The 57,671-nt window shown below is 39.5% G+C and carries 50 protein-coding genes and 1 pseudogene; 20 read left to right on the top strand and 31 right to left on the bottom strand.

Annotation, left to right across the window (positions count from 1 at the left end; genetic code table 11):
* Positions 1-148: 148 nt before the first annotated feature.
* From CXF89_RS00370 to CXF89_RS00330, 9 genes are all read right to left on the bottom strand, one after another.
* A complete protein-coding gene (locus CXF89_RS00370) occupies positions 149-2,545 on the bottom strand; it encodes a PKD domain-containing protein (RefSeq protein ID WP_121953473.1) in 2,397 nt (798 codons plus the stop codon).
* A 222-nt stretch (positions 2,546-2,767) separates the two neighbouring features.
* Positions 2,768-3,661 carry a DUF4097 family beta strand repeat-containing protein gene (locus CXF89_RS00365; protein ID WP_121953472.1) on the bottom strand — a complete coding sequence of 298 codons (894 nt, stop codon included), beginning with the start codon at positions 3,659-3,661 and terminating at the stop codon, positions 2,768-2,770.
* Positions 3,662-3,867: 206 nt separating this feature from the next.
* Positions 3,868-6,399 carry a TonB-dependent receptor plug domain-containing protein gene (locus CXF89_RS00360; RefSeq protein ID WP_121953471.1) on the bottom strand — a complete coding sequence of 844 codons (2,532 nt, stop codon included), beginning with the start codon at positions 6,397-6,399 and terminating at the stop codon, positions 3,868-3,870.
* Positions 6,400-6,667: 268 nt separating this feature from the next.
* Positions 6,668-7,513 (bottom strand): DUF4198 domain-containing protein, encoded by an 846-nt coding sequence (locus CXF89_RS00355; protein ID WP_121953470.1) that lies wholly within the window; start codon positions 7,511-7,513, stop codon positions 6,668-6,670.
* Positions 7,514-7,547: 34 nt separating this feature from the next.
* Positions 7,548-8,057, bottom strand: coding sequence for a DUF2271 domain-containing protein (locus tag CXF89_RS00350; protein ID WP_121953469.1), 510 nt, complete (start codon positions 8,055-8,057; stop codon positions 7,548-7,550).
* Entirely contained in the window at positions 8,057-8,689 is a 633-nt protein-coding gene (locus CXF89_RS00345) for a PepSY-associated TM helix domain-containing protein (RefSeq protein ID WP_007580451.1), read from the bottom strand. The genes CXF89_RS00350 and CXF89_RS00345 overlap by 1 nt, the downstream gene beginning before the upstream one ends.
* Before the next feature lie 124 nt (positions 8,690-8,813).
* Positions 8,814-9,209, bottom strand: coding sequence for a YbaN family protein (locus tag CXF89_RS00340; protein ID WP_007580453.1), 396 nt, complete (start codon positions 9,207-9,209; stop codon positions 8,814-8,816).
* A 128-nt stretch (positions 9,210-9,337) separates the two neighbouring features.
* Positions 9,338-10,663, bottom strand: a complete 1,326-nt coding sequence (locus CXF89_RS00335; RefSeq protein WP_007580455.1) for a porin family protein — start codon at positions 10,661-10,663, stop codon at positions 9,338-9,340.
* A 99-nt stretch (positions 10,664-10,762) separates the two neighbouring features.
* On the bottom strand, positions 10,763-11,245 hold the full coding sequence (locus CXF89_RS00330; RefSeq protein ID WP_007580457.1) for a MarR family winged helix-turn-helix transcriptional regulator: 483 nt from the start codon (positions 11,243-11,245) through the stop codon (positions 10,763-10,765).
* 427 nt (positions 11,246-11,672) lie between these two features.
* Here CXF89_RS00330 and CXF89_RS00325 point away from each other — a divergent pair, with 427 nt between their 5' ends.
* From CXF89_RS00325 to CXF89_RS00310, 4 genes are all read left to right on the top strand, one after another.
* Positions 11,673-12,521, top strand: coding sequence for a D-hexose-6-phosphate mutarotase (locus tag CXF89_RS00325; RefSeq protein WP_007580460.1), 849 nt, complete (start codon positions 11,673-11,675; stop codon positions 12,519-12,521).
* A gap of 36 nt (positions 12,522-12,557) precedes the next feature.
* Complete coding sequence (locus CXF89_RS00320; protein WP_121953468.1) at positions 12,558-13,091, top strand: PH domain-containing protein; 534 nt, start codon at positions 12,558-12,560, stop codon at positions 13,089-13,091.
* Positions 13,084-14,631 carry a PH domain-containing protein gene (locus tag CXF89_RS00315; protein WP_121953467.1) on the top strand — a complete coding sequence of 516 codons (1,548 nt, stop codon included), beginning with the start codon at positions 13,084-13,086 and terminating at the stop codon, positions 14,629-14,631. Before CXF89_RS00320 ends, CXF89_RS00315 begins: the two co-directional genes overlap by 8 nt.
* A gap of 122 nt (positions 14,632-14,753) precedes the next feature.
* A complete protein-coding gene (locus CXF89_RS00310; RefSeq protein ID WP_121953466.1) occupies positions 14,754-17,570 on the top strand; it encodes a TolB family protein in 2,817 nt (938 codons plus the stop codon).
* Between the two features lie 16 nt (positions 17,571-17,586).
* Here CXF89_RS00310 and CXF89_RS00305 read toward each other — a convergent pair whose 3' ends face one another.
* A complete protein-coding gene (locus CXF89_RS00305; protein WP_121953465.1) occupies positions 17,587-18,747 on the bottom strand; it encodes a tetratricopeptide repeat protein in 1,161 nt (386 codons plus the stop codon).
* A 49-nt stretch (positions 18,748-18,796) separates the two neighbouring features.
* The gene (locus tag CXF89_RS00300) at positions 18,797-19,930 is read right to left on the bottom strand and encodes a PepSY-associated TM helix domain-containing protein (protein ID WP_121953464.1); all 1,134 of its coding nucleotides are present in this window, start codon (positions 19,928-19,930) and stop codon (positions 18,797-18,799) included.
* Between the two features lie 290 nt (positions 19,931-20,220).
* On the opposite strand from CXF89_RS00300, the gene CXF89_RS00295 reads away from it, so the two are divergent.
* From CXF89_RS00295 to CXF89_RS00270, 6 genes are all read left to right on the top strand, one after another.
* Positions 20,221-20,835 carry a PQ-loop repeat-containing protein gene (locus CXF89_RS00295; protein WP_033012533.1) on the top strand — a complete coding sequence of 205 codons (615 nt, stop codon included), beginning with the start codon at positions 20,221-20,223 and terminating at the stop codon, positions 20,833-20,835.
* 70 nt (positions 20,836-20,905) lie between these two features.
* On the top strand, positions 20,906-21,730 hold the full coding sequence (locus CXF89_RS00290; RefSeq protein ID WP_024607268.1) for a hypothetical protein: 825 nt from the start codon (positions 20,906-20,908) through the stop codon (positions 21,728-21,730).
* Positions 21,727-22,200: a pilin gene (locus CXF89_RS00285; RefSeq protein WP_121953463.1), complete on the top strand. Its 474-nt coding sequence runs from the start codon at positions 21,727-21,729 to the stop codon at positions 22,198-22,200. Before CXF89_RS00290 ends, CXF89_RS00285 begins: the two co-directional genes overlap by 4 nt.
* A gap of 19 nt (positions 22,201-22,219) precedes the next feature.
* Positions 22,220-23,008 carry a PhzF family phenazine biosynthesis protein gene (locus tag CXF89_RS00280; RefSeq protein WP_121953462.1) on the top strand — a complete coding sequence of 263 codons (789 nt, stop codon included), beginning with the start codon at positions 22,220-22,222 and terminating at the stop codon, positions 23,006-23,008.
* Between the two features lie 219 nt (positions 23,009-23,227).
* A complete protein-coding gene (locus CXF89_RS00275) occupies positions 23,228-24,406 on the top strand; it encodes an efflux RND transporter periplasmic adaptor subunit (protein ID WP_007580481.1) in 1,179 nt (392 codons plus the stop codon).
* A gap of 12 nt (positions 24,407-24,418) precedes the next feature.
* The gene (locus CXF89_RS00270; protein WP_010554540.1) at positions 24,419-27,541 is read left to right on the top strand and encodes an efflux RND transporter permease subunit; all 3,123 of its coding nucleotides are present in this window, start codon (positions 24,419-24,421) and stop codon (positions 27,539-27,541) included.
* A 90-nt stretch (positions 27,542-27,631) separates the two neighbouring features.
* On the opposite strand, the gene CXF89_RS00265 is transcribed toward CXF89_RS00270, so the two are convergent.
* Both CXF89_RS00265 and CXF89_RS00260 read right to left on the bottom strand, forming a co-directional pair.
* Positions 27,632-28,084 carry a c-type cytochrome gene (locus CXF89_RS00265; protein ID WP_007580483.1) on the bottom strand — a complete coding sequence of 151 codons (453 nt, stop codon included), beginning with the start codon at positions 28,082-28,084 and terminating at the stop codon, positions 27,632-27,634.
* 89 nt (positions 28,085-28,173) lie between these two features.
* On the bottom strand, positions 28,174-28,644 hold the full coding sequence (locus CXF89_RS00260; protein ID WP_121953461.1) for a DUF2721 domain-containing protein: 471 nt from the start codon (positions 28,642-28,644) through the stop codon (positions 28,174-28,176).
* 190 nt (positions 28,645-28,834) lie between these two features.
* Here CXF89_RS00260 and CXF89_RS00255 point away from each other — a divergent pair, with 190 nt between their 5' ends.
* On the top strand, positions 28,835-31,009 hold the full coding sequence (locus CXF89_RS00255) for a S9 family peptidase (protein ID WP_121953460.1): 2,175 nt from the start codon (positions 28,835-28,837) through the stop codon (positions 31,007-31,009).
* 43 nt (positions 31,010-31,052) lie between these two features.
* On the opposite strand, the gene CXF89_RS00250 is transcribed toward CXF89_RS00255, so the two are convergent.
* From CXF89_RS00250 to CXF89_RS00235, 4 genes are all read right to left on the bottom strand, one after another.
* Positions 31,053-32,540, bottom strand: a complete 1,488-nt coding sequence (locus tag CXF89_RS00250) for a sensor histidine kinase (protein ID WP_010554544.1) — start codon at positions 32,538-32,540, stop codon at positions 31,053-31,055.
* Positions 32,541-32,550: 10 nt separating this feature from the next.
* Complete coding sequence (locus tag CXF89_RS00245) at positions 32,551-33,276, bottom strand: response regulator transcription factor (protein WP_007580488.1); 726 nt, start codon at positions 33,274-33,276, stop codon at positions 32,551-32,553.
* Between the two features lie 62 nt (positions 33,277-33,338).
* Complete coding sequence (locus tag CXF89_RS00240) at positions 33,339-34,073, bottom strand: spondin domain-containing protein (protein ID WP_121953459.1); 735 nt, start codon at positions 34,071-34,073, stop codon at positions 33,339-33,341.
* Positions 34,074-34,083: 10 nt separating this feature from the next.
* On the bottom strand, positions 34,084-34,785 hold the full coding sequence (locus CXF89_RS00235; protein ID WP_101163826.1) for a spondin domain-containing protein: 702 nt from the start codon (positions 34,783-34,785) through the stop codon (positions 34,084-34,086).
* 184 nt (positions 34,786-34,969) lie between these two features.
* On the opposite strand from CXF89_RS00235, the gene CXF89_RS00230 reads away from it, so the two are divergent.
* Both CXF89_RS00230 and CXF89_RS00225 read left to right on the top strand, forming a co-directional pair.
* On the top strand, positions 34,970-35,335 hold the full coding sequence (locus CXF89_RS00230; RefSeq protein ID WP_007580507.1) for a DUF4870 domain-containing protein: 366 nt from the start codon (positions 34,970-34,972) through the stop codon (positions 35,333-35,335).
* 227 nt (positions 35,336-35,562) lie between these two features.
* Positions 35,563-35,997, top strand: a complete 435-nt coding sequence (locus tag CXF89_RS00225) for a YqaA family protein (RefSeq protein ID WP_010554546.1) — start codon at positions 35,563-35,565, stop codon at positions 35,995-35,997.
* A 17-nt stretch (positions 35,998-36,014) separates the two neighbouring features.
* On the opposite strand, the gene folX is transcribed toward CXF89_RS00225, so the two are convergent.
* The 7 genes from folX to ycaO all read right to left on the bottom strand — a co-directional run bounded on the left by folX (position 36,015) and on the right by ycaO (position 44,708).
* On the bottom strand, positions 36,015-36,371 hold the full coding sequence (gene folX, locus CXF89_RS00220) for a dihydroneopterin triphosphate 2'-epimerase (protein ID WP_007377309.1): 357 nt from the start codon (positions 36,369-36,371) through the stop codon (positions 36,015-36,017).
* A gap of 4 nt (positions 36,372-36,375) precedes the next feature.
* Positions 36,376-36,930 carry a GTP cyclohydrolase I FolE gene (folE, locus tag CXF89_RS00215; RefSeq protein WP_002962341.1) on the bottom strand — a complete coding sequence of 185 codons (555 nt, stop codon included), beginning with the start codon at positions 36,928-36,930 and terminating at the stop codon, positions 36,376-36,378.
* A gap of 22 nt (positions 36,931-36,952) precedes the next feature.
* On the bottom strand, positions 36,953-37,672 hold the full coding sequence (gene folM, locus CXF89_RS00210) for a dihydromonapterin reductase (RefSeq protein ID WP_007580509.1): 720 nt from the start codon (positions 37,670-37,672) through the stop codon (positions 36,953-36,955).
* Between the two features lie 225 nt (positions 37,673-37,897).
* A complete protein-coding gene (gene nadE, locus CXF89_RS00205; protein WP_121953458.1) occupies positions 37,898-38,728 on the bottom strand; it encodes an ammonia-dependent NAD(+) synthetase in 831 nt (276 codons plus the stop codon).
* A gap of 68 nt (positions 38,729-38,796) precedes the next feature.
* Positions 38,797-39,426, bottom strand: a complete 630-nt coding sequence (locus tag CXF89_RS00200; protein WP_007580511.1) for a YceH family protein — start codon at positions 39,424-39,426, stop codon at positions 38,797-38,799.
* A 43-nt stretch (positions 39,427-39,469) separates the two neighbouring features.
* Positions 39,470-42,832: an ATP-binding protein gene (locus tag CXF89_RS00195; protein ID WP_121953457.1), complete on the bottom strand. Its 3,363-nt coding sequence runs from the start codon at positions 42,830-42,832 to the stop codon at positions 39,470-39,472.
* Between the two features lie 115 nt (positions 42,833-42,947).
* Entirely contained in the window at positions 42,948-44,708 is a 1,761-nt protein-coding gene (gene ycaO / locus CXF89_RS00190) for a 30S ribosomal protein S12 methylthiotransferase accessory factor YcaO (protein WP_121953456.1), read from the bottom strand.
* 156 nt (positions 44,709-44,864) lie between these two features.
* Between ycaO and CXF89_RS00185 the strand changes: the two genes are divergently transcribed.
* The 4 genes from CXF89_RS00185 to CXF89_RS00170 all read left to right on the top strand — a co-directional run bounded on the left by CXF89_RS00185 (position 44,865) and on the right by CXF89_RS00170 (position 50,027).
* Positions 44,865-47,150, top strand: a complete 2,286-nt coding sequence (locus CXF89_RS00185; RefSeq protein ID WP_121953455.1) for a penicillin acylase family protein — start codon at positions 44,865-44,867, stop codon at positions 47,148-47,150.
* Between the two features lie 79 nt (positions 47,151-47,229).
* The gene (locus CXF89_RS00180) at positions 47,230-48,078 is read left to right on the top strand and encodes an MBL fold metallo-hydrolase (protein WP_121953454.1); all 849 of its coding nucleotides are present in this window, start codon (positions 47,230-47,232) and stop codon (positions 48,076-48,078) included.
* Between the two features lie 99 nt (positions 48,079-48,177).
* Positions 48,178-49,710 (top strand): bifunctional GNAT family N-acetyltransferase/carbon-nitrogen hydrolase family protein, encoded by a 1,533-nt coding sequence (locus CXF89_RS00175; protein ID WP_010554553.1) that lies wholly within the window; start codon positions 48,178-48,180, stop codon positions 49,708-49,710.
* Entirely contained in the window at positions 49,710-50,027 is a 318-nt protein-coding gene (locus CXF89_RS00170) for a DMT family transporter (protein WP_007580521.1), read from the top strand. Before CXF89_RS00175 ends, CXF89_RS00170 begins: the two co-directional genes overlap by 1 nt.
* Positions 50,028-50,094: 67 nt before the next feature.
* Here CXF89_RS00170 and CXF89_RS00165 read toward each other — a convergent pair whose 3' ends face one another.
* Positions 50,095-50,973: a DMT family transporter gene (locus CXF89_RS00165; RefSeq protein WP_180961363.1), complete on the bottom strand. Its 879-nt coding sequence runs from the start codon at positions 50,971-50,973 to the stop codon at positions 50,095-50,097.
* Between the two features lie 239 nt (positions 50,974-51,212).
* Here CXF89_RS00165 and CXF89_RS00160 point away from each other — a divergent pair, with 239 nt between their 5' ends.
* The gene (locus CXF89_RS00160; RefSeq protein WP_010554555.1) at positions 51,213-51,596 is read left to right on the top strand and encodes an MAPEG family protein; all 384 of its coding nucleotides are present in this window, start codon (positions 51,213-51,215) and stop codon (positions 51,594-51,596) included.
* Between the two features lie 73 nt (positions 51,597-51,669).
* Here the strand turns inward: CXF89_RS00160 and CXF89_RS00155 are convergent.
* The 3 genes and pseudogenes from CXF89_RS00155 to CXF89_RS00145 all read right to left on the bottom strand — a co-directional run bounded on the left by CXF89_RS00155 (position 51,670) and on the right by CXF89_RS00145 (position 54,063).
* Positions 51,670-52,885, bottom strand: a pseudogene (locus tag CXF89_RS00155) (TonB family protein).
* Between the two features lie 9 nt (positions 52,886-52,894).
* Positions 52,895-53,269 (bottom strand): BlaI/MecI/CopY family transcriptional regulator, encoded by a 375-nt coding sequence (locus CXF89_RS00150; protein WP_121953452.1) that lies wholly within the window; start codon positions 53,267-53,269, stop codon positions 52,895-52,897.
* 101 nt (positions 53,270-53,370) lie between these two features.
* Positions 53,371-54,063 (bottom strand): pseudouridine synthase, encoded by a 693-nt coding sequence (locus tag CXF89_RS00145; RefSeq protein WP_024589641.1) that lies wholly within the window; start codon positions 54,061-54,063, stop codon positions 53,371-53,373.
* A gap of 90 nt (positions 54,064-54,153) precedes the next feature.
* Here CXF89_RS00145 and CXF89_RS00140 point away from each other — a divergent pair, with 90 nt between their 5' ends.
* On the top strand, positions 54,154-54,459 hold the full coding sequence (locus tag CXF89_RS00140; RefSeq protein WP_024589642.1) for a DUF6482 family protein: 306 nt from the start codon (positions 54,154-54,156) through the stop codon (positions 54,457-54,459).
* Between the two features lie 40 nt (positions 54,460-54,499).
* A complete protein-coding gene (locus CXF89_RS00135) occupies positions 54,500-54,907 on the top strand; it encodes a GNAT family N-acetyltransferase (RefSeq protein WP_121953451.1) in 408 nt (135 codons plus the stop codon).
* A gap of 10 nt (positions 54,908-54,917) precedes the next feature.
* Here the strand turns inward: CXF89_RS00135 and CXF89_RS00130 are convergent, their stop codons facing one another.
* The 3 genes from CXF89_RS00130 to CXF89_RS00120 all read right to left on the bottom strand — a co-directional run.
* A complete protein-coding gene (locus CXF89_RS00130; protein ID WP_121953450.1) occupies positions 54,918-55,274 on the bottom strand; it encodes a HopJ type III effector protein in 357 nt (118 codons plus the stop codon).
* Positions 55,275-55,311: 37 nt separating this feature from the next.
* Positions 55,312-56,613, bottom strand: a complete 1,302-nt coding sequence (locus tag CXF89_RS00125) for a hypothetical protein (protein ID WP_121953449.1) — start codon at positions 56,611-56,613, stop codon at positions 55,312-55,314.
* A gap of 22 nt (positions 56,614-56,635) precedes the next feature.
* The coding region (locus CXF89_RS00120) for a retroviral-like aspartic protease family protein (RefSeq protein WP_121953448.1) at positions 56,636-57,671 on the bottom strand (1,036 nt) is incomplete at its 5' end.

The following is a 57,671-nucleotide window of genomic DNA, read 5'->3' as shown; positions in this document are numbered from 1 at the left end:
CATCAAGGCTTTTAGAATGGCTTAGCTGCTTATAAAATACAATGGATTATATGGCTCAAAGTTGCTTATTTATCAGTAGTTATAACACTAATGGTTATAACTACTGGGCTAAGAATAGCACTTTATGTTGAAGGGCTTATTTGGGGGGCTAAATATTACAAATACTTATAATTGCTGAGCTTGGTTGGCCTGAATCAGAATGGTAAATAGTAATGTTTGAGCTGATTGTATTTTCAACGCTTGTTTCAATTACTGTTACTTCAAACTCTGCTGATGCAGGTAGGTCGACGTCTAATTCGCTATCGAGGTAAGTACTTCCGCTTTTTTGCAAAGTAAGTGGTTTGGTTTGATCAAAGCTAAATTGAAAGCTATCTGACGCTAAAAGTGTATCTACCATGTTAAAGCGTAAGTTAACGGTGTCGGGGCCTGAAAACTCAGCACACACAAATACCGAAACCTCAACAGCTTGTAAAACGGGCATGCTATTTTGGCCTATATCCACAGTAAAGTTGCTTTGCGTAATTGCTACAGAGTTATATACCCCTGTTGCGAGTCTTTCGTCTGCGGTGGTAATGGTGATTTTTTCACCTTGTGCTAAATTAACCTCTTCATCAAAAAAGCCGTTTGTGTTGGTAGTGTACTGCAGTCCATTAATTGTTAGCTGTGCATTACTTATAGCCGCTTTTTGCACATTAGTGAGTTGCCCTTTAATGCGACCGGTAAGTTGTGCGGAGTTGGTTACTGTAATTGAAAATTGCACACTTTTTGAAAATCCATCAGCATCAGTTGCGACAACGGTTAACGTGTAACTACCTGTCATATCGGCGATAAATTCGGTAATACTTTGGTTTGTATTGCTTAAACTGGTGCTCGAGCCAGAAGGCGCTGATAGTGTCCAGGCGTAATCGAGAGTGGTTCCCTCAGGGTCGTAACTTTGGCTTACATCAAATTTAACTGCATTGCCCACTACATCGTAGCGTGATTGCTCCCCCGTGAAGCTAATTACTGGCAGTGCGTTTTGTATTACATCAATTGTTAGGGTTTTTGTGTCAGAGAACAGCACGCCATCGTTAGTACGTAACGAAATAACAACTTGCCCCTCTACTGATGCGCTAAACGTTGGTTTTGACATTGTATTACTGCTAAGCATTGCTTGGCCTTGCGACGAAATGATTTCCCATTGGTAACTTAGTGGCTGGCCTTCTGGATCGTAACTAGTTGAAGCATCAAGTGAAGCTTGTTCATCAACCGTTATAGAGGTTGCATAAGTTACCAAAGTAATAGGCTTTTTATTACTACTGGCATGCAGTACTGAGGTTGCTTGGTTTGAGCTTAATTGCCTATCAGACACTGTAAGCACTACAACGTAGTCGCCTTCTTTATCGGCAACAATAGAGGGCGTTGCTGATGTGTTGTTAGTCAGTTGCGATGCACTATTTACAGGCTTGGCTTGTAACTGCCAGTTATAGCTCAGCGTATCTCCGTCTGGGTCGCTGCATTGTTGGCACTGCAAAGTGGTTGATTCGTTTAACGTAATATCACGTTCGGATTCAAGTGTTGCTATTGGGGCTTTATTACTTGTGGTAACAGTTAAAGTAACTGATGCGGTATCGCTTTCGTTTTGTTGATCGGTAACAGTGAGTGAAAGCGTGTAATCTCCAGCTGTTGACGCTGAAAACCCAGCGGTATGATTTTGCATGTTTGAAAGAGCCGGCGTGCTGCCCTGGGGTTTTGCTGTAATTGCCCAGGCATAACTAAGCGTATCGTTTTTATCGGGATCAGTACTTTGGTTACCATAAAGCGTAACAACTTCATTTGGGGCAATTGTTTTATTTTCTACGTTAATAACCGCTTGTGGCGATGAGTTAGAATTAAGCGATTCACTTTTTATGAGTACGACAGTGCTTGCTGTATCACCTTGTGAATCAGTAACGGTAAGCTCAACTTTAAATTCGCCTATTTCGTCGGCAACAAACTGGCTTTTAACTTGAGTCGCATTTTCAAGCGTTGCATTACTTGCTACAGGCTTAGTAATAAATTGCCATTTGTATTGATTAATGACGCCGCTGGTTGTGCTACTTTGCGCGCCATTTAAAAGCACAACATCACCTTGTTTAACGGTTTGTGTGCTACCTGCGTTAGCAGTTAGCTGGGTATTTGCAGTAACGGTGAATTGTTTTTGTGCCGCTGTGCTTGAAAGCTTGCCGTCACTCACGGTTAATACTAATTGGTACTCTTGTGCTTCAGATACTGAAAACTCAACGGTACTTTCATTATTAACCGTAATCGGTATTTCTATTTGTTCGTTTTTGCTGGTTAATTGCCATTGATAGGTGAGTGCATCACCATCGGGGTCGCTACTTTGTGCTGCGCTAAACACCAGGGTGGTATTTACTTTAAACTCCGATTGCTCGGTGGTAATAACCGCAACAGGCTTTGTGTTAGTGCTGAGCGGTTTAGTTACTGTTTTGGAGTCTGATCCTCCAGAGCCACAAGCTACGAGGGTGAATAAAGCAGTAATTAAAATTAATAACTTCCATTTCATAATATTAATATCCTTTTAATAAAGTTGAATACTAATATGTACCGAAATTAGCTATAAAGCAAAAAAAATAAATTAAATAAGTACTTTTTTATTATTTTAGGAAATAGTTAACGCGAAACAGTGTTGCTTTTAAATAACTTATACTTTGATAGGAGTGCTTTATGCCCAGATTGAGAGGGCATAAAGTATATTAAATGGCAGTTGAATAACGCTTAAATAAAGTTAGTCTGCTACTTTTACTGAACCAGTAATATTATCGATACTTACATCGCCCGAGCCTGACTCAGTAATAGTCAGCCCCTTTGCATGGTTAACGCGAATATCACCCGAACCGTCTTCAATTGTTACGTTTGAGCCAATATGCTCAATAAACAGGTCGCCAGAGTTATCATCAACATTAACTGCACCGCTTATATGGCTTATTACTATATCACCCGATCCATCTTCAACGTTTAGCGAACCACTTACGTTGCTCACGTGCATTTCACCCGAACCATCGTCAATAGTTGCATTGCCGCTTACGTTGTTTATATAAATACTGCCAGAGCCGTCGGTTAATTCTAAATTACCCGCTATGTTTTCAAGGTTTACTTCACCTGAGCCATCGTCAACAGTTAGGTTTTTAGCACCGCTTATAGTTAAGTCCCCCGAGCCGTCTTTTACATCAATATTGCTTTGCATAGCATTTATTAAAATGTCGCCAGAGCCATCATCAATATCTAAATTTAGATTACTTGGCACAGTAACCACTAAATTAATACTTGGAGATTGACCACTGTAAAAGCTAATGCCATTACGGCTTTTATTTTGGGCAACAAGCTTTGCCTGTTTACCGTCTTGCTCGAGCGTTAGCTCGTATTCGTCTTCAATGTCGGCTGTGTAAATAGTGGCATCAACACTAATGCTGGTGGCCGTTTTTGAGCCTTTTATTTCAAGGCTACCTGCGCCGCTTAACACATTTAAATACTCAAGATTATTGCTTGGCAGTGATAGCTGTTTAGTTTGTTTTACCGACGCAACGCTTGGCGATATATGAAATACACAGCCACTTAATAATAAAATGCCGCCAATAAGTGAAAGTGGTTTTGCAATGCTTAATTGTGTTGATGAGCTCATGTTTAGTCCTTTGGTATTTATTGTTTGTATTTATATAAACAATATAGAGCAAAAATGAGGCCGAAATGTAAGCTGTTGTTTTATATAGGGTGGTGGTTTTTTATGAAAGTTGAAATACTAATAAGTGGTTAAAATAACTAATTATTAATATAAAAGGATGCGCGATGCATCCTTTTATAATTGCTCTGCTTTTATTAGGGAACTAATTAAAAGCTGTAAGTAATATTACCGTATAAAAAACGCCCGTCTAATCCGTAAGGCGCATACGGTGTGTACGGGAATATTTGGCCAAAGTCAGAGTAACCAATGTTATCCACGGTGGCTTGTGGGTACTGATCGAACAAGTTGTTTGCACCAACGGCAAATTTCCAATATTCGTCTGGACGGTATGCCACTTCTAAGTCGGTGATCCATTTAGGGTCTAGGTATTCATCGCGATCAGCTGTAGTTGATATATCAGCGACTTCACCATAACGTGTGGCACGAAGCGTTGTTTGCCATTCGTTAAAGTTCCACACTGCTGATAGGTTCCATTTGCTATCTGGCGTGCCTTCTTCAAAGCGACCTACTTCACGACGTGCAAACACTACGTAGTCGTCACCTAGTGAGTTAAGCTGTGCTGGGTTGTCGTTTACGTGCGTTACTTCGGTATCGTTAAAGTTAGCTGCTACGTTTAAACGTAAATCACCTAAGTTGTCTAAATCTAAGTTATAAGTGGCAACTATATCTACACCTTGCGTGCGTGAGTCGATAGCGTTGGTAAAGTAACGTACGCTTTCGGTATTTAGCTCACCGGCATTTTGTAGTATTTCAACAACTGCATCGCCTTCTAAGTTTTCAGACAATACAATACGGTCATCAATATCAATACGGTATGCATCAACAGTTAAGCTAAAGCTGCCTTGAGTGTAAATAAAGCCCGCAGTAACGTTTACTGACTCTTCAGCATCTAACGGCTGTGCACCTAGCGCTTGCGCTGCTGCAGAATCGGTTGGGAATAGACCAACTTCAAATGGTTGGTTGTTTTCAAGTACGGTTGATATTTGGCGGTACGAGCTTTGCGCTAAAGATGGCGCACGGAAACCTGTGCTAATTGCACCGCGCAGCGATAGGTTTTCAGTAATGCTGTAACGCGAAGCAAGCTTAGAAGTAAATGTGTCACCAAAGTCGCTGTAATCTTCATAACGACCCGCTAAAACTACGTTCCATTTTTCTGTTAAGTAGGTATCAAACTCAACAAATAAAGCGATGTTATGACGGCTTTCGTCAGTCGCACTTTCTGGTCCAAAACCAGCAAGTACTTGCGCGCCACCGGCTGCAATTGGGTTACCATCGCTATCAAGTGCGGTGATGTAAGACGCTTCTTCGCCTTCTTCTATTTTGTAGCTTTCGTGGCGATATTCAGTACCTACGGTAAAAAATACGTCATCAGGTAAGCCTAAATCAAGCGTGGTATTGGCTGTTGCGTTTACTAAAAACTGATCGTAAACCAATGCACCGTTGTCAAATTCGGTTGGGCTGTCGGCACCTAGTGATGTATTAATGCTATTTACAACACCAAAACCAAAGTCGTTGCGGCCGTAGTTGGTACTTACATCCCATGTCCAGTCGTTAGTTTCGCCTTGTAAGCCCAATGCAAATGAGTAGTCTTGTACGTCTGTTTCAATTTGCGGTAAAAAGCCATCTGGGTACACTTCTAAAACGTTACGGCTGTCTTTTGCTCGGCGGTAAAAACCACCTGAATTACCTTCACGCTTTGAGTAGCTACCAAATGAATAAAGGTTTAAGCCGTTATCTAAATCGTAACCCATGTTGTAAAACAACGCGTAATCTTCAAGGTCTGCTTTACCAAAGCGGTGGTTGTAACGATCGATAGTAAATTCGCGTGGGTCTAGGCTGCCATCATCAAGGCGGCTGTATTGTTCGCGAGGGTCAAAACCTGAGCGCTGAGTTGAGTCGTTATCACGGTACTCAATGGATACGTTTACAAAACCGTTATCAGATAACGCAAAACCAGAGTTTGCGCTAACAGTGCGTGTTGCACCGTCGTTTACTTCTCTGTCGCCACCGGTATTAAAGGCTAAGTCGCCGTTTGCATCTGCATAGGTGCTTTCTAGTTGAGATACACCAGCCATTTGAGTGTCGTATTTACCGTACGTTACGCTTACGCTACCGCCTTCTGAGGCATCTTTAAGTACAATGTTAATTACCCCAGCAATTGCATCAGAACCGTACTGTGCGGCTGCGCCGTCACGTAGTACTTCAACACGCTTAATTGCAGAGGTTGGGATCATGTTCAAATCAACAGCTGTAGAGCCTCGGCCAACAACGCCCGCTAAGTTTAATAGCGCACCAGCGTGGCGGCGTTTACCGTTTATAAGTACTAATGTGTGATCGGGTGCTAATCCACGTAAAACAGCTGGTTTTGCATGGTCAGTACCATCACCCATAGTGGCACTTGGGTAGTTAAAGCTAGGTACTTGGTTTGCTAGTATTTGGCTTATTTCTAGCTGACCCGTACTTTGCATATCACCGCTGGTAATAATGTCTACGGGTACCGTACTTTCGGCAATACTGCGTAAGCTTCTGCGAGTACCGGTAACCGAAATTACTTCGATATTCTTTTCTGCTTGATTATCTTGCTCTGCGGCAACGGCCGTAGAGTAAGGTGTGCTAAGTGCAGTGGTAACGGCCAAGCTAAGTGCTAGTTTATTTGCAGATAAACGCTTAAAAGTCATTAATTGTTTCCCAAGAGCTGCTAGTCGAAAAGGAGCGCATCATATAGAAGCGACTACCCTAGTGCAAAGATAAAAACTATCTAAGATATTCTAAGTTGTTAACATATAAGGTCACTGTTTACGCGCGATATAGGCGTTTGGATCGTTGTAGTTGCAATCTTGTGTCGAATGGTTGCGAATTCAAGGGAATTTTAGATAAAAGTTAGTAAGACGTAAAAAGGCCAAGCAAATGCTTGGCCTTTCAATTTTTTAAATTTAGTAATTAAAATTATTCAGGGGCAACTTCAAGCGTTGTAAATAATGCATAACGTCCTGCATCTACGCCTTCTTCATTTACGGTAACCTTGTTAGAGGTTTCGATTAGGTATAGGCCTGGCTCTTTCCACGTAATTGTAAACATCCCGTCTTTATCGGTCGTTACTTTTACTTCGCCACGGTCGTTACGGTAGCGTGTGTCGCCTTTTAAAATACTTACTTCAATGCCTTCACCAGCAGATTTACCATCTTGCAGTAACTGAAAACGTGCTTGTTCACCTACAAATAAGTCGTTTGGATGCGTTGGACCGCTAAGCTCTAAGCCTAAACCTAACAGGGCAGGCTTTGAGGTGCCATTTCGGCTTACAAATGTATCTACTGTTGAAACAACCTTCGTTGTAGTTACATCTTTTGCATTGCTAGGTAACTCGGCGTCTGTTTTCTTACCAAATACACGCTTGCGCTTACCTTCTTCGTTTTTATAGAAGGTCATGTACATTGGCTTTTGGGTCATTGCAATGTGATAAGTGCCTTGCTCTGTTAAGCTTACAGCAGCTGAGCTTTTACGTTTTAAGTAATAAGCACGGATGGTTTCAGATACTGGCTCACCATTAGGCGCAAGTGCCATTAATAATGTGTCGTCGTACTCGGCGCCTTTTTCTTTAGGTTTAAAGGCTTTGTCTGGTGCAAAAATTTCGTTAGAGATACTAGCGTCAATCATTACGTAATGCGCTTTATCGCCAGATAAAGATGTATGCGAAGGTAGTAACCAACGTCCGTGTGCACTTGCTGAAGTTGACACTAAAGCAGATAAGCTCAATGCGCCGATTAATGCCGTTTTTAATAAATTAATTTTCATTGTATTTCCTTAAATTCAAATGATTAAGTAGCAGCTACTTAGTGCTTACAGTGACGAAGCTTTTAGAAAACTCGTTTTTACCATCAATTGTCAGCTTGCCTGATTTAGTTAAATCAAGCTCAACGCGGGTGTAGTCTCTGCCGCCTTCTTCGCGTACAACTTCAATATTTAATAAGTATTTACCTGGTTTTACTGGGTTACCGTCTAAATCATTACCTTGCCAATTTATGGTGTAAGTACCCGCGCGCTTTGTTGCGCCGCTAATGCCGTCAAAGTTGGCATCGCTTTTACCAGCTTTACGCCACCATTGGCGTAAGTCTTTAAACCATTCTGCTTTTTGTACCCAAAGTGCAAGCGTAGTTACGTGTTTGCGCTCTGGTGTTTCAAGCCAAACTGCAACGTACGGACGGTGGTACGGTTGTATTTCTAAGTCGGGAAGCGTTAATTCAACCTCTAGCTGTGGTGTTTGCGCATACGCTGATGTTTGAAAAAACGCAGCTACGAGCAGTAATGCGGCGCTTATAAATAATTTAAATTTAACCATTAAGACACTCCTTTTATTTGTGGAACCCAACATAAATAAATAACCAGTGGAGTTGCGACTCCTAGTAAGGTTATCCATATTCCTGCTAAGCGTTTTTTTCTATTTTGAAACAAAATAATCATGCCGGTGATGGCAAATAAAATCATTAGTACGGCAGATATATCAATCACCCAACTCCATACTTCACCGCTGTGGCGGCCTTTATGTAAGTCGCCAATGAGGCTTAAAAAGCCACCTGTTTGGTAATCAAGGTTTAACTCGCCAGTTGTAAAATCAAGCTCTGCGTAAGCAAACCCCGCAGGCAGTGGGTAGTCGAGCATGACAAGCGCGTCTTCTTTTTCCCACTCAATGCTTTTTACTTTTGTAAGTGCATATTGCTCGGCTAAGTAAGCTTCTATTTCTGGGTAAAGCGTTGGCAAGGTATTTAGCTGCTCATTTGCTTTGGTAACTAGCTCAGCTGGAATTACCGCCGTTACTTGGCCGTTATTTTTGTCGTTTTTAAGCCAATCAATATGGTTGAGCACAATGCCGCTAACGCAAAATAAAATAAGCAAAAAAAACAAAGCTGTAGAAATATAAATATGTAGAGCACGGCTTGTACTATACAAAGCCCGCTTATTAATAAACGACATAAAAACAGTAAATAAATTAAATTTACAACATGATAATGATTTGCATTAGCTATTACAAATTTACTTACTTATCTTTACATAAAAACTTTAAAACAAAGGTGGTATGCAGGTAAAAAATGAATATTTAATGCTTAGGGGGGCTGGAGGGTCTTAAAATAAGGTAAATCATTACCGATACTTCTATTACTGCAACGAGATAAATAACCCAAATAGGGGCGGCTGAATACAGTAAAAATATAAATCCAATTAACATGCCAATGGCGGCGTAGCATTTGGCTTTAACAGGCACTACTTTATGAGCTTGCCACTGCTGCAGAGTTACACCGTAACGAGGGTGGTTTAACAGCCATTGTTCAAGCGCGGGTGATGAGCGAGTAAAGCAGGTGAGCGCTAAAATAAAAAATATAGTGGTAGGCATGACCGGTAACACAATGCCAATAATACCCAAGGCTACAAGTATTAAGCCAAGCGCTTTAAACCATAAGTTTTTATAACAAATAAACACTGCTTTTATATTCACTTAGGCTCTTTTTAGGCGTGTTATGGTATCTCTAATTGTAGGCTAAATAGCTATTAATTCGAAGCTTAAAATCAATAAAAAAGGGCAAACTAAGTTTGCCCTTTTAAAAAATAAATGCGGTTAACAGTTTAGAAGTAGTAACCAATATTTATGTTGAAGCGACGTTCTGTATCACCATCACCAATAATTGTTCCGCCAATAAATGGCTGGTTACGTGCTTGAATAAAGTCGAAGTAACTAAAGAAACCACCTGCAGCAACACTCATACCCGTTACGTTCATCCATGTATCTGCACTATCGTCAGACTTGTCATAAATAATGCCGTAATCGTTGTAAAATTGAATGTCGGTAACTGGACCCCAATCAAGCGAGTAATTATAAGCAACGTTAAAGTTAGTCATAGTTGCTTCGCTAGATACAGTGTCGTAATAAGCATACGCACCAACAACAAAGCGGTCGCTGCTGTCGTCTAGGTCGTAGTCGTATTCACCGTGTTGAAATTGGATATTCCAGTTGTTAATTGTGCTATCAACATGAAATGCCCATGCACCGTAGTTACCTGCACGATCGTTACCGTCATGTAAACCACCACTTAATAATGATACACCCACATCGGTAGTTATATTTTTGCTGTGCTCAATTTGGTATGTTGCACGCCCGGCAAACGTATTGTATTCGCCTATGCGAGAGCCTGGTGCATCGTATGTACCTTCCTCTGCTGAGCGACTACCAATAATGTCGTAAGAGTAACGATGGTTAATATCTGAAGAGCCACCGTCTATACCACCTAGCTCATCATTTTTGAAAAAGCCTAGGTCTAGTTTCCAGTTATCTTTAAGTTTACGTTTTACTACTACACCTAAATCAAAATCGTCTTCTAGACCTACGTAATAATTAGTACTGAAAAAGTAGCTGTGTGAGTTGTATGGGCCATTACCAAAAGGCACGGGTGCAATACCTGCTTGTCCTTCCCAGCCATCTGCAAACTCGTAACCTAAGTAAGCATACTTAACAACGGTCATGTAATCGTAAAAACGTATTTCGCCGTTAAGTGAAATATCGTTAATCTCACCAGATACATTTATACGGAAAATATCAAAATCAAAATCGCCACCGCGATCTTGGGTATCTTCATCGTATGTGTTGGTGCTGTAATTAAAGCGTATTGCTCCACCAACTTTAATGCCTTCATCTTTTTTCTCAGGTTCAGCTGCGGCAACTTCAACTACTTTTTGATCAGATTTTTTACTGATGTTTGCAACTTGTTGTTCGTGCTGCTTATTAATTTGCTGTTGTTTTGTTTTTTCATCAGCTAACTTATTTTCAAGCAATTGCATTTGTTGCTTTAGCTGTTTAAGTTGGCTTTGTAGTGTGTCTAGATCATCAGACGCATAAGAAGTGCTTGTAACACCACCTAGGACTAGTGCTAGTGTTAATTTTGAGAGTTTAGTCATAATAGCCGCTCTGCTTGTGATTAAAAAATAAAAAATTCAAGACGTCAAAAAACGCCTTACGTTTAGAGTAAGTACAAAACTATGTATTTTTTTTATTGTTTATTCTTTAGGAGCTTGAGTAAGTGCACCAACTTCTAGAAGGGGCGATGCATCTAATTTATCTGCATCCATCATCGCGGCTACACGCTGCATTGATGAGAGTAAAAGGCTCTGTTCCCACTCAGCAAGCGCAGAAAACTTTTCAATAAAGTGTTCTTGCAGTGGCTGAGGTGCTTTATCAAGTAACTCTTTTCCTTTATCGGTGAGGTATAAGCTCACTCTGCGTTTATCCATTTGACTGCGTACGCGTGTTACTAAGTTTCTGCTTTCTATTCTGTCGAGAATATTGGTGACCGTTGCTGGGCTTAAATTTACGTTTTGAGCAATACGGCTCGCCGTTATCCCATCGGTTTTTTTAACTTCTTGCATTATAAGCAATTGTGGGCCAGTTAAACCCGAAGTTTTATTTAGCTGCTTAGAATGTAAGTCAATCGCGCGGATCACTTTACGTAAAGAAACCAATAACTCGTCATATTTTTGCATTTGCTTATCTCATCGATGGGGCGGTAGTTTGCCGTAATCGCGAAATGTTACACATCAAATAAATTGAATTCAAACAATATATTGCACATTAGGCCGCTTTTGTTGGTTTTTAATAGTTAGAGCAGTAACTAATGTAAAATTATATTGTTTAAATTATAGTAAATTTTCTTAGCATCTTGTGTGCATTAAGTTGCGCACAGTACGTATGTTGTGAATAATTGGCAAGTCTTATTGTATAGACTTTAGTATTATTCATTTACAGCTGTTAGTACAAAGTAATTGTTTGTGAGTTTACTGTATATGTATTAATCGGCAATGAACAAATTCAGCAATCAATATTTAATATCAATAGCGTATACTTTAAGCATGCATTATTGTTTCTGTACAAATATTAAAAATCTTTAGTATCAGTATTATAGGGGAAGGTATGAAATTATCGCCATCAGTTAGCATTGAGCAAAGCGAAACCGGTCTTGAGTTTATTAAAATAGCTAGCTCAAAGTGCGATGCAAAAATATTTTTGCAAGGTGGGCAAATTACCGAGTTTATCCCTAAAAATAACAAGCCACTTATATGGGTATCACAAGACGAAACTTATCAAGAAGGGGCAAGTATTCGAGGTGGTATTCCTATTTGTTGGCCGTGGTTTGGTACACACGCTAATGATGGCTGGCCTGCCCATGGTTTTGCGCGCACAAGCGTGTGGCAAGCTGATGAAGTACACGAATCTGATGAGCAAATTACAGTTAGTTTAAAGCTACCCATGAAGCTTGTTAATACGACGTATTGGCCACATCAGTCAGCATTAAAAGTTGAGTTTGTGTTAAGCGACAAATTACAGGTTCGCTTAACGACCGCTAACTTAGGGAGTGCGCCATTTAGCTTTACTCAAGCGCTACATACCTATTTTCCTACATCAGACATTACAAATACCCATGTAGATGGTTTGCAAGGCGCGCAATATATTGAGTTTAGTGAAGGGCCATTTGTACAAAATGATGTTGTAAGCTTTAATCGCGAAACCGATATGGTTTATACACAAGCAAGTACAGTGCAAACCATTAATACGCCAGAAGGTGTTATTAATGTGAGCCGCGAAAACTCAAGTTCGTGTGTACTGTGGAACCCATGGATAGAAAAATCAAAACGCTTATCTAACTTTGCTGATGATGAATATAAAACAATGCTCTGCTTAGAGGCTGCTAATGTACTGACAGATAAAGTAACGCTTGAGCCAAAACAAAGCCACACCTTAATAACCACCATTAGTTGGTAAGCTAGTCATAATTAAAAGCAGGAATAGGGACAAATAGTGTTTAACAATCAACAAATAATGGATTTACCAAAGCATAGTGATATTAGCTTTAAGCCATTGGCTGATAAAGCCTTATTACATACACAGCTTAGCTCGCTTCTGTTTTATATACCGCTAATTGGAGCGCTTATTGCTGTTTGTTATTTTAATGAAGCCTTTGCTAATAATGCACAAACGTATTTGCTAATTGGTATGCCAATTTTGGTGGCCGTATCTATGGCGTACAACATAATAAGTGTGAGGTTGCGAGGTTTTGCAGTGCGAAATCATGACATTGCTTTTAAAAAAGGCGTTATTTGGCAACAAGTGACGGTATTACCTTTAGCGCGTGTACAGCATATGGAAATACATCAAGGGCCAATAGAGCGAAAGCTTAGCCTTGCGAGTATTAAATTATTTAGCGCTGGCGGTGTAAGTGCCGATTTACAAATTAGTGGGCTAACCCATGATGATTGTAAAAATATGCGCCAATTTGTACAAAACTATCGCCAAGACGACGCAACTACTCAGGCAACTTTAGTCGATGAGTAATGCAACTATCGAAGATAAAGCGAGCCCTATTTACTGGCAAAAAGTATCGCCCTGGGCGCTTTTATACTTTGTTGTGCACTTTAGTGTGCGCTTTGTAAAAGATGGCCTTTTAAACTTACTGCCTATGCTTGTCGTGTTTGTTACTCAAGTAGAAAATAAGTTGTTTTGGGCACAGGTTGCAGGTGGGATTGCGCTAATTTCGTTGCTTATTTACTCATTTTTATATTATTTAAATTTTAAGTTTTGTATTAGTAGCGACAACGAAATATTGCTTAACAAAGGTGTATTTAAAAAAGAGCGACTTACGCTTAAATTTGGCCGTGTGCAAAACGTTAATATTGCCGAGCCATTTTACTTTACCCCCGTAAACTTAGTTAATTGTATTTTTGATGCTGCTGGCAGTGTGTCGCAAGAAGTTGTTTTACCTGGCGTCACTAAAGATTACGCACAGCAAATGCGTAAACAAATATTTGATTTTAAAGCGCAGCAACAACAAGAAGCACCAAATACTGAACAAAGCGAAACAGACACTATCGAAAACAGCCTAAGCATTAGCAATAAAGAAATAGCCAAATTTGGTTTGATGTCGAATATGGCTATTTTAGCAATCGCTGCTTTGGCCCCTTTTATAAACCTGATTGTTGATTTTTTAGAGAAGCAAATTATTACCAAAGTAGAAGGCTTTTACCAACAAGAGCTTGGTATGCTGGCAAGTGCTGCTACCTTTGCGATGATCACCTTAATTGTTTTGTTAGTTTTGGTGGCTGTAATGCTATCGGTGACTATGTCGCTTATTCGTTTTTATAACTTTGAGCTTTATTTTAAAGGTCAAAAATTTAAACGTATTGCTGGCTTGTTAGAGCGCCATCAGCTTTCTATGAGCATGGATAAAGTGCAATCTATTGTTATTAAGCAAAACTTAATGGGGCGATTACTAAAGCGATTTACCGTTGAGTGCTTGCAAGCAAGTAGCGGCGGGATAGCAGCCGGTGTTGCGGCTAAAAAAAATAAACAAACGTTAGTATTGCCTGTATTAAATAGCGAACAAGTTGATAGTGTATGCCAATGGATTTACCCGTGGTTTAATAGTAAAAAACTCGCTTTTATGCGCGCAGAGCGAGCGCTTTTGTATAAAAATTTAGGCTTTTATTCACTGTTACCCAGTGTATTAGTGTTTGGCTTTTGTTTTATTGCTGATATTAATACTTTGATTAGCCTTGGTGTTTTGGTGGTGTTTTCTGGCTTGGTAACTTTGTCGTATCAGCGTTATGGTTATTACATGCATGAGGATAATGGTCGATTTTACATGGTTGTACGCAAAGGTATGATTGGCGTTCATTACCGTGTTTTTGAGCTTTATAAAGCGCAAAGTGCACGCAGTATAAGTACGTACTTAATGAGAAAATCAGGCTTAAAAAGCCTGTATATACAACTTGCTTCAGGGTTTGCATTTATGCCCTACATAAAGCAGCAAGATGCTGACTTTATTATTGATTTTACAATTAAGCAGATTGAGTCAGATACTCGCAGCTGGATGTAAACTCCCCTAGTAAAACATGTGTAAATACACATTTGCACATGCTTTATTACACTTTCTTACTGCCCATGAAAGACATTTAATAATACCCTAGATGGTATTAAGGAATTCTTTTAGGGACGCTCATGAAAAAAACACTTATCGCATCAGCTTTATTACTAGCAGCACCAAGCTTTGCAGCCGATTGGCAAACTATTCATACCGAACATTTTAATATTCACTACAGTATTGAGCATGCTGATTTTGCTAAATCAACTGCAACAGAGCTTGAAATAGTTCGCACCAAAGTGCTTGAGCAGCAAAACAGAGCACTTGATAAAACAGTTGATGTAGTGGTGTTTGATCCCCTAAATGCAGCAAACGGCTTTGCGTTACCTACCTCAAGTAACCCTGTAATGGCACTTTTTACAACCCCACCACAATCCGACACAGTTATATCAAACAGCTCTGGCTGGCAGCAGTTGCTTGTGTTGCATGAATATATTCACTTAGTGCACTTAGCACAGCCTACACGCAATCACTGGCAGCAGAAAGTACGTGGTATATGGGATTTATACGACTTAACCTACAGTGATACGCCGCGCTGGGTAGCCGAAGGTTATGCCACATTGATTGAGTCTAAAATGACGGGTCGTGGACGTTTGTTTGATAACTACTCAGAGTCAATACTGAGAGAATTTGCTCAACAGGGCGCACTGCCAACCTATGGGCAGTTAAATGGCGAGCAGGGCTTTATGGGCGGCTCAATGGCGTATTTAATGGGTAGTCGCTTTTTAAATTGGTTAGAGAAAAACTATTCAGAACAAACACTCGATAGTGTTTGGACGCGAATGCAAGGCGTAAAAACGCGTGATTTTGATGAGGCATTTAGCGGTGTGTTTGGGCAAAGTGCAGCCAAGCTATATCGCCGGTTTATAGCTGAATATACCTACAAAGCAATGCAAGTAGAGCAGGGGGAGCCGTTACTTAATAGTGAACTTTGGCTTGAGCTTAACTTATATGCAAGCAATCCCGCCCTTTCAAATGATGGTAGTAAAATTGCGATTGTTGAGCGAGATAAAGAGAGTAATACCAAGCTTATAATTTATAGCACTGATGACAACATTGAAGCGCAAGAAGAGTTTACTAAAGCGCAAAAAGAGCTACTCGAAAACGATGCACAAGACATTCCCGATACAGCGCCCAGTGTATTTAAGCGTGAACAAAAACAAGTACTTAATCAAATTAACCAAGCCGGTATTGCAAACCCTCAATGGGTAAATAGCACAACGTTGTATTTCAATGCGTACAGCAATGAAGAGTCGGGTGTTTATAACAAAGTGTCTGACATATTTAGCTATAACACTGACACTGGAAATATTAAACAGCTTACCGAGCTTGCTGGTATACGTCGTTTTAACGTAACCAGTAACGGTGAAACCTTGTATGGCGAGCAAATAAGAGATGGCTACTCTGAATTAGTAAAGGTTGATCTCAATACGCAAACCATCACACCATTATTTACAAAAAGCCTTGAGACAACTTACGATTACCCAATACTCAGTCCTGATGAAACTAAATTAGCTTATTTATCAACATCATTAAATGAAAATTGGCAATTGTATATACAAGATGTAGGCGGCAATCAGCAGCAATTAGTACCTATGCCAAACGGGTATCAATATTTAAGTCAGCCGAGCTTTAGTCATAATGGCGAGTCACTTTACTTTGTTGCAGGTTTAAATAGCGCCACCGATATTTATAACTACAACATAGAGAGTAAAACACTCACCAAGTTAACCCAAGGGCAAGATGCCGTTGCCCACCCAATTGAAATGGCCGATGGCTCGTTACTCTATTTTTCGATAACTGCAGATGGGCCAAATGTAAAAACACTGCCAAAAGCTATAAAAAGCACTGTAGTTACTGAGTTTGCAGCTAACAAAAAAGCACCGCTGCTAATAGTAAACGAACATACACTTCCAAAAGCTAAAATATATAAGCACGAAACTACAGAGCAAACAAATTACAACGTGCTCGACCAGCACGCTACTTTCGCGATTGGCTCTCAATATTATTCGGCTTCTACCAGTTTGTTAGATTTAAGCATTAAAAGTAGCGACTTATTAAAGCAGCTCGACTTACAAGCGGGTTATAGCACTGATTTACACGATGGGGCATTGCACGGTGGTTATGTGCAGGCAAAATATAATGCGCTTGATGTAAAACTGAAACTTGCACTGTTTGACTACAATTTAGATACATCGCGCCAGTATCAGCAAAGTCTAAGTGCAGACATGGATGCCCGTGGTGGTTTTGCCGCAATAAGTTACCCCGTTAAATTTGGACAGTTAAGTTTAACACCAGAGCTTGCCTACAATTACACTGATTATAAGCAAAGCCATAAAAGTTGGACGCGTTTAGGTATTGCTCAAAATTGGCAATATGATCGTCAAGACTTTGCTATAGGCCAAAGTATTTATGCGAGTTGGTACGATGGCGGTAGCAAAAGTAATAATTGGCAAGGTTATGATTTAGCAGCAAAAATTTTTGGTAAAGCGTTTGGTATTCCTCTTTATGCAAACTTTTCTCAAAAGCAACGTGACGACAGGAGCCTTGCATTAGGTGGCTTTAGCTCAAATCTTATTAATCAGCAGCAAAATAGTGAATATGTACTTTCATCTGAGCTGCCTTTTCACAGTGCAACTGCAAAGCGCTATCAAGGCTACGGTGGCGGCTTTAGCTTTAAAGAAGGCATGCCGTGGCTTTATTATAAGCAACATCAACTCGACGACACCGTATACGCACAAAGCTACGGCTTAAAATACCAAGGTGACTTTAGTTTTGGAATGGGGCCAGCAGGTGTAAACGATTTAACGTTTAATATGGGACTGTCGCGAGTAGAAGGCGACAGTTTTGAAGATGAAATGCGAGCGTGGCTGAGCTTTTATTATTCGTTATAAATATTAATTGGCTAAGTTACTTATCCATCTGCAAGGATAGTAACTTAGCTTGATATACATCGAGTTTTTGATTATCACGTTCTAGTTCAATTGCTTTCTCAAGTAAGGTTTGTGTTTGTTTAATATTACCTTGTTGATAGCGAACTTTTGCGAGTTCCAAGTATAGCTCAGCAATGTAAGGCGCTTTAGTAATCGCTTGTTCAAGGTGTGCTTTAGCCTGATGAGCGTGGCCAGCTTGTAAGTTGTTTTTAGCGATCACTAGTAATTCGTATGGGTCTTTTTCTTTATTAACTAATTGTGAGGTGAGCTCTTTAACAAGCTCTTTGTCGCCTAACTTTTTAGCTAAAAGCTGATAGTTGCTGATTAAATTAATGCTTATTTCGTTATTACTAAGTGCTGCTTGATAGATGTTTTTAGCGCTTTGTAAATCACCAGCTCGGCGATGTAAAATGCCAGCTATATTAAATAATTCAGGATCATTGGGGGTGTATTTGTTTGCTTGTAAAATAAGTGAGTAAGCAATATCCAGCTGTTTGTCTGCTAGCGCTGTTGCAGCTAAATTACTGTAAAACTTAGAAACTAAATCGTTATAGTCTGCGCTGCTTGAATAAAAACTGCGACGGGTAGGGAAGTAATCAATTAAGGTGCCCGCTCTGAAAAATTCAACAATATTATCATCTTTTTTCTCTACTTTTGGGGCGTATACTCTTGTTCTAAAGTGGCTTGCTACATAAACAACATTATTTTCTTTTGCGTATATGGGCTGACTTGTTACTTCTTGAAAGCTCGTTTCTAATCCGAGAGCTTGTGCATAGCTTTGTGTTAAAACAGCTAAGCTAATACAGTTCCCTTGCGAAAGTTTTAAGGCTTGGGCTGAAGTAAGTGTATCGCCGTGGTATTTAAAGTTAGCTAAGTTGCTTTCGAGGTAGTTGTAAATAATGCGGTCATGACGGATTTCAGACTGTTTTTGTTTTTCGGCATAGGCTAAAAATTTTTCTTTTTCAGCATTTGGTAACTCAAAAATACTGTGCTCAGAAGGTGTGTCGAGTTTATTAAACAAAGAATGGTTTAATAGTTGTTCAAGCTCTATTTGTTGTTCTACTTGCTGAACCTTGGTTGTGTTACATCCAACTAAATATAAAAAAGTAATACAGACTGCTATTTTATAAAACATCATAAACCCACTCCATTGTTAAATTTTACATTACAATGTGGTGGGTTTTTAATCAAGCACTTGCTGTACTGCGTTTACTTGAGCGATTTTTTTGTGATTGTTTTTTACGTTTTCGGCGAGTAAACCATAAGTAAAAACCAGTACCTGCTAGCCACACTGGGCTTAAACCAATTACGCACCACAGTATTTTACTTATTAGCCCTGCAAAGTAGCCAAAATGAAGTTTTCTAAAACTATCAATTACCTGCCAGCCAACGCCTACTTCGCGAATATCCCAGTTAGCTATGTGCTCGCCTGTTAGCTTGTTATAGCTAACCGTATTGGCATACTCACTAGCAAGTGGGTTGGCGGTATCGACTTCGCCGAATAAGGTAATGTTTTCGTCAGGCTCGAGTGGCATAACTAAAAACGTACCGTTAAAAGTGGAGATTTGCTTTTTACTGTCATCAAGTATGCGTTGAAACGAAATATCGCTACTGTGTAGGTTTTTGGTTAGTACAAAGTGCTCTTCCTCTGCGTGTTCAATAACTTCGTGATACCACACCGCCCAGTTAAAGTAGCCACCTGTGATAGCTAAAATAATAATGATGGGAGATCCTATAACCCCCGTCATTTTATGAATGTCGCTAAGTACAATTTGCAGTGTTGAACGCCAGCGCACACTAAATAGACGCTGCCAAAATTTACGATAAATAATAAGTCCAGTAATACCTAATACCAATAAAAACAGAGCAAAAAAGAAGCCTAGTACAGTGCCTGTTTGCCCTGGCAGGTTTTTAAAGTCGTTCAGTAAAAAAGTGTAATGTAGTTCTAAAAACCAATCGGTAAAATAATGGCTGGTACCAACAGGTTCAGACAAAATGTCACCCGTATACTGGTTTAAATGAAACTTATACCATTGCTCTGTGCCGCGTTTGACTAAGTAAACCCGATCAGCTGTATCATCGTTAAATATTTCCCAACTACCTACTACATATTCAGGGTAAGCATGCTCTGTTTTGGCAATTAACGTGTCGATTGGCATGCGCTCTGGCAGTGCATTTACAACAAAGTGGCTGCTTGGCATAAGTAAGCCATCTATTTCACTTTTAAAAACTAATACGCTCCCTGTAATACTAATAACAATCAATGGAATGATAGCTATTAGAGCGATCCAACTGTGAATTTTAAAAAGAGTTTTTCTCATAGGTAGTTTTATATACAGCAGTTAATGACTTGCGCATGATAACAACTATCATTTTTATTTAATAGTTTGGCGGTGAGGCTTTCTATTAAACCGGTAAACCGTGAACTTAATTCTACGGTTTTTGTATACCTAGCTTGCCAGTACCTAAAACAAGAATGTCTTATTTAGTTGAGTTAAATTTACGCGGCTCTACAATGCCGCGCTCATAGTAAAAGCCTTTTAAAACAAATGTTTATTAAATGTTTTTATTTCCGTGTTTAATTAACATTTATATAACGATCGAGGTTGCTTTGGCGCATTATTTGCCTATATTGTCTTCATTTATTCTGGTTTTTAGTTTTTTACCATTACTAAACAAAATTCGAAAAAATCGTAGTGTCTCAGGTTTATCACTATTGATGATGACGTTTGGGTTAGCACAAAGCCTTTATTTTATAACCTACAATATTTATTTTGAGCGTTTTTATATTGCGTTACCATTTATTGTAACCGGTGCGTTAAGCGGACTTATTTTGTATTTTTTTGCACGTTATAACGCAGCTAAACGAGAACGGGTACAGTTGTTTACTATGCTAGGTTTTTCGTTACTGCCTTTTTCACTACTTTTGAATTCAAGCCTCGATACTGCAACGGTATTAAGCGCTTTAACGTATGTTGGCCTTGTGATGAGTTCGGTACGTGTTATGCCGCAAACTTATAAAACATTGCGTACGGGTAATGTAAGTAATTTAAGCGCGCGCTACTTTAGCTTGCAGTTTATTGCTGGTATTTGCGGCTTAGTTGTTGAGCTTACAACAGCGGCTCCAAGCACGGCGCACTTACTTATGTTTATTATGCTGTTGCTTACCAATGCTGTGCAATTTGGTTGTATGCAATATTATAGAATGCGGCCTGTAATGGCTTAAAAACAAGCTACTTAAGTTCCTATTTAGCCTAATTTATGGCAAATTACTTTATCTAATAAAAGGGTAAAGTATGAATTGGAATCAGTTTGGCTATATTTGCCGTGTTAATAGCTCTAAAACACTAAGTACAGAGCAAAAAGATGAGCTGAGTACACCGCCCCATTTAAATATGTATGCCAATAGCGGGTCGCATAGTAAATTAGCGCATAATCTGGTGACGCAAATTGCATCTCAAGATGAAGCAACATCGCAAAAGCAAGCTACGTATTATCAATGTTTACCGGAATTAGTTAACGAATTTAAGTTTGAGCACAAGGGCTGGCTTAGTTACTTAACCATTGTATTTGTTATTTATGTTTTATCCTCTTTGTTGTATCAGTCTTTTGTTGTGCCTACTTTTGTTGAGATATATAGCAAGCATACTGTTTCTTTAAATCATGTATTTGATGATTATTTTACGTACTGGTATGTGCCAATTATTTTACTCGTTTTATTGCTGAGTGTTATTTTTACCGTTATTTTAAAGCTAAAAAATGTAAGTGCTCTCACAGAGCTAAAGCCTTTTTCGGGTTTATTTAAATTTCTTATTCCTCGTCAATTAATTAATGAGCATAACTCTTTAATTACCACGCTATTATTTCCAAGTAATCATAAAAAGGGTGTTAAAGCCTCTACACCTCAAACCCAGCACTTAGCTCAATGCGAGCTGCTAGGTTTAGAAACCCAAGAAGAATTTAAAGCGTTATTAAAGCAGCAGCTAAAGTTACTTAATACACATATTAAAAGCTTTATAAGTAAGCTCGTTATTGTTTATGGTTTGGTCATTGTTGTGTCTATTTGCTTATTTGTGAAAGCGGCTTATCAACCACTATTTATGCTAGGAGAAGTGCTATGAGAACAAAAGGATTTACGTTAATAGAGTTGATGGTGGTGGTGTCCATTATTGGTATTTTAGCTGCGGTTGCGCTACCTCAATACAGTAAGTATATACAACGAGCAGAACTTGTTGACCCACTTGCAATGGCTGCTGCCATTAGAGAAGACGTTACGGTTTATTATCTTGAAAACAGGCGTTTTCCAGCAAGTAATGAACAAGCAGGTGTGCCTGCAAGTAAATTTTTGATTGGCAATCGGGTAACAGGTATTACAGTTGATAATGGTGCTATTCATATTAGCTTGGGTAATAAAGCTTCACAGCTTTTGCAAAATACAGTTTTTACATTCAGACCCGCAGTTGTAACGGGAAGCCCTACAAGCCCGATTGCGTGGTTATGTGGGTTTGACGAACCGGTAACTGGCATGCAAGCGGTTGGCGAAAATAAAACAACAGTACCAAAAGAAATTTTACCTTCAGCGTGTATATAAAATAGTTTAGGGGATTAAAGTGCAATTAGCTATTCATCAAATTGATGCGTTTACGAATGAGTTATTTAAAGGTAACTATGCGGCAGTGATCCCACTAGAATCGTGGTTAAGTGACGATTTAATGCTAAAGATTGGCGCTGAGAATAACGTATCTGAAACTGCTTTTACCTGCCTGCAAGACGATGGAAGTTTTGTTATTCGTTGGTTTTCGCCGTTAATGGAAATCGATTTTTGTGGTCACGCCACACTTGCGGCTGCCTATGTTTTATGTGAAGAGCATAACATATCGCAAATTCGCTTTATTGCTGATGCGGTGGGCGAGCTAATCGTTAATAAAAACGCTGATGGCAGCTTTGCAATGACCTTTCCAAAACAAGCACCGGTTGAAGTGCAAAATGTGCCTCAGCAACTGCTTGATGGCCTGTCTATGCAACCGAGTAAAGTGCTTAAAAATCGCCAAGCCTACTTTGTTATTTATGAAAACGCCGATCAAATACTTGAATTAAAAACTAGCTCAGAGCTTTTAAAAACGCTTTATCCACTTGATGTAGTTGCCACTGCTGCAAGTGCTGAATATGATTTTATATCTCGTTATTTTTGGCCTGCAAGCGGTGGCGACGAAGATTATGTAACAGGCTCTATTCATACTGGCTTGGCACCTTACTGGGCGCAGCAATTGGGTAAAACTACGTTAAGCGCTTATCAGGCTTCAAGCAGAGGCGGGTATTTACTATGTGAAGTGGGTGATACAACCGTCACCTTAACGGGGCATGCTGTAAGGTATTTAAAAGGCACTATTTATATTTAATTAGGAGCTTTATATTTGACAAGGAACAAGGTTTAATTATTCATTTCAAAATCATACCAACTGCTTGTTTTTTATTATTATACTAGTCGTTTTTTTAAGCTACTTCCTTTATTTTATCTATTAATATACGCATTTGTAACAGTTGCTTACAAATGTCACCTTAATGTTTCATATGGCTCTGGTATTATGACGTTAATAGAATTTTGGGGATAATAGGATATGCAAACAAATTCACTTAGATGGGTTTTTCCATTTGTAGCGCTAATTGTTGGTGTTGTTGGCTTTATGGGAATAAATGCCATTGCACAAGAGCCAGAAAAAAAAGAAGTAATTGATACTCGTCCAACAGTGCAGGTTGAGCCAGTGGCTGCAAACGATCATCAAGTTATTATTAATAGCTACGGTGAAGTAAAGCCTCTTGAAAGTACACAGCTTTCGGCGCAGGTGTCGGGTGAAGTGTTAAGTTGGCATCCTAATTTTGTAGCCGGTGGCATCGTTGCTCGCGGTGAAACGTTATTCACTATCGAAAAAGACAACTACGAAGCAGCAGTACTTGTTGCGGAGGCAGAAATTGCTCGTGCCCAAGCAGGCTTAATTGAAGAGCAGGCTCAAGCTCAAGTAGCCGCAGATGAAGCAAAGCGTTTTCCAAGTAAAGCGCGTACCGACTTATTTTTACGTAAGCCTCAAGTGTTAAGTGCGCAGGCATCTGTAAAGTCGGCGCAAGCTGCATTAAAACGTGCACAACGTGACTTAGATAATTGTGAAGTAACAGCCCCTTACGATGCATTGGTTATTAGCCGAAATGTAGGTGTTGGTCAATTTGTCACTATGGGTTCGCAAGTTGCTGAGCTCAATAATATTGAAACTGCTGAAGTGATTATTCCTATAGCAGGGTTCGATAGCGTTTTTTTGCCAGAACGTATTAAAGGCATTACCGCGACGATTATTCAAAAGGGCCTAAACAGCTTCACCCGTGAAGGTGTAATTGACCGCGACCTAGGGATTGTTGATAACGCTACGCGTATGAGCAGTCTAGTAGTGCGTATAGAAGACCCATACGGTCTTAAAAACATACAACCAGCCATTAAGTTTGGCAGCTACGTACAGGTGAATTTTGCAGGTGCAATGCTTAATAATATTTACCGTTTACCGCAAGCTTTGGTTAACAACCAAACTGTGTGGGTAGTAAACGAAAATCAAGAACTAGAGCCTCGCAAAGTAACGGTTATTCGTGAAGAGGGTGAGTATTTTTATATTAGCAGTGGTTTAAATGCCGATGACAAACTCGTTATTACTCTACCTGAATACCCGCAAAAAGGAATGCAGGTTAAAATTGCAGGTGTAGCTGCAAAACCTGAAAGCTCAGAAACGAGCACTTCAAACACGCAACAGCTGTAGGGTGTAATAGTTATGAGCGAGTCAATACAACAAAAACAAACAGGGCTAATTGCCTACTTTGCTAATAATTCAGTAGCCGCTAATTTAATGATGTTTTTTATCATTATTATGGGGGCTATAAGTTACTTTACGATTCAACGTCAAATGTTTCCTAATGTAGAGATTAACTACATTAATATTGAGGCTAATTACCCAGGTGCCTCTCCTCAGGAAATAGAAGAAAGTATTCTTATAAAAGTTGAAGAGTCACTTAAAGATATAACCGAAATTAAAAAAGGCGTATATCGCGCATTTAGAAATGGCGGTACAGCAAGCCTGGAAATAAACACCGATGCAAAACTTACCGATGTGCTTGATAAAGTAAAGTTGCGTGTTGATGGCATTGCGACTTTTCCGGCGGGTATGGAACCGGTCACCATAAGTCAGGTTGAGTTTAGGCAAGATGTTATAGGTATGACGCTCGTTGCTGATTTACCACTTACAGAGCTTAAGCCTATAGCAAACCAAATAGAGGATGAGTTACTACAGTTATCTAACGTGTCGTTAGTGGTAAACGATGTTCCTCTTGATGAAATAGCAATTGAAATAGAGCCCGATACGCTGCGTCAATATAACCTAACCCTTAGTGATGTAATGAATGCAGTGCGTCGTTATTCAGCTAACTTTTCGGCGGGGCAGCTAAAAACAGACGCAGGTGTTATTTCTGTTCGCGTCGAGAATCAGTTTTACTCAGGTGAAGAGTTTAGGCAAATTCCGGTAAAAATTGGCGAGTATGGCGCTAAAGTTTTACTGCAAGATATTGCAGTTATTAAAGATCAATTTACCGAAGGTGAGCGCTACTTTAAGTTTAATGGCGAAAACGCGGTGTATTTATCGGTAAAAGCAACGCAAGAGCAAAACATGATTCCCGTTGCGGATTCGGTTAAAGCGTTTATTGATCAAAAAAATAAGCAGCTACCGCCAGGTATTCGATTAGAGCCATTAATGGATATGACCTACTACCTAAATGCTCGCCTTGATATGATGAAAGCTAACCTGTTTCAAGGTGCCATTTTGGTGGCAATTATGTTGTCGTTATTCTTGCGTTTTAAACTAGCGCTCTGGGTAATGATTGGCTTACCTGTTTGTTTTTTAGGGGCCATGATGATGATGCCACTATTTGGCATTAGCATTAATATTATTTCGTTATTCGCTTTTATAATGGTGCTCGGCATAGTGGTGGATGATGCCATAGTGATAGGGGAAGCTGCCTACACCGAAGTTGAAAAAAGCGGCGGTGGTGTAGAAAATGTTGTGCGTGGCGCTAACCGAGTCGCGACCCCTGCAACCTTTGGTGTGTTAACAACAATTGCTGTATTTGCACCATTCACAATGTCGAGCGGGCCAGAAAGTGCCTTCTTTTATGGTATAGCCGTTGTAGTAATGCTGTGTTTAGTATTTAGTTTGATTGAATCAAAGCTGATACTGCCAGCTCACATTGCTCATACGCACTTTTCGCCGATTAAAAAGGGTGGTTGGCGCGATCGCTTCAATACACGCTTTTTTGGTTTCGTAAATGGCCCATACAAACGTTTTATTGCTAAGTGTGTTGATTGGCGCTGGACTGTTTTGTTTGCTTTTATTGCAATGTTTATAATCAGTATTGCACTTATTACGTCTAATAAAGTACGTACAGTTCCAACTCCTAAAGTGCCGCACGACTTTCCACAAATTCAAGTAGAAATGAACGACAACGTTTCTGACTTACAAACCATTGCTGCTATTCGTGAAATAGAAGCTATGGTACTTAGAGTCGATGAAGAGACTGAACGTGAGTTTGGTCAAAAAATTATTCGTGATGTATTGGTATTTAACCAAGGCAGAACCGAGTCGCAGTTACTAGCTCCATTAGTTGACGAAGATTCACGTCCATACAATGCATTTGAACTTTCTCGCCGGTGGCGTGAGGCTATGCCGACTATTGCTGGTATTAAGTCGTTAACTATTCAAGACGATGTTGGTGGCGGCGGTGGTAATGGCGGCGGCGAGTTTGGCTATTTACTGTATGGCTCAGACATAGATACTTTAAATCAAGCGGGTCGTCGTTTTATTCAATTACTTCAACAGCAAAAAGGGTTGTTTGATATTAGCTCAACCATAGATCCTGCGAGCAAAGAAGTGCAAATGAGCCTTAAACCCGTTGCTTACGATTTAGGCTTAGATTTAGCCGGCATTGCAAATCAAGTGGGTGCTAGTTTTTATGGTGGCGAAGCACAGCGTGTAATCCGAAACGGCGAAGAAGTACGCGTAATGGTACGTTACCCTAAGCTGACTCGTGAGGCATTTTCATCGCTTAAACACACCGTTGTTACTACCCCACAAGGGCGAGAAGTACTTCTTGGTGATGTAGTAGAGCTAACAGAAACGCCAGGTATTAGCTATATACGCCGTGAAGGTGGTTACCGTACCGTGTATGTTTATGGCAATATTGATGAAGAGCAAATTGAGCCAGGCGAAGTGGTTAAGCAAGTAAAAGAAAATCTACTGCCACAGCTAATAGAAGAATTCCCAAGTGTTAAATCAGAGCTTGGTGGCGCAATAGAAGAGCAGCAAGCTCAAGCTAATGAGCAAATAATGTTTTTTATTGGCGGAATGATTTTAGTATACATACTGCTAGCTGTGCCGCTTAAAAGCTATTCACAACCGCTTATTGTAATGTCGGTTATTCCGTTTAGTTTAACCGGGGCTATTTGGGGTCATTACTGGTTTGATTTAGATATGAGCTTAATGTCGGGATTTGGCTTAATTGCCGCAGCAGGTGTTGTTATAAATGATTCACTTGTAATGACAGATTATGTAAACCAAGTTCGCCGCGAAGGTGTTAGCGTTAAAAATGCAGTAATAGAAGCTGGTTGTGCCCGCTTTAGAGCAATACTATTAACGTCTATAACAACCTTTGCTGGTGTATTACCTATTATGTTTGAAACAAGCCTGCAGGCTAAGTTTGTAATACCTATGGCAGTAGCACTTGGCTTTGCTGTTATGTTTGCAACGTTAATAACGCTTATATTAGTACCGTGTTTATACATTATTTTAGGTGATATTGGTGCCGTATTTAAACGCCCATTTAAAAGCCGAGCTGTGAAAGTCTCGTAGATAAAAAACATAAAAAAAGCACTGACCGTTATTAACGCTCAGTGCTTTTTTATTATCTATTTATTGTTGTTAAACTGGCTACAACAATAATTAATCTTTAAATTGCTTATGGCAATCTTTACAGCCTTTAGCCCATGCGCCAAAAGCCTTACCAATTACGGCTTTATCGCCCGATTGGGCTGCTAACGCTAGCTTATCTGCATTTGCTGCAAAAGCATTCGCTTTTTCAACAAAGGTTGCATTTTCGGCCCAAACAGCAGCAAGTGCAGCTGTGTCACCTTTATCTGTTCCTTCGTAAAACGCTTCCCATGGCATTTTTGAAAGTGCAGCAGCGTTGTTAGCACGCATTTTAAATTGCTCTGCGTCAAAAGGTACTTTGCCTTTTAGCATTGCGCCCATGTCACCAATTTGCACTGAGATCATTGAAAACGCAGCTTGGCGGTATTCAATCGCGTCACTTGGTTCTTTAAATGCAGAATTTGCCGATACGCTAAATGCACACGTTGCCAGTGCTATTGTTGCTAATACTTTTTTTAATTTCATGTTTGCCCCTGTTGAGTATTATTTCTGATCTAATATCTTGTATGTAACGCCATTTTTATTCAAGCGAATACGACGGATTTAATAAAAAGTTAATCATTAATGCCTATATCGGCAAATATCATGCCTCGTCGCATGCTGCGGGTTGCTAAAAACACTTCACCTAATAGCGAAATAAACGCACAAATGAGTAACGCCATTGCGGCGACAAAGCAGCAAGCAATAGTTACGCTTAAGTTAATGGATTGAATATGCGACAAAAATAAAAACATAACCACAGCACATACAAGTAAGGCACTTAATACACTTAGACTAAAAGCAATATGTATACATCGAGATCTTTTTAATAAAGCGCGGAGTTCTGTTGCTAGCGACTTATTAAAATCATCATCTGTATTTACTTTTAATCTTCGCTCCAATAAGCGCGCTCTGTCGGTAATTCGTGCTAAGCGATTAGATAAAACACCTAAAGTTGCTGCTATACCTGTGATTAAAAATACGGGAGCAACGGCCGTTTGAATTACTTTTGCCATAGTTAAAATGTTAATTACTTCGCTATTCATTACTACCCTTAATCAGTTGAGCCTAAAAGTGATTTATATATCTACAGAGTACCTGATGTAGGCTTATTAAGAAAAGAGGAATTACGTTGATTTACTTTACATAGCTTCACAAACTAAATCACAACACAGGTTATTTTTAGGTATATTTAATTACTTAATAAAAATAAAAATACAACAAGGACTTTGACTGATGAAACGTACCCCATTCGCACTCGCAGCACTATCACTCGCTATTTTAAGTGGCTGTAATCAAGCCCCTGAAGAAACCAAAAAAAGTAATACACAAGTTAAAACGGTTCAAGTAGTCCAAGCTGTTGCCCCGGTTGCTAAAAAAGTGCCACATGAAATGACTATTCATGGTGACACACGTATAGATGATTACTATTGGCTGCGTGATGATGAACGTAAAGCACCAGAGGTAATTAACTATTTAGAAGCTGAAAATACATACACTGATGCAATGCTCGCACATACTAAAACGCTGCAAAGTGAGTTGTTTGAAGAGCTAAAAGGGCGTATTCAAAAAGACGATGATTCAGTCCCAGTTAAAAACGGTGATTATTTTTACTCAACACAAACACGTGGCGATAACGAGTACACTACTTACTTACGCAGCAGCGATTTTGCAGGTACCGATCAGCAAGTTATTTTAGATGTAAATGAGCTTGCTAAAGGCCATGATTATTATGCAGTAAGTGGTTTAGATGTAAGCCCTAATGGCAATTTAATGGCTTATGGCGAAGATACTGTTAGCCGTCGTATTTATAGCGTAAAAATAAAAGATTTAACTACCGGTAAATTACTCGAAGACACACTTGAAGGCACCAACGGTGGCATTGTGTGGGCAAACGATAATAAAACGGTTTACTACATTAAAAAAGATTTACAAACTCTACTAGGTTACCAAGTGTATCGTCATACATTAGGTACATCGCAAGCTGATGATGAGCTAATTTACGAAGAAACTGATACCAGTTACTACATGGGTATGAGTAAAAGCAAAGATGAGTCAGAGATTTATATTTGGCACAGTAGCACGGCTGCATCAGGCGTATCGGTATTAAGTGCTGATGATACTAAGGCAATGCCTAAACGCTTAATTGAGCGCGAAGCAGGGCTTGAATATGATATTTCGAAGCTAGGGAATACTTACTACATTGTAACTAACTTAGATGCTGTAAATTTTCAGCTGATGAAAGTTGATATTGATAAAGCAGGCGACAAGGCTAATTGGCAAAGTGTGATCCCTGCGCGCGATGATATTAAACTCGAAGGCATTGATTTATTTAATAGCTACTTAGTTTACCAAGAACGTGAAATGGGCCAATCAAAGTTGATTGCGCGTGATTTAAAAACAGGTAAAGAGTTACCACTGAGCTTTAACGATAGCGCTTATACAATTGGTACTTATGGCAATAACGATATAGATAGCAGCACGTTACGTGTTTACTACACAAGCATGACCACTCCAAGCTCATCGTACGATGTAGATTTAGCGACTGGCGATAAAACGCTTCTTAAGCAACAGGTTGTGTTAGGTGATTTTGATGCTGGCAATTACGCGTCAGAGCGTATTTTTATTACAGCACGCGATGGCATAAAAGTACCGGTAAGTTTAGTTTACCGTAAAGATGCGTTTAAAAAAGATGGCACTAACCCGCTACTGCAATATGGTTATGGGTCATACGGTGCAACAATGGATCCAACGTTCTCAAGCTCACGTTTGAGCTTGTTAGACCGTGGTTTTGTATTTGCAATTGCTCATGTACGTGGCTCGCAAATGCTAGGTCGCCCTTGGTACGAAGACGGCAAGCTACTAACTAAAAAGAATACATTTAACGACTTTGTTGACGTAACCAAAGCATTGGTTTCTCAAAAGTATGGCGCAAAAGATGAAATATTTGCGTTAGGTGGCAGTGCTGGTGGCTTATTAATGGGCGCAGTAGCAAACCAAGCGCCTGAGCTTTATAAAGGCATGGTTGCTGCGGTACCGTTTGTAGATGTAGTAACAACGATGCTTGATGCGAGCATTCCGCTTACAACAAATGAATACGGCGAATGGGGTAATCCGAACGAAAAAGCGTATTACGATTACATGCTGTCTTACTCGCCATACGACCAAGTATCTAAGCAAGCATATCCTAATATGCTAGTAACGACTGGCTTGCACGATTCACAAGTTCAATACTTTGAGCCTGCAAAATGGGTTGCTAAGCTGCGTGACTATAAAACTGATGACAATAAGTTACTGTTTAAAATAGATATGGAAGCAGGGCACGGTGGTGCATCAGGTCGCTTTAAACGCTTAGAAGATACCGCGCTAAACTATGCATTTATGCTTGATTTAGCGGGTATTAAAAAGTAATTAATTTATATATTTAAAATAAACAAAAAATGTAAGGTGCTTTTTAAGAAAGCACCTTTTTTTGTGGCAAGTTAAAGCTAAACATAGTGCCTTTACCAATTTCACTTTGTACGTAAATTTCGCTATCCATCAGTTTTAATAACCCTCTGCAAATAGCCAATCCTAAACCACCTTGCTGGCGCCCTTCTTTATTAGAATTACTTGCTTGGTAGTGCGGATCAAAAATAGCATTCAGCTCATCTTCTTTTATGCCTACGCCTGTGTCTGATACATGCACAAATAGTTGATTATCGTCACTGCGTTTTACATGTACTGCAATGCTGCCGCCGCGAGGGGTATGCCTAATTGCATTATCAATTAAGTTACTTAACACGCGCTCTAATTTAGCTATATCGGCAACCACAGGAAAATCACAAATCGCAGGTTCTACCGACAAACTAATGCCTTTTTTGTCAACGGCTAAACTAAATTTTGCCATGCAATCGTAAATGAGTTCACCTAAATTAAAGGTTTCTTTATTTATACTTATTTCGCCATTTTCTAAGTGAGCAAGCTCAAATATTTGCTCTATGAGTAGCTTTAATTGCCCACAATTATTAAGCGATACCTGCAAGTATTCTTGCTGCTCTTGTTTACTTAGCTGCTCGCCCGACTGATTCAATACTTCTAAAAACCCCTGCAGTGAAGCAAGTGGTGTACGTAGGTCGTGCGATAGATGAGTTAGCAACTCTTTGCGTTGTTTATCGCCTTGTTCAAGCGCTTTAAACTGCTCATTAATACGCGTTAGCATGGCTTGAATACTTCGCCCTAAACTATGCACTTCGTTACTTTTTTGCGTTGAGTAATTACTTAGCTTGGTGTCGGTAAGGCTGTAGTTAGCGGCTTCAATATTACTAACATCGCGTGCTAAGCGCTGAATTGGGTTGGTAAAAAAACGTAGTAAAATTAGCATCGCAATAAATAAAAATGCGAGTGCAGAGCCAAGCCATAAAGCAGCTAGCCATAACTTATCATTATTTTTTACAGTGCTTAGTGAGGTATCGTAAGCCTCACCACCAATAATTACATATAAATAACCTTGTAGCTTATCTTGATTAAATACTGGCGCGGCTGAAAATATTTTTTGTTGCTCTTTATTACGAGGATTATCACCATAAATAGGTGCAGCGCTTGGGTCGTTAATCAGCCTTTTTAAAGGCGTTAAACTAATATGCGTGCGTTTAACTTTACCCGGCTTTGCTGAGTAAGTAAGAATTTTTCCGGTTTCGTCTACAAAATAAAATTCAAACGCAGGACCTAATAACATTAAGGTATGGAAGAGGTTTTCAAGCGCTTTATAGTCGTAAACACCTTCTTTTATTAATGGGTTATCTTGTACTAAATGTTCCGCTAACGCTAAGTGCAGATTTTGTTCGGCGTGGTGTTTTGAAGTCAGTTCTAATTGCTTGCTCCAGCCGTAAACTAGGGCGCAAATAAAACAAAAAATCACGACTAGCGATATAGCTAATTTTTGATACAAAGATAATTTCATAATAGGTGTCTTAATTGAGTTGGCTAGGGTTTAGTTTGTAACCAACACCCCAAACTGTTTCGATGATAGGCGCTTGTTGGTGTTCTTCTAGCTTGGCACGTAAGCGGTTTATATGTGAATTAACCGTATGCTCGTACCCACTGTGTTGGTAACCCCATACTTTATCGAGTAACTGCTGGCGGCTAAAAACATGATTAGGATGGCGTGCAAAGTAAACGAGTAAATCAAATTCGGTGGCGGTAAGGTTAAGGGCTTGCTTGCCTAAATACACTTGGTGCGAACTAAATTCTATATTGAGTGAGCCTACATTTAGTGTTTGTTCGCTATCAACGGGGGAGTTGTCGTTATTTTGGCTAGCGAGTAGTTGTGCTCTGTGGCGTAATTGGGTTTTTACTCTGGCTTGTAATTCGCGTGCAAAAAAGGGTTTACAAATATAATCGTCGGCGCCCATTTCAAGGCCAATAACTCTGTCCATATCGCTACTAAGCGCGGTGAGTAAAATAACGGAGGTAGTAGGGTAATGCTCTTTTATTTTTCGGCATAAGCTTAAACCATCCATTTGGGGTAAGTTTATATCGAGTAAAATAAGTCCGTAGGGATGCTTAGCTATTTTTTTTAAGGCAAGTTCTGCGCTCACAACATGATCAACATGTAAGTTAAGCGACGTTAGCTGCGTGGTAATTAACTTACCTATTTCTCTGTCATCTTCTACTACTAATATTTTTTCGTGACGCATGTATTACCTCGTAAAAAGGGGGGCATCCGTGCTCCCTTACTTCCCCATTACAAGCTGGAACGTTACTGCGTGCGCGTAATTACTATTTTCGATACTGGGTTATCAAACTTATGTTCAACACCAAGTGCTGATGTAGATAATCCATCTTGATTTGAAACAATGCCTGGATGCATCGTTATTATATCGGCTGTATCGTCACGTATTTCGTTAAACCCTTCACCGCTAGCGGCAGGACCTGGCACAGTTTCAGCTGTTTCTGTATTTGCTTCCGTACCCGCATCATAAGCAGTCGTAGTGCGTGATAACGAACTGCCAACTTCTAATGTTGATACATCTAAAGAACTAAGACCGGTAAAAGCATCATTTGTATTCCCAAGCATGGCAGCAAATGACAAATTAAGCGTTTCTTGCTCTTCAACAGTAATGATTACTGTGGTGGTTTCACCAGGGCCAATAGCGCCTTCAGCTGAAACTGCAGCAAGTGCACTTTCGTAGCTGAGGTATTCTTCATTTGCACCGCTTTCTGCAAGCATTTCTAAACCAACAGAAGCTGTTGTGCCGAATGTCCAAGGTGCTTCATCTTCAAAAGCAATGACAGAGAGTGGTGACAAAGGCTGTCCTGCAGTTAAGTTACTAAAAGTAATAGTAAACTCACTGATCACAGGTTCTACAACAATTGGCTCAACAACGACCGGCTCTTCAACCACTGGGTCGTTATCATTATCGCTACACGCTGCAAGTGTGGTTGCAAGTGCAAGCACTAGTAGACTTTTTTTAAGGTTGTTAGCAGATGACATAATCATGCTCCTACTTAACTGTAACGGTTAATTGCGCTACTGGGTTTAACCATCTGTGTACTGTATTACTTAAATCGCTATTACCCGCTTCTAAATCGTCATCACCTAAGCTACCTGGGTGAATATGGATGCTTGTATTTGTATCACCACTTAATATACCTGTACCGCCAGTGCCAGCGTCGCCACCTGGAGCCGCAGGAATCCCCGGAGTACCTGGAGCGCCAGAGCCTTCAACTACAAGCTCATTGTTTTGTTCTGTGCCTGCATCGTAAGCATTTAAATTAATTGTGTAAGTACCCGCTTCTGTTGGGATTTTCCAGCTGTTTAAGCCTACAAAGCCATCATTAGTTGGTAGCATCATTGCAGTTAAAGATAGGTACTCGTTACCGTCAGTAGTTGTTAGTGTTGCCGTTGTAGATGCGGCTGGTGCAAGTAAACCTTCAGCTGGATTTGCAGCCATATCACTGCCCGCTGCAGCTGCTTGTGCAACTAGCTCTGCAATATTGCCGCCTTCAGCCATTGTTTGTAATGCTGTAGATGCCTCTGTTGCGACTTCAAATAGTGTGTCTTCGCTGTTGTGTGCTGTAATTAACAGTGGAGTAAAGTGAATACCCTTGGTTAGGTTAGTAACTTTTAGGTCTAATTCTGCGGCCATAGTCGATTGGCTAGCTGCCGCTAAAAGAATTGCAATTGTTAATGTAGAAGTTTTCATTATTATTCCTGTAAGTGATGATTCGAGTTAAGTATTGAATAATCGTCTCCAGAAACTCTCACAAACTTATCACTTTTTTATCACAAGATTTTACGCTGTGATTTTTAAATACAAATACGTTGGTTGATTTGTAGACATTTGTTTAGTTAAGAGGCAACATACATAAAACAAAAAGGAGAGTGTTATGGAAGAAAATCAACAGGTTGAACCAGTTAATAAAGATGACCGTATGTGGGCTATGTTATGCCATTTGAGTGCGCTTGCCGGATTTATTGTGCCGTTTGGCTCAATAATTGGGCCATTAATTGTGTGGTTAATTAAAAGAGATGAGATGCCAGTTGTTGACGTGCACGGTAAAAAGGCGCTTAACTTTCAAATAACGATGGCAATTGCATATGTAGTTTGTTTTTTACTGATGTTTGTAGCAGTAGGCTTAATATTACTACCTATAGTGGCAATTTTTGGGTTTGTAATGGTTGTAATGGCGAGTATTAAAGCTAACGAAGGTAAAGAGTTTAATTACCCGTTTAGTTTAAATTTGATAAAATAAAACCTCAGTTATTTTTATACCAATTGCATTAAATTAGTGATCTATTATAGCGATAAGAAAATAGCTCAATAACAAGGCTAAAATTATGATACATAGTTGTTCTATATAAATAATTTTTAACGTCGTTAGTGAGTTATTTAATACGCTAGAATGATCATGTTTTTAATAAAATTGGTATTATAAACCCAGCTATAGGCTGGGTTTTTACGTTTAGCCATAAGGACATTATGCTTTATCTCACGTTATTTATTAGCGCATTTATATCTGCCACATTACTGCCTAGCTCTTCTGAGGTGATAATGGTGGGGATGATTGCCCAAGGTAAAGTTAATTTATGGCTTATGTGGTGCGTAGCAACACTTGGAAATGTATTGGGAAGCTGCGTTAATTACTGGTTAGGCACGCAGGTACTGCGTTTTAAAGATAAAAAATGGTTTCCTGTATCGCAAAAAGGGCTTGATAGCGCACAAAAGCAATTTAATAAATACGGTGTATATAGTTTGTTATTTGCTTGGTTACCGGTTGTGGGAGACCCATTAACGGTGATTGGAGGCATATTTAAAGTGCGCTTTAGTATGTTTTTATTACTAGTAACACTAGGCAAAGGCGCGCGCTATTTAGCGGTTATCGCCCTTGCCGTAGGATTCGAAAAGCTTTTTTAAATAAGTTTTTTAAGGCCTTATTTAGCCCAATCAAGCGTTAACGACACTGAGTCGGCAAAACGCAGTGCATGCGGTTTATCAACACGTGCTTTAGCGTAATGAACACTTGGGTGTGAGTGACAAACCGCAAGAATTTCAGCCACTAATTTTTCGAGCAGTAAAAAGTGGCCTTGCTCTACTAAGCTAATTACTTCTTTGGTGATCACTTTATAATTAAGTGCTTGGTCAACTTCATCCGTTTTACATGCGTCATCAGCAGGGTAGTGAATCTCTAGGTTGATCACTACATCTTGCTTTTTTTCACGCTCATCGGGGTTAAAGCCAATAAACGTACGCAGGCGCAAATTAGTAACGTTAATAATTGCATTAGCCATAGGGTTAACCTTTTATAAGCTGCAAAAATTCGTTGCGTGTTTTAGGGTCGCTTCTAAAGTTACCTAACATTACTGATGTACGCATGCTTGAATTTTGCTTTTCTACACCACGCATCATCATACACATGTGTTTTGCTTCAACAATAACGCCCACACCTTTAGCGCCAGTAACTTCTTCAACTGCTTTAGCGATTTGATGCGTTAGCTGTTCTTGAATTTGAAAACGGCGTGAAAACATATCAACAATACGTGCAAATTTAGACAAGCCCAATACTTTACCGTTTGGAATATAAGCAATATGGCAACGGCCAATAAAAGGTAGTAAATGATGCTCACACATAGAGTAAAGCTCTATGTCTTGCACTAACACCATGTCGTCAGCGTCAGATGTAAATACCGCTTTATTAGTTATTTCATCAAGCGTTTGACGATATCCTTGCGTTAAATATTCCATTGCTTTTGCAGCACGTTTTGGCGTATCAAGTAAGCCTTCGCGGTTAGCATCTTCGCCTACTGCGGTGATGATTTTTTCGTAACTTTCTTTTAATTCATTGTGCATAAATATCTCAGTTTATTTATATTTACTTTAAATGACGGCCGCCATCAACAGGCAAAGAGCGCCCTGTGATGTAGTGGCTTTGTAATAGTAAATCAATGCTATTGATAATTTCTTGGCATCCGGGTTCAATGCCCATTAATGATTTTTTAAGGGTCTTAGCTCGATATTGCTCATCGTCATGTTCATTAAAAATAATGAGTGATGGAGCAACCGAGTTCACTTTTATGTTTGGCGCATATTTAGCGCTAAACGATTTAGTTAAGTTATCGAGAGCTGCTTTACTTGCTGCATAAGCTAAGTGTTTAGGGCTGCCTGTTTCAACTACATAATCAGTAAGGTGAATTATATCAGCAGGTACTTTTTCACTTTGCTGATAGTTTATAAGCAGCTCAGCGCACATTAAATTAATTAAATACGGTGTTTTGGCGTGTATACGCATCATATTATCGAACAGTACTGCAAAGTCAGGATTGTTAGCTTCGCAGTCCCAGCTTGATGCATTGTGAACAATAGCGCGCAGCGATGTTGTATGCTCTTTAAGCGTATTTATAAATGCACTTATACCGTCATCGGTACTAAAATCGGCATAAATACATACAGCGCCTAGTTGCTCTAATTTATCAACAGCGTTGTGGCGAGTACGATACGTAATAATAACAGCCTGCCCTTGGGCTATATAATGCTGAGCGAGCGCTAAACCAATACGTTGGCCTGCGCCGGTAATTAAGATGGGCGATGTCATATAAGGCAGTGTTCTCTTTGGCGGGTAACTTATACCAATATTGTTAAAACATGATCGATCTATCGCTATTTTCTTAGGGCTATAATAGATCACTAATTTAACGCAATTGGTATTATAAAATTTAAAGCGTTAATTTACTAAAATATACGCAGTTTCTTAATCTGTCGATCAAAAAAGCAATTAATCCTCAAAGGCGTTAATTGCTTTATTTTATTTACTAAAACATTAATCGTAAATTGTCGGAATTGGTTGGCGCTTATGTTGTGTACGCATGTAAATACTTACAAGCTTTTGTTCAACGTCTTTAGAAACAGATTTACCTTCTAAAAAGTCATCAATTTGCTCATAGCTCAAACCAAGTGCTTCTTCATCTGTTAAGCCTGGGCGGTCGCTTTCTAAATCAGCTGTAGGTGCTTTATCTACTAATAAAGCTGGGGCACCGAGTGCAGTAGCAAGTGCACGCACTTGGCGTTTTGATAAACCAAATAGCGGAGCTAAATCGCACGCGCCGTCACCAAATTTAGTATAAAAACCAGTAATGTTTTCAGCACTATGATCGGTACCCACTACTAAGCCTTGGCAAAAGCCAGCAATTTCGTACTGAGCAACCATACGTTGGCGTGCTTTAACATTACCTTTAATAAAATCTATCTGAGCTTGCTCAGGCAGTGCTTCACCACAGCCAACTACAGCAGCTATCGCTTGCTCATGCAGTGCATCAGCAGCCGGTTGTACGTTTACGGTCATACGTTTACTTGGCTGGATAAAATCAACCGCCATTTGCGCTTCGTCTTCATCGGCTTGTACGCCATAAGGTAAGCGCACAGCAATAAATTGGTATTTGTCAGTATCGTGTTCTTTATTTAGCTCGTTTACGGCAAGTTGACATAAGCGGCCGCAAGTTGATGAGTCAACACCACCACTAATACCCAATATTAGTGATCGTGAGTGAGCTGCTACTAAACGTGCTTTAATAAAAGCAACCCGGCGAGTTATCTCAGCATTTACATCAATAGTTGGCTGAACCTTCATTTCAGCCATAATTTCGGCGCGCATTGCCAGCTCCTTATAAAATTTAATATGTGATACGCAATAAACTTATTATGTGATTTAGTCTTAATTAATTAAAGTTTTAAATGAGCTTTTATTTTGCGAAGCTCTACTTTTAATTCTTCCACTTCTGCCAGTAAATCACTTAATTCTTTATCTTTAATTACTTCGCTTGGTAGAGCAACAAAGGCATCGGCGGGATTATTTTGTTGTTCGCCAAATAAATGAATGTATCGGCTGTCGCGTTTACCTGCTTCTCGTTCTAATTTACGGGCGTAATCGCTTTCAATCAGTTTATTGAGCGCTGTTTCTACTTCATTTACGTTATTAAAATCAGCAAGCCTAGCACTGCGAGTTCTTAATTCACCTGGGGTTTGGGCACCACGTAAAAGTAATAAACAAACAATGGCACGTTGCTGAGCAGAAAATTGCAGATTACTAAACTCAGTGTTGCAAAAGCGGTGGTCGTATTTATTTACGCGACCAGAAAGCCCTTCATCTATAGTTACCAAACGCATGTCTATTAGTTCATCAAGTGCGTTTTGCACGTCACTATCTGTAAGATTTAACACAGGATCGCGATTAGACTTTTGGTTACATGCGTTCACTAGAGCGTTTAACGATAGCGGATAATGTTCTGGCGTTGTGCTTTGTTTTTCTAGTAAGCAACCAAGAATACGTTGTTGATTTGCTGATAACTGCATAAATAATCTCAAATTAGTAAGCGTATTTTATTAGCTTACACCTTTATTGGATACCAAGCCATTGCTGGAGTTTAGGTTTTAGGGCGGCTAAATCGAGCGGCTTACTTAAATAGTCGTTCATGCCTGCTGCTAGGCATTTTTCTTTATCGCCCTGCATGGCATTGGCTGTAAGTGCAATAATAGTAATATTTTCATTACCCTTACCTGCATCGCCTTCTCTAATGGCTTTAGTGGCTTGGTAGCCATCCATTTCAGGCATTTGGCAATCCATTAAAACTAGTTTATATGGCTTACCTTGTTTTGCATTGAGTTTTACAATTGCCTCAAGCCCATTTTCAGCAATATCAAAAGTCACACCTGCTTGCTTTAATAGCGCAGAGGCAACTACTTGGTTTATTTTATTGTCTTCAACGAGCAGTAGTTGTGGCTCTGATGAATCGAGTACTGGTGCTTTAGTTAGTTTATTTTGTAGTTGTGCTTGTTGCTGCTGTTGTTCAATGTATTTATCGTTAGTGAGTGAGTCAAACAAATCAGAAGGTGTGAGTGGTTTGAAAATCATACAGTCGACTTCCATACCTACTTTAGACTCCTCAGGTGAATAACTCATTGGCGCCATAAGAACTAACTTGCAACTATGCATATTTATAAAGTTTTTAAGCGCAGTTATATGCGTTTGCGGCGCTTTTTCAAAAAAGTAGTAATCAACTAAAATAGCTTCAGGGTGGGTGGTTACATTATTTAAATAATCATCAACCTCAAGATAGTCATGTATGCAATTAACCTTTGCACCCCATACCGTGAGTTGTTTGCTGGCTGTATTTGCATTTAACGAGCACTCATCAATAATTAAAATATGTTTGTTTTTAATTAAATGACTCGGTAAATCTTGTTCTTTACTTAAGCGAGGCTGTATTTGTATTGTGAAAGAAAATGTACTTCCTTCACCTTGCATGCTGTTCACGCTTACTTCACCGTTCATCAGCTCACACAGTTGTTTTACTATGGCAAGCCCAAGCCCTGTGCCCCCAAACTGGCGTGTAGTTGAGGTATCTGCTTGTGTAAACGAATCAAATAACGACGCTTGTTTTTTAGGGTCAATACCAATGCCAGTATCAATAATCGAACATTGTAGGAACGAGCCATCCGTTGTTTCATCCACTTTGGCGGTAATAACTACTTCGCCATCAATAGTAAATTTAACGGCGTTGCCAATTAAGTTATTCAAAATTTGGCGTAAGCGGTTCGGATCACTAATTATTTCGCTAACTGTAATTTGAGTGGCATCTAAAATAAGTTTTGTATTGTTTTGCTCTACTTTTAAAGCAAACGATTCAACCACTTCTCCTAATAACCGAGGTAGGTTAAATTGCACGTTTTCAATATCGAGCTTACCGGCTTCAATTTTAGAAAAGTCTAATATGTCGTTAATTATATTAAGTAAAGATTGAGCTGATGACTGAGCAAGTTCAATATGATGCTTTTGCTGTAGGTCTAGTTGCGTTTGCTTAATTATATTAAGCATGCCTAAAACACCATTCATTGGAGTGCGAATTTCGTGACTCATACTTGCTAAAAATTCACTTTTAGCTTCAACAGCTTGTTCTGCAGTTTCTTTGGCGGCAACCAGCTTTTGTTCAGTTTCAATTCGTTGCTGGCTCGAGTGCAAGCTGCCAATTAACGCTGCAACGGCAATTAAAAAGCTTTCTTCGTTTTTAGACCAGTGGCGCTTGGATTGACATTGCTCGGCGCAAACAACGCCTATAGCACCACTTCCCGCAGGAATAATTACGCACAGCATTGATTTAATCTCGAGTGGCATTAAATACTGCTCTTTAATTGGTGCGAGTATTGGGTGTTCTAGTGCATCGGGTGCATTAAATACTGCTTGATGATCTATTGCATTAAAAAAGCCGGGGTTGTTTTTTCTTAGCCAAATAGAGTCAATTTTGTCACTAGGCGAATGTTTGCTATGTATGGCAAAGGGGCTTAGTTGAGACTTGTCTTCATTAAAAAACCAAATACTGGCACGTTTAATATCGAATGCTTGGCAGATTGCTTCAGTGATAATATCTTTCGATTGGCTAAGTTGCCCATTTAATATTAATTTATTAACGGTAAGAGAAGCTAAAATTTCGTTATGTAATGCGGTTTTATTATTTTCTAATTCAATTTTTTTACGGGTATCAATATTCTGTAGTGAGCCAAAAATGCGTGTGCATCGTCCATTCTTTCGTTCTGCTTCACCATGTACGAGTACCCAAACAGATTCACCTTCTGCATCCATTACTTCTAATTCAACTTCGTAGCTTTCACCATATTTTATGGCTCGTTCAATTAAAGGTTTAATTGTTTCTCTGCTAGTGCCTTTTTTAAAGTAGTTTAAATCTTTAGGCCATTCTGGTTGGTTATTTAATGGGTATTTAAATAGTTTTTTGGTCATATCAGACCAATACACTTGTTTAGTTTCTAAGTTAAATGACCATGCGCCTATTTGAGCTAGATCACTCATTGCTTCAAGCATTTTTTCGTTTTGTTGCTGACGATTAAGCATTTTCAAAAAGAATAAAAAGGCCCAAATTAATAATCCGCAAATAATAATAATCGATAACCGAAGTGGCCATATTGATGAAATAGGAGGGCTCCAACCGATTTTAGGTGCTACGTAAAGTTGCCAATTGCCACCTTGAAAGCTTAACGTAAACTCAAGGGGATCTTGCTCTATTATGTTTTGATCACCGTAAAAAAATTCCCCTTTGCTGCCAAGTCCATGCCTGCCTTGTAAAGCGACGTTGTACTCTTTTCCTAGCTCATAAATACCTGAATTTTCATAGACTTTGTCAATATTGAGAACAACTGAGAGTAATCCCCAAAAGCGATTCTCTGGCGGTATGTAAACAGGAACTCGGGCTATAAGTGCGATGTCACCTTGGATTAATTTTAATGGGCCAGCCATTACAATGGTATTTGTATCGCGAGCTCTAATCGCATCAGCGCGTTGGCTTTTTTCTTCTAAAAAGTTTAAACCGAGTGCTTTTTCATTACCTTTTAAGGGGTAAGTCATGCGTATTACCATATCGGGAGCGCCACCAATATTGCGAAGCTCATTTGAGGTTTCAAATAGCGGTTGAGCAATTTGTTCAAATTGTGTTTGCTGTAAATTAGGCTGCGCCGCTACGGCAACACCTAAACCTCGAACCAGTTGGATATTAGAAACTAAAATAGATTCTAATTGAGCACGATATGTACTTACTTCAGAAAGAATTTGTAGGCGGTGAGCATCTTTTACACGATTATAGTTAATACGATCAAGAACAACACCAACTAGTACAGTTAGCGTAAGCGATAACCAAAAGGTCAGCTTAAAGTTATGAACATTCGTTTTTTTGTTATTACTAGACGGTGGCATTAGCTACATCGTGGCGTTAATTTAGGCAATTTAACTATAGCTAATTTATGACATAAATGAAAACGGCGCATTAACAAATGCGCCGTTTATTTTTTATAATTAGTAGTTTAGCGAGTTACGAATCGCTAACTTCACGTGCCCAATGATTTTGCTTTGCTACGTGTAGCTTGCGGTAACCATCAAGTAGTGCCGCATGCTTTTTAAAGCCTTCAAGCGATAAACCTGGAAAAGTTAAACCGTTAAACTGCTTTTTACCTTCGGCAATTTCTATAGCCAGCGCTACATTATTAGCACCAAACATTAAGCCTAATGCATCTTGGTAATCAGCGTATTCGCGCTCGTCATCGTATTTAATTTCAAGAATCGCTTTTAAACAGCGGAAGTGGCGCATTGCATCTTCGTTTACTTGGCCCGTATGAAGTATCCAATCAACCCAATCAATGGCTTCTTCGCTGCCTGCGGCTAAGCATAGGTGCGCTTTAAGCTCACCTATACGCAGTGTGTGCCATGGTGTGTCGGCATCAGTTGCTAAGCCAATAAATTCTGCGGCGCGGATAATATCGCTATGACCGGCTTCTTCTAGGCTGTCGTAAACTTCCATCCATTGCTCTGCATCGTACTGATCAAGCGATAGGAATGCTTCGCGAAATTTTGCGCCTTCGTTGTTGTTGCGCCAAATAAGCTCATCAACAGGGTAAATGTCTGACATGCCCGGTACTAAAATACGACATGCGTATACGTTTAGGTGCGTGTAATCCATGATGTAGATATCGTGATCCATGCTGTGAATTAGGTCAGTACAGAAGTTATATTCTTGCTCTGTTGTGCCGCTAAAGTCCCAGTGTACAAATTCAAAGTCAGGTTTTGCACGGAAGAAATCATGCGAAATCAAACCGCTTGAATCAATAAAGTGCAGTTCAATGTTTTCTGGTGTTGCTACTTCATCGTTATCAAATGTTGCAGGTTGGAATACATCTAGTTGATCTAAACGACGACCTTGTAGTAACTCAGTAACTGTACGCTCAAGCGCAACTTCAAATGATGGGTGAGCACCAAAAGAAGCAAATACAGAACCATCAGTTGGGTTAATAAGCGTTACGCTCATTACTGGGTAAATCCCCCCAAGCGATGCATCGGCAATACGTAAATGAAAGCCATGGCTGCGAAGTTCTTCACACGCTTCGTGAATTAGAGGATATTGCTTAACAACGTCTTCAGGCACGATTGGTAAACAAATACCTTCGGCGATGATGCGGTTTTTAATGGCGCGTTCAAATACTTCTGATAAACCTTGTACGCGAGCTTCAAACTTCGTGTTACCTGCGCTCATACCGTTAGATACAAAAATATTACCAATAACGTTTACCGGAATGTATACGTCTTGGTTATCGCGTTGGCGAGTGTAGGGCAGGGTACAAATGCCACGATCAATATTGCCAGAGTTAAAATCAAAAAGGTGCGATGCGTTAAGTTCGCGCTCTGGGTCAAAGTAATCCCATAAGCTTTCATCCATAATACCTTGTGGTACTTCATCGCCTTCAACTTTAAACCATTTTTCGGTTGGGTAATGAGTAAACTCGCCATTGGCAAATTCTTCACCTAGATAAAAGTCTGCAAAAAAGTAGTTACAGCTTAAACGCTCAAAGTATTCACCGAGTGCTGAGGCAATAGATGCTTTGTCGGTTGCGCCTTTACCATTGGTAAACATAACACCGCAGTCACTGTCTTTTATATGAACCGAATAACAGTTAGCTACAGGGTTAAGCCAAAGCGCTTCTTCAACATTAATGTGTAGGGCTTCAAGCTTGTTTTGCATGGTAGAGATTGACGATTCTAGGTCGCGGTCTTTACCTTTGATAAATGTTTTTTCAGTCATATTGATCTCAACTAGTTCTGCACGATGTGTGGAGCTGACATTATCGTGGATTTTGATGTTTATTTCACCCTTTGCGAGCAAGAACATTATTATTTAATAAAACTGTGGTTATTATATGTCCTTAACGCTTGGTCAAAACGTGCAAAGGAAAGGTTGATGTTTAAAGTAATCAAACGCTTGTTATTATTAATTGTGATTTTAGGGCTGGCAAGTACCGCCGTTGTTTATGGTGTGCTTAGTTTAAGTTTACCTGCCCTTGATGGAAACGGACGTAGTAACGCGGTAGTAGAGCCTGTAAAAATTTCGCGCGATGCACTTGGGCAAGCAGTGATAAATGCAAATAGCCGAAACGATGCAGCCTATGGTTTAGGTTATGCGCATGGGCAAGACCGATTTTTTCAAATGGATTTACTAAGACGTAATGCCGCAGGCGAGCTAAGTGAGTTATTTGGCGAAGCCGCGTTGGGGCTCGATAAAAAGATGCGTTTTCATCAATTACGTAAACGCAGCCAAATTATTTTACAAACCTTACCTGAGACCGATAAGCAATTACTTAAAAGTTACGCTCAAGGTGTAAACGAAGGCTTAGCGCAAGTAGGGTATTCAAGCTTTGAATATTTACTAACCGGTGCACCACAAAAGCCATGGCAAAGTGAAGACAGCCTACTTGTGATATTTAGCATGTACCTTGATTTACAAAGCGCCACATTTGAGCGCGACCAAGCACTTATTCAAATTGAGCAAGCGTACACAAAGCAAATGGTTGATTTTTTAACGCAACCAAGTAAGTACCAAGCCGCACTTGATGGTAGTAAATTAGCAACTTATAACGGCGGCATACCTACTTTGCCCACTCAAACAGAGCATACAGTTAAAAGTATTGAAGCAAACCAAGAGCGCGGCAGTAATAACTGGGCAGTTACAGGAACGCTTACTAAAACAGGCGCTGGTATGGTGTCGGATGATATGCATTTATCGATGGCAGTGCCTGTAATTTGGTACAGAGCTCAGCTAAATTATACACAAAATGGAAAACCTGCTCAGGTAACCGGTGTATCGCTACCCGGAGCGCCGGCAATTGTTGTTGGCACTAACAATGATATTGCATGGGGGTTTACTAACGGCTATTTAGATACAGCCGATTGGATTGCATTAAACGATGATAGTAAAACATGGCAAGTAGATGAACCTATTGCATTACCCGATGGGGAGATCGAAAACTATTCATTAATACTCAGCGAATATGGCCCTGTAAAATACATTAACGAAAAACCTTATGCATTGAGCTGGGCTGCACATCAGCCTTACGCCGTTAATATGCAACTATTAAAGTTAGAGCAAGCCGAAACAGTAGATGATGCACTTGCTGTAGCAAGCGATGTAGGAATACCTGTGCAAAACCTAATGGTGGTAGACAGTCTTGGTAGCGCAGCGTGGAAAAATATGGGCGGTATACCGGCTCGCAAAACGCCTAGCGAACTTGGTGTAAATGCCGGTGACTACTCAGCGCTTTGGCAGCAAAATGAATTAGAACGTCCCTTTATTAAAAACCCACAAAACGGTCGATTATGGACTGGTAATTCTCGCGTGGTATCGGCTGAAGATAACGCCCGTTTTGGCAATGGTGGCTATGCACTCGGTGCACGTTCGAGCCAAATTCGCGATAGATTATTTGAAAAACAAACATTTGCAGAGAGCGACTTTTACGCACTACAGCTCGATAATCAAGCTCGCTTTTTAATGCCTTGGCATGCTTTGCTATTAAAGCAATTAAAAACAGATCAAACCAAAAATCAGCAATATATAACAGCGCTCGAAAATTGGCAGCAATGTGCGTGTTCAACCTCCATAGGGTATACCTTAGTTAAGCGCTACCGCGATGAAGTGATTAATATTTTATTTAGTAATATTGAAAGCCAATTAAATAAACAACAAGGCACACTTAAATACGTAAAACGAGATTTAGAGCCCGCAGTGTGGCAGCTTATTAACAACAAACCCGACACGTGGATAAACCCACAATTTAAAAGCTGGGATGCACAATTACACGGTGCGTTTAGCCAAACTATCACTAAACTTACAGAACAATTTGGTAATAACCTTCAAAGCTGGCAGTGGGGCAAGGTAAATGAGTTAGTGATAGAGCATCCGTTTGCAAAGCAAATGCCGTTACTTGCTAAGTTATTAAATATGCCCACAGCAGCGGGCTTTGGTGATAGTTATATGCCCGCAGTACAAGGGCGTAGTTTTGGTGCATCACAGCGTTTTATTGCGCAACCAGGGCATTTAGAACATGCGATTTTAGCTATTCCCGGTGGGCAATCGGGGCATCCTCTTTCTGAATTTTATAGAGCGGGGTTTAGTGATTACGTAGAGGGTAAACATACACCTTTATTGCCGCAAACACTTATGCATCAAATAGTCATAAGTCCTATTAAATAACGTTTAAGTGATAAGTGAGTGAGCTTAAATAGTGATAAAAACGTTCTATATTAATTACTTCATACAACAGAGAACAAAAATGAAAAAAATACTACCCGCATTAATAACAGGTTTATTACTAAGTACAGCAGCGCAAGCAGATGAAGGTCCAGTAACAGCACAAAAGCTAAGTGAGCATGTATACGTACTATTTGGGCAAGGCGGTAATATTGCAGCGAGTGTAGGTGATGATGGCATTTATATTATTGATGATCAGTTTGCCAAGTTATCAGACGACATAAAAAAAACGATTAGCGATTTAAAACCAGGCAGTGCAGAGTTTGTTATTAATACGCATCATCATGGCGACCATACCGGTGGCAACGAGAACTTTGCTAAAGCGGGTGCGCACGTTATAGCGCACGATAATGTACACAAACGTTTAGAAGAGCAGCACGGCGAAGGGTCAGACTTTTTACCGCGCATTAGTTTTGGTCACGATTTAAAACTACATTTTAATAACGAACACGCCCATGTAGTGCATTACGAACATGCACACACCGATGGCGACTCCGTTATCTTTTTTAGTAACGACAACATAGTGCATATGGGCGACATTTACTTTAATTTTGGCAGCTTACCGTTTGTTGATGTAGATAGCGGCGGTAGCGTTGATGGTATTTTAGCGGCAGTAGACGATGTAGTTAAACAAATTGACGACAACACTAAAGTAATACCAGGACACGGTAAGGTAAGTGACCGTTCAGGACTTATAGCGTATGGTAAGCTAGTTCAAAACGCGAAAGACGTAATGCTAAAAGCAATGCAAAATAATGCAAGCTTAGAGCAAGTACTTAAAGCCGATCCATTGGCAGAACTTGGTCTTGAATACGCAGGCTGGTTACCAAAAGAGAAAGTAACCACACTTTTTTATCGCAGTTTAAAGTAGTACATCTAAAGTAAAAAACATGATACAAAGCTGAGTGTATTCTTGATTTAATCGAGCATACATTCGGCTTTTATTTTCTTATGCCTAAAGGAGTTGTGTATGTCGGCAGAAAAAACCCATCTTGAAATTTGTAACTTAACCAGAGAGCAATATCCGCAAATTAAAACCTTGATGGATCAAGCGTATCCCGACTTAGGTGGTGCGTGGCCAAGTCATACCATTTTTAGATTAATAGACCAATTTCCTGAAGGGCAAATAGGTATTGTAGATGACGGTGTGCTGGTGGGCTTAGCATTAAGTGTACAAGTTGATTACACACGTTTTTCAAACCCGCATACGTACGAAGACATTGCAGATGGTCACGACCGTGTATTTAGCGATACCGATGGCGATGCGCTATATGGCTTAGATGTTGCCATTAGCGAAACTCACAGAGGCATGCGCTTAGGTCGTCGCCTTTATGATGCCCGTAAAGAACTGTGCCGCCAATATAACCTACGCGCTATTTTAGCGGGTGGTCGTATTCCACGTTATTACAATCACAGTAGTGAAATGACGCCAATGGAATACATTGCAAAAGTAGATCAGAGAGAGCTATACGATCCTATTTTAAGCTTTCAGTTATCTAACGATTTTCAGGTAAAGCGTTTACTTAAAAAGTACCTACCGGAGGATCAAGAGTCAGTTGGTTACGCCACTTTGCTTGAGTGGAATAACATTATGTATGAACCAACCGACACGGTACTCGAGTCAACTAAATCAATTGTGCGCGTAGGTGCTGTGCAATGGCAAATGCGTTGTGTTGAATCGGTTGAAGAAATGCTAAAGCAGGTTGAATACTTTGTAGATACCGTATCTGACTACAAAAGTGACTTTATACTATTCCCTGAATTTTTTAACGCGCCATTAATGGGCTTAGGAAATCAAAGCAACCAAACTGAAGCGATTCGTTATTTAGCGGAATATACCGAAACGTTTAAAAACGCGATGTCGCGTATGGCAATAGAATACAACGCCAATATTATTACCGGCTCTATGCCGCTTGCCGAAGACGATAAAATTTATAACGTGAGTTATTTATGCCACCGCAGCGGTAAAATAGACGAGCAACGTAAAATACATATTACCCCGCATGAACAAAACGATTGGGTTATTCAAGGCGGCGACAAAATTGCTGTATTTGAAACCGATGCTGGGCGTGTAGGTATTCAAATTTGTTATGACGTAGAGTTTCCTGAGCTTTCACGCATATTAGCAAAACAAGGGTTAGATATTTTGTTTGTCCCATTTTGGACCGACACTAAAAACAGCTACTTACGTGTGCGCCATTGTGCACAAGCGCGTGCAATAGAAAACGAATGTTATGTGGTTATTGCAGGCTCGGTAGGTAACTTACCACAAGTAGAAAGCCTTGATGTGCAGTACTCACAATCGGCTGTGTTAACACCATCGGACTTTTCGTTCCCGCACGATGCAACACTTAACGAAGCAACACCTAATACAGAAATGCTGTTATTTAGTGACCTTGATATGGATAAGCTTAAAATCCTTCATAGCGAAGGTACAGTGCGTAACTTAAAAGATCGCCGCGAAGATTTATATGAAGTTATATTGAAAAAGAGAGATGTTTAATGGCGTGGATTTATTTGGTTATTGCCGGTTTACTTGAAATTGGCTGGCCGATAGGTTTAAAAATCTCACAAAACTCAGATACTCGCTGGCAAGGCATCGCAATAGCGGTGGCATTTTTAGTCGCTAGTGGCTTTATGTTGTGGCTTGCTCAAAGGCAAATATCAATGGGCACCTCATACGCCGTGTGGACAGGTATTGGCGCTGCAGGTACGTTTTTAGTCGGTATATTGTTTTATAACGATGCAGCTACGTTTGGTCGTATTGCGGGAGTATTAATGATTATTAGCGGTGTGATAACACTTAAAATAAGCTCTTAATTGGTAATTTGAATAAACGCTTAATTATGAATAGCGCAGGTATAAAAGCCTGCGCTTTTTTATGCTTTTAACTTGGCAACATGACTAAAACAGCGGCAATGGCTATGAGTATTAAGCCTGCAGTATCTTGTTTTTTAAGTGGCTGCTTTAACCAAAGTACGGCAATTAGCATGGTAAAAAATACTTCAACCTGTCCAAGTGTTTTAACGTAAGCAACGTGCTGTAAGCTCATTGCACTAAACCAGCCAATAGAGCCGACACAACTAAAAACACTAATAGCGGCTGTAGTGCCTTTGTATTGCCACAGTTTACTGAGCGTTTTTGGCTCTTTTAGTAATAAATAGCCCAGTAGTATTAGCGTTTGTAAGCTAATTACAAACAGCAAAACCCAAGCGGCTGAGTGTGGGAATAATAATCCTGAGTTTAAGCTCGCTTCACGTACCCACAGTGATGTAAGTGCAAAGCAAGTACCACAAGCAAGTCCTAGTAATGCCGTTTTAGCATTAAAGTGTTTAACGCTTGTTATGCCGCTGAGTAGCAATACGGCAATAGCGCCAAAAAACACACCAAGCCAACCGAGTAAAGAAAGTGCCGAGCCAAAAAATAATACACCTAAAATAGCAGCCACTAACGCCTCGCTTTTGGCAAGACCAGCACCTACGGCGTAATTATTCATTTTAAATAACTTAACCATTAAACCAGTGGCAAGTATTTGCATCACACTTGCGCCTACAATAAATCTCCAAAAGGCATTATTAAACGTAGGCATGGCTGTATTTTGATATTGATAAAGGCCATATAAATACACGGCAGCAATAGGGCCTGCAATAATAAAGCGAGAGAGGGTTACGCCAGCCACACTCACATCGTTACTTAATTTACTTTGCAAGGCATTACGCCATGCTTGCATAAAGGCGGCTAAAAAAGTGAAAAATATCCAGGTCATGGTCGTCATCGTTAAAATGTAAGGCAGTAAAGTTAACAAGCTTTGTGAAGTAAAGCGATGCATTAACTATGATGTTGAATATTCATCATCTGCGACATTATGTCGCATGGGTTTGAGGATATATTTAGCTATAGTAAGCCTGATGTTATTGTTAGCCGCCAGCGTTTGTCATAAAACGTATCTGGCGGCTTTTTTATTGCGCTTATGCTAAATTATCCGAAACATCAAAAGGATAAATTATGACAACATTAGTTGTATGTGCATTACTTGCGGTATTAATGCCTTACTTTGCAAAAGTGCCGGTTGCTATAGCAATGGCAAAATTAGGTCGATACGACAATAAACATCCAAGGGCGCAACAAAAAAAATTAACCGGCTTTGGTGCACGGGCGCTCGCTGCTCATCAAAACTGTTTTGAATCGCTCGCTGTTTTTGCTGTCGCTATTGCAGTTGTACTGGGCACTAACTCTGTAGGTGCAGTAACCGAAATGCTAGCTGTTACGCATATTGTGTCGCGTATTTTGTATTGCGTATTTTACTATATGAACCTAGATATAATTCGCTCATTAGTGTGGTTTATTGGTTTGGGTACAGCCATTGCCATGATTGTGGTGAGTTTGTAACTTTATAGCGTAAAACCACAAAGCAAGCAGCCTAAAAGGGCGCTTGCTTTGTAGTCTTGAACAACTCGAGGTGTTAATGCGATACTTTAATTCGCTCTATTAAATCGGTAGGCGCCACTTCACTATTAATCGCAAAATCTAGTTGCACAAGTACATCTTCAAAACCTGAATCTGATGCTTTATATTTCCATTTTGCTAGCGCCTCTTTCGCTGATTTATCAAAAACATCTTTAGGTTTAGATTGAATAACACTAATGTTTTTTGTTTTTTGTTTTACCGTTTGCTGCAATATCGTATTTTAATACAACAGAGCCGCTGATCCCTTGTTGAGCTGCTTGTATTGGGTAAGCAGGTTCAATGCGTATTGTTGGTGAAATGTGATCCTCTTTAGTCATTGCTTCTGGTTGCTTTGCAATTGCTAAGCCACTTAGCATGCTTGCGGCTACAAGTAATAAGCCACCTTTAGCAAACTTTGAACGCTCCCCGTTGTGTTTTATATTAGTAAGTCGTTGTAACATGGTTTTTTTATCTCCGTAGTGTGAATAAGCCATAAGTCCTGTGGGCGCATTTGCCGCGCAGTTTATTAAGGCTTTGCTATATAAAATATGTTGTTGTGTGGTTTTATTGCTAAGTACCCGTTCATCACAAGTCAGCTCTTGTAGTCGGCGCATGCTTGCGTAACAAAACCAAGCTAGTGGGTTAAACCAAAGTAAAATAGTAGGTAGTAATATAAGTGCGTTTGTTAGGTTGTCTTTGCGTTTTATGTGTACGTTTTCGTGCTCTAAAATAAGCGCTAATGTGGCTTTATCAAACTGGGTATTGTAGTTACTCGGTAACACCAGCTTGCTGTTTAAAATACTCACCACCATTGGCGTTGCCACATATTGACTGGTGTAGGTTTTAACACTAGTGGCAAGAGTGCCTTCAAATTGGGTTAACTCAGTTAACTGCAGGCTTTTAACAAAACGGGTATGCGTAATAAAGCTAGCTATTAATAACCCTGCGGTAATAAGTACATACATGAGCGCCCAGCTAATACCCATTTCATGTGTAAAAGGCTGGTTAGGGGTGATTAAGTAATGGCTAATATTGCTATTTTGCAGTGGTTTAATCGCATTTGGTAAATTAGCAATAACCAATGCTGCAGGTAATAGCCATGCTAATTTATATACAAACCGCGAGCCAAGGGCTTTTAAACCAAATCGCTCGAGTAAAATAAATCCACAAAACAAAATGCTTAATAGTAATTGCTGCTCAATCAACCAATTAAAACTAGTTTGAATAACCATGTTAATCCCTTACTTTTGGTTTTTTTCCCAGTCATCTATAACTTTTTTAAGCTCGTTTATATCTTGCTGAGAAAGCTGCTCCGATTTAGCAAAGCCGCTTACAAGTGGCGCAATACGTCCACTAAAAAAGCGCTCAATAAAGTTTTGGCTTTCTTTTAAGGTGTAGTCGGCGCGCTCCATACACGGCATATAAATATACTGACGACCTTCTTTTTCAAATGTAAGTGCGCCTTTTTTTACTAGTCGACCTAGTAGGGTTTTAATGGTTTTTTCGTGCCATTGCTTATCGTCGCTTAAGCGCTCAATTATTTGGCTCGCGGTGGCGGGGTAGTTAATCCAAAGTACGTCGAGCACGTCAAACTCTGCTTTTGATAACTCAATCATGCTATTGCCTACAAATGTAATCTTTAATTAAAGACTACACCTGTAATCTGTAATTGCAAGTTTATTTTTAACTTTTTGAGATGTAATTAAGTGACTTGGTATTAGATTTTTGAAATATCGTTTTTATTAATTTGTATATATTGGTTTTCAGGTAGGTTTAGTTTTGAAAGGGTGAGGTCACTAAATTGCACTCTAAATAAATCAATTACTTTATATCCGCAGTAATGCGCCATTTTACGTATTTGTCTGTTTAGCCCTTGTTTTAAAACAATACTAAACTGATTGCTGGCTATTTTATTTACTTCACAAGGCAGGGTTATGTGTTTATCAACGGGTACGCCTGCTGCCATTTTTTTACAAAAAGCATCGTCTAAAGGCTTATTTACGGTGACTAAATAATGTTTAGGCTGGTGGAAGTCAGGATGTATTAGTTGATTACAAAAATCCCCATCGTTGGTCAAAATAAGCAAACCGCGAGAGTCTTTATCTAATCGACCAATAGGGTAAACGCGGGTGAGTGTGGGCAAATGGTGAATAAGGCTGGCTGGGTCATCAATATTTAATTTGCAGTCAATACCTACTGGTTTGTGGTACGCAAAATAAACTAAATCGGCAGCACCTTTAATTTCTTTTTCATTCACTATTACAATGTCTTGCTCATCAACGTGATCTATATGATTCGCTGGGCGATTATTTACAGTCACAACACCTTCATCAATTAAACGCGATGCCTGTTTACGAGAACAAATACCTGCATGGGCAATATATTTAGCGAGTCGGATTTTTGTGCTCATAACGTGTGATGCCAGCGGCTAATAAAAATTTGATCGCGATTATAGCAAAGCTGCGTATCGATACTGTTAAATTTAATTAAGGCAAAAATTATGGGTATTAAATTTTCACAGTTAAAAAAGCACGAGCCGCTACAAAAAGTCATTGTTCACTCGTTAGATATGGCGCTTTATCAAGTATCAGTAATGATTAATAACGTTGAATACTATGTAACAGAAGACAGCGGTGAGTTTTTAAGAGCGCTAAGCCCACTGCATGTTCAAAAGCGTTTTGACAAAATAGCGTATGCCGAAATGGTACTGCGCCAAACAAGCGCTTACGACGAAATGTGCGGTCAGCCAGAAAAAACCGGTAGCAATATGCTTGAAGTACCTTACGGTAAAAATAATCTTTATTGATTGAGCTAATTTGCTAGTATCTGCTTTTTAAGGGCGATAAATGTATCAATTAAAAGTAGATAATACCGATGCGTTAAACTCAGCGCTTCGCGCACAAATGGTTGAATTTAACGCCCAGCATTTTGATGCGCAAAGAGTGCCATTAGGCTATAAATTTACTGATGAGCAAGGCGAGCTTGTTGCCGGTATTAGTGGGTGTGTGTTTGGAAATTGGCTGATGATTAGTTGGCTTTGGTGTAGCGATAGTGCACGAGGTAAAGGGCTTGCAGATAAATTGCTAACGGCACTTGAGCAAGCTGCTATTGAGCTAGGAGTAACAACTGCTCAGCTTGATACACTTGATTTTCAAGCAAAACCTTTTTACGAAAAGCGCGGTTATAGTGTTAAGTATCAACTTAATAATTACCCACGCTCAGGTACGCGTTACTTTATGGAAAAGCCACTTTAATTTTTGCTGGCTATTTTTCTTTTAATGGCTCGCCTTCAAAGGTAATACCTAAAAAAGGTGTTGCCTCTGGTGCTAACATAAAAGTGCGAATATTTAGGTGATCATCGCCTTTTGGGTTTTGCAGCACGTCTTCTCGGTAAAACTTACCAAAGCAATCTAACGTATTTTGTTTACTTAAATCGTTTAATTTAGCAAACGCAAAAATTTTACATGAGCCGTTGTTCTCACTCGCAGCGCTAAGTAATCCATGGTTATTAAAGCCACATGCAGTAAAGTCGTAATTTGCTTCAATCACCGCCATTGTATCGGTAAATTGAATGCTTTTTGGGTTGTCCGCAAGTTGCTGTAAAAAATAGTTTAATAACATGTTTGTCCTTTTCTAACAGAAAATTCAAAGAGGAAAATTAATAGTCGTTACTTGTAAGCTCTGCACTTAAAAGCTTTCCGTCATAAATATAAAAATAACCATCCCAGTGTTGAGAAGTAAATTCTGCTGAGTCAAAAAACTCATCGTAATTGCCCAACTTAGCAAGGCTTGCAACAGGGTCGTTGTATTTTACGCCTGATAAACTCCACTGTGTACTTTGATTAATATAGCCAGCTAATGCGGCGAGCTTAATTTTAGCGGTTGAAAAGGGCTCCACAAGTTTTAATTTAGAAATGTAGCCGTTGACTTCATATATAAACTCATAACAAGGAGTAATGATTATATTGTCATGATCTTCATTAACCACTTTAAGCGTTTTACTATTTTTATGAGTTTTTAAGTATTCATCGGCCAACATTGTGCCGTTATAGCATTGAGTGGTGCTCTCTATATGTTCAACTAGTTCACCGTGCGATATACCAACGACTCTTTGCTCTGATTTTTTAATGGATACTTTATAAGATGCGGTTTCCACTTCATCAAAACTGTTTTTTAATTTATTGAGTGTTGGTTGGGTTAAATCAGTATTTAACGAAATAGCCTGATCTTTTCCGGTGCTTATTTGTAGTTTTTCATTTGCCAGAGAAAGCTCATTATTTATCACCATAGGTAGCAGCGTTTCATGGAACTGATAACCTATAAATACATCGTTTTTAAAGTGAAAAGCATGATTTCTTCCATATACAAGTATTGCATTATTTTTATCGCTTAGCGATAAACTGGCAAGTCCGAGAGACGCTAATACCTGCTCATAGCTATTGCCAAGTTGAAGTCCAAAAAAGTTAGTTGGGGTGATGAGAGGGTTTTTAAATTGAGTAAACTTAGGGGAACTGTTTATGTCTAAAGTGACTTCAATTGCATTTCCCTCAATGGTATTTGATAAACTGCGCTTGTGCATTCCTGAAATAAATAGCTCGCTAGTCATAGCGACTTGCTGATTGCAGTTTCTTGAGGGGGTTAGCTTTACAAGGTAGTGTAATTTTTTTTTGGATCTGCTTATTGTAGGGGGTTCAGCAGAATGGGTGCTTTGCGAAGTAAAACGTTCCTCTACATATAGTTGCTCATGCAGTTGATTGTACTGTTCGCTATACTTATTAAGAGCTTTTTGTCTAAGGTTTTGTCTTTTTCTTTGATGATTATCTAAATCTCTAAGTGTGGTACTAAGGTTTATTTCTATTTCGGGTGAAATAGCCTCACAACGTGTATCTTTTAAAAAGTAACTTGTTGCATGAGCGCTAAATTGCCAGAAAAAAAGTAGTGAAAATAGAATGGTACGCATAAACTTCCTTTTTTATTTTTGTTTATTTAGCACTCAACTTTAACTCATCTGTTTGTTGATTTATATTAAATTTAAATCGCGATAAAAAATTCATCCCTAGCAAACCTTGTCCGCGTGTGTTTTCAATGCTCAACACTTCAAAACCATAAATAATTTGCGAGCCCACTTTAAACGATTCAATTTGATAACGCTTTACAACAATTTGACCATTCGCTGTATTTACCGTTACATCGCCTAAATATAAAGGCTGTGGTGAAATTTGCTCAATTATACTTGTAGGTAGTGAGGTTACGCTTGCGCCTGTATCAATCATTAATTCGGTCGATAGATTATTATTTATTTCGGTGTTTATTAAGTAATGCGCGCCGTAAGGCGTTAAGGCAACGAAGTCGTCTTGCGATTGTGCTTTATTGATCATAGCTTGCAGTGTTTGCACTTGGCTTTTTAGATTGTGCTGGTTTGGCATTCGATCAAGGGTTGCTTGTGCACTAATTAAATCGCCTTGCTGAAAGTAGGCGTACGCAAGCGGATATAAAAACTGCGCGTTATCGCTTTTATAATCAAGCCAAATTTGTGTTTGCTCAATAATAGCTTGCCAATTTTGTTGCTCAGTTAATGTGTGTAATTCGTTTTGAGTGAGCGTATTTAAGCGTGTATTTACGTTGTTTTGCTGATCAGCAGGTAGTAATGAATTCAGCTCAAATAAAGCAATAATGGCGTTTTGTGTTTGCTCACTATTTATTAAATACTCAACCTGTAAATTAAGTAATTCTACGTTATAAGGGCTGTTATTTAATAGCGCATTGAGAAATGATTCGCTGAGTAATAAATTGCTATTTAGCCATGTTTTAAGCTGTATCAGCCACGATGAATAAAGTTTTTTTGCACTTTCTGGATTGCTGTTTTTGAGTTGTTGATAGCTACTAAGTGCGGCTTCAAATTGGTGTTGTTTAAATTGCTGCTTTGCCGTATTTAGTAACGTATCTTGTTGTTTAGGCGATATGCTTTGCTGGGCACTTTGCGTTTTTTGTGGTGTAGTTAACGCAGGCTGCGGCCAT

Origin of the sequence: Pseudoalteromonas sp. MelDa3 (assembly GCF_002863625.1) — a bacterium.
In the GTDB taxonomy this organism is placed as follows: Bacteria; Pseudomonadota; Gammaproteobacteria; order Enterobacterales; family Alteromonadaceae; genus Pseudoalteromonas; species Pseudoalteromonas arctica.
Note: the sequence above shows the minus strand (reverse complement) of the source record. Positions and strands in the feature narration are given on the sequence as shown.

Bases quoted from the DNA above. Each gene is read 5' to 3' on its own strand.
- CXF89_RS00370 (WP_121953473.1), bottom strand. From the start codon at position 2,545: ATGAAATGGAAGTTATTAATTTTAATTACTGCTTTATTCACCCTCGTA.
- CXF89_RS00365 (WP_121953472.1), bottom strand. From the start codon at position 3,661: ATGAGCTCATCAACACAATTAAGCATTGCAAAACCACTTTCACTTATT.
- CXF89_RS00360 (WP_121953471.1), bottom strand. From the start codon at position 6,399: ATGACTTTTAAGCGTTTATCTGCAAATAAACTAGCACTTAGCTTGGCC.
- CXF89_RS00355 (WP_121953470.1), bottom strand. From the start codon at position 7,513: ATGAAAATTAATTTATTAAAAACGGCATTAATCGGCGCATTGAGCTTA.
- CXF89_RS00350 (WP_121953469.1), bottom strand. From the start codon at position 8,057: ATGGTTAAATTTAAATTATTTATAAGCGCCGCATTACTGCTCGTAGCT.
- CXF89_RS00345 (WP_007580451.1), bottom strand. From the start codon at position 8,689: ATGTCGTTTATTAATAAGCGGGCTTTGTATAGTACAAGCCGTGCTCTA.
- CXF89_RS00335 (WP_007580455.1), bottom strand. From the start codon at position 10,663: ATGACTAAACTCTCAAAATTAACACTAGCACTAGTCCTAGGTGGTGTT.
- CXF89_RS00330 (WP_007580457.1), bottom strand. From the start codon at position 11,245: ATGCAAAAATATGACGAGTTATTGGTTTCTTTACGTAAAGTGATCCGC.
- CXF89_RS00325 (WP_007580460.1), top strand. From the start codon at position 11,673: ATGAAATTATCGCCATCAGTTAGCATTGAGCAAAGCGAAACCGGTCTT.
- CXF89_RS00315 (WP_121953467.1), top strand. From the start codon at position 13,084: ATGAGTAATGCAACTATCGAAGATAAAGCGAGCCCTATTTACTGGCAA.
- CXF89_RS00310 (WP_121953466.1), top strand. From the start codon at position 14,754: ATGAAAAAAACACTTATCGCATCAGCTTTATTACTAGCAGCACCAAGC.
- CXF89_RS00305 (WP_121953465.1), bottom strand. From the start codon at position 18,747: ATGATGTTTTATAAAATAGCAGTCTGTATTACTTTTTTATATTTAGTT.
- CXF89_RS00300 (WP_121953464.1), bottom strand. From the start codon at position 19,930: ATGAGAAAAACTCTTTTTAAAATTCACAGTTGGATCGCTCTAATAGCT.
- CXF89_RS00290 (WP_024607268.1), top strand. From the start codon at position 20,906: ATGAATTGGAATCAGTTTGGCTATATTTGCCGTGTTAATAGCTCTAAA.
- CXF89_RS00285 (WP_121953463.1), top strand. From the start codon at position 21,727: ATGAGAACAAAAGGATTTACGTTAATAGAGTTGATGGTGGTGGTGTCC.
- CXF89_RS00275 (WP_007580481.1), top strand. From the start codon at position 23,228: ATGCAAACAAATTCACTTAGATGGGTTTTTCCATTTGTAGCGCTAATT.
- CXF89_RS00270 (WP_010554540.1), top strand. From the start codon at position 24,419: ATGAGCGAGTCAATACAACAAAAACAAACAGGGCTAATTGCCTACTTT.
- CXF89_RS00265 (WP_007580483.1), bottom strand. From the start codon at position 28,084: ATGAAATTAAAAAAAGTATTAGCAACAATAGCACTGGCAACGTGTGCA.
- CXF89_RS00260 (WP_121953461.1), bottom strand. From the start codon at position 28,644: ATGAATAGCGAAGTAATTAACATTTTAACTATGGCAAAAGTAATTCAA.
- CXF89_RS00255 (WP_121953460.1), top strand. From the start codon at position 28,835: ATGAAACGTACCCCATTCGCACTCGCAGCACTATCACTCGCTATTTTA.
- CXF89_RS00250 (WP_010554544.1), bottom strand. From the start codon at position 32,540: ATGAAATTATCTTTGTATCAAAAATTAGCTATATCGCTAGTCGTGATT.
- CXF89_RS00245 (WP_007580488.1), bottom strand. From the start codon at position 33,276: ATGCGTCACGAAAAAATATTAGTAGTAGAAGATGACAGAGAAATAGGT.
- CXF89_RS00240 (WP_121953459.1), bottom strand. From the start codon at position 34,073: ATGTCATCTGCTAACAACCTTAAAAAAAGTCTACTAGTGCTTGCACTT.
- CXF89_RS00235 (WP_101163826.1), bottom strand. From the start codon at position 34,785: ATGAAAACTTCTACATTAACAATTGCAATTCTTTTAGCGGCAGCTAGC.
- CXF89_RS00230 (WP_007580507.1), top strand. From the start codon at position 34,970: ATGGAAGAAAATCAACAGGTTGAACCAGTTAATAAAGATGACCGTATG.
- CXF89_RS00225 (WP_010554546.1), top strand. From the start codon at position 35,563: ATGCTTTATCTCACGTTATTTATTAGCGCATTTATATCTGCCACATTA.
- folX (WP_007377309.1), bottom strand. From the start codon at position 36,371: ATGGCTAATGCAATTATTAACGTTACTAATTTGCGCCTGCGTACGTTT.
- folE (WP_002962341.1), bottom strand. From the start codon at position 36,930: ATGCACAATGAATTAAAAGAAAGTTACGAAAAAATCATCACCGCAGTA.
- folM (WP_007580509.1), bottom strand. From the start codon at position 37,672: ATGACATCGCCCATCTTAATTACCGGCGCAGGCCAACGTATTGGTTTA.
- nadE (WP_121953458.1), bottom strand. From the start codon at position 38,728: ATGCGCGCCGAAATTATGGCTGAAATGAAGGTTCAGCCAACTATTGAT.
- CXF89_RS00200 (WP_007580511.1), bottom strand. From the start codon at position 39,426: ATGCAGTTATCAGCAAATCAACAACGTATTCTTGGTTGCTTACTAGAA.
- CXF89_RS00195 (WP_121953457.1), bottom strand. From the start codon at position 42,832: ATGCCACCGTCTAGTAATAACAAAAAAACGAATGTTCATAACTTTAAG.
- ycaO (WP_121953456.1), bottom strand. From the start codon at position 44,708: ATGACTGAAAAAACATTTATCAAAGGTAAAGACCGCGACCTAGAATCG.
- CXF89_RS00185 (WP_121953455.1), top strand. From the start codon at position 44,865: ATGTTTAAAGTAATCAAACGCTTGTTATTATTAATTGTGATTTTAGGG.
- CXF89_RS00180 (WP_121953454.1), top strand. From the start codon at position 47,230: ATGAAAAAAATACTACCCGCATTAATAACAGGTTTATTACTAAGTACA.
- CXF89_RS00175 (WP_010554553.1), top strand. From the start codon at position 48,178: ATGTCGGCAGAAAAAACCCATCTTGAAATTTGTAACTTAACCAGAGAG.
- CXF89_RS00170 (WP_007580521.1), top strand. From the start codon at position 49,710: ATGGCGTGGATTTATTTGGTTATTGCCGGTTTACTTGAAATTGGCTGG.
- CXF89_RS00165 (WP_180961363.1), bottom strand. From the start codon at position 50,973: ATGACCTGGATATTTTTCACTTTTTTAGCCGCCTTTATGCAAGCATGG.
- CXF89_RS00160 (WP_010554555.1), top strand. From the start codon at position 51,213: ATGACAACATTAGTTGTATGTGCATTACTTGCGGTATTAATGCCTTAC.
- CXF89_RS00150 (WP_121953452.1), bottom strand. From the start codon at position 53,269: ATGATTGAGTTATCAAAAGCAGAGTTTGACGTGCTCGACGTACTTTGG.
- CXF89_RS00145 (WP_024589641.1), bottom strand. From the start codon at position 54,063: ATGAGCACAAAAATCCGACTCGCTAAATATATTGCCCATGCAGGTATT.
- CXF89_RS00140 (WP_024589642.1), top strand. From the start codon at position 54,154: ATGGGTATTAAATTTTCACAGTTAAAAAAGCACGAGCCGCTACAAAAA.
- CXF89_RS00135 (WP_121953451.1), top strand. From the start codon at position 54,500: ATGTATCAATTAAAAGTAGATAATACCGATGCGTTAAACTCAGCGCTT.
- CXF89_RS00130 (WP_121953450.1), bottom strand. From the start codon at position 55,274: ATGTTATTAAACTATTTTTTACAGCAACTTGCGGACAACCCAAAAAGC.
- CXF89_RS00125 (WP_121953449.1), bottom strand. From the start codon at position 56,613: ATGCGTACCATTCTATTTTCACTACTTTTTTTCTGGCAATTTAGCGCT.